The organism is Spirulina sp. CCNP1310 (assembly GCF_034932185.1).
Classification (GTDB): domain Bacteria; phylum Cyanobacteriota; class Cyanobacteriia; order Cyanobacteriales; family Spirulinaceae; genus Spirulina.
Genome location: NZ_JAYGHW010000005.1, coordinates 57,672 through 115,342, shown reverse-complemented (window position 1 = coordinate 115,342; position 57,671 = coordinate 57,672). Strand labels below are relative to the sequence as shown.

The window sequence follows — 57,671 nt, the reverse complement described above, 5'->3', positions numbered from 1 at the left end:
CCATGATTCCGATGGCGATCTTCGCCAACTGGATCGATCCTGGCCCACAGACGGGGATCACACCCAAAGGCGAGGGGTTTGGCCCATAGGGCATAACGCCGCAGGGTGTGGCCGTAGCGATCGCTAATCCCCTGGGAAGGATTGCGATCGCGCATCAGAGCATGGATCACCCGCTGATACCCCAAAGCTGCCGCCTGTCGATGGCAATCCCCCACCAAATAGGCCCCCAAACCGGCATAGGCTCGGCCTGGGAGCTGTGCCAAAGTTTTCAATATCACCTGTTCGCCCCTGGGATCACACCAATCCTCAAAGGCTAAACACAACCCCACCACCTGCTCCCCTACCATCGCCAACCGCACCAACTCCGGCCGCAACCGGAGCAAAAGGGGCTGATAAAGCTGGCAAAATTCCGCCAAACTCAGAGGGGTAAACCGGGGAGCAGTGGCAAAGGCGGCCATAATCAGGGGATAAATTCGCGGGAGTTCTGAGGAAAAATCCAGGGGCGATCTCACTTCTACCCCTTGGGATTGGAACCATTGAGCCAAACGGGGCCAACGGCGATCGACCTTTTTGAGATCGTCGCAGAGGTTAGAGCGGTAGGTGATCAGGGGGCGAAACCCGGTATTAGTGAGGATTTTGGCTTGGGTGTGAGCGGGATCCGGTTCAAGGGCAAAGGGAGGAGCGGAGCCGGGATCAATCACCCCCCGGTAGGTTCCCCAGGTGCTGCCATTGATCGGAGCCATGGCCCAGCGGCAACCTTGGCGTTGTAACCGTTGGCAAGCGGCCAGCAGATCACCCAGATCTCCAACATTTAACCGGAGATCCCCGATATAACCCACGGTTTCCCCTTGATAGGGCGGGAGATCTTGCCACCAGAGGGAGAGGCGATCGCCCTGCCAATCTGGCGGTCTTAAGCCGATTAATTTTTGTCCCATGGTTTAGATTTTGCCCAATAGCGGATAATATAGCGGCATTAGCTAAAGTTTCGCCCTTCATCACATTTTGCAAATGAATACAAAGGATGCAGGCGTTTGCAGTCAAAACTTTAGTCCTTTTTCTCCTGAATCAAATTATTGAAGAGAAAGAAATTTTTTTGTGAAAAACTTGACATGATCGCCTTATCTTCGAGGAAAAACCTAATTCTAACCCTTAGCCTATCAATTTTTATCCTATTTATTTGTAGCACAATTCGCCACAATCTCTTTCAATCCGGAGCATTAGATCTTGGCTATCACGATCAAATTTTATATCTATTAAGCCAAGGAAAACCACCGATTATTTCTTTTTGGGGCTATCATTTTTTAGGCGGTCATGCCGAATGGATTTATTACCCATTATCGTTACTTTATCGCATTTATGCCGATGTGCATATTTTACTTGCTATCCAAGCCATTGTTTTGAGCATTGCGGTTTTGCCTATCCTCAAACTTGGTCAAAAAGCTGGTTTATCGGAGCAAAAAGCTGGGTTAATTGCCATCGCTTACCTCCTTTATCCCCTCATTTTTAACATTAACCTATTCGACTTTCACCCTGAAGTAATTGCCGTTCCCCTCATTTTCACATCAGTTTTATGGGCCCGAAACCGAAACACCATCGGATTTATTCTCTCCATCACCCTGATCCTTGGTTGTCGAGCGTCTCTCTCTTTGCTGGTCATTTCCATGGGCTTCTGGCTCTTTATTTTTGAAAAACGCCGCTGGTATGGCCTTTATGCCGCCAGCATTGGCGCAGCATGGTTTGGCATTTTTACCGCTATTTTATTGCCCATTTTTAAACCCGATGGCCACCATGCCCTAGGGCGTTATGGTCGCCTAGGTAGTTCCATTGGTGAAATGGCGATTAACATTTTCCTCAAACCCCAAGCCGTTTTAGAACAAACCTTAACGCTGCCCAATTTAGAATACTTACTCTTACTCTTTATTCCCCTGCTTTGGGGATTACATTGGCGATATCTAGCACCTTTGATTGCCACCACACCGATTTTGTTCCTAAATCTTCTCAGTAACACCTTAGCCCAAAAAGACATTGTGCATCAATATTCTGTACCTATCCTTCCTTTTTTAATCCTATCAGTGATTGCTACAGTTGCGGATGGAAAGAATTTTTTAAAGCCCAAAAAGTGGATCCTCGCTTGGTGCTTATTTTGTTTTTTTGCCTTGGCGAAATATGGTTATTTTTTCGGGCTTTATTTGTCAGATCTCGATACATGGTCAGCCAATCGTCAAGCCATCACAATGATTGATACCCAAGGGGATGTCCTTACCAATCACAATTTAGTCCCCCATCTCACCCATCGCGCCTTTATTCAGCATCCCCAGGATCATAATTTCGCTGACGATTTAGATCGCTATGAATTTGTGCTGCTCAATGTACGTCATCCTAACTATGGATTTTCTCCAGAAGGGGCGCAGCAATTGCTAGCACGATTAAAAAGTGAGCAACAGTTTGCACCAATATTTGAGCAGGATGATGTTTATTTATTTCGTAAAAATGAGCACCCTTTCAAGGTGGAGCAGTGAAATAATTTCTACTTCCCTAACCATGCTTTCAGCCGTTGCCAAAACGATGGCACTACCGCCGGGGGATCGGCGGGGATTTCGGCACTGTTGAGATAGCGGTAATATTTCCAGATCGGCCAATAGGGACAACCTGGCGCGATCCGAATCCCCGCCCAATGGAGGTATTGCAGCCGCTGGTTGCCACAGTTGGGATCGACTAATACCCCTTCCCCTTGGGGGATAAATTGCGGACTCCCTGCCCAACTGCCGGGAGCACCACCGGGCCGATTGACGAGGTTAAAACGGCGATCGCCCCCGATTTTTCGCAAAATCATGTAGTTAATAATTGGCTGATCGGAAGTCTTTTGGGAAAAATCAAAATATTCCGGGTGAGCCGCACATTCCGCAAAGCTTTCATAGAGATCCTGTTCCGTAAAAAGCTGCTTTTTCGCTGCCCACCAACCGCCATTGAACAAGCTAGCGCGATCCGCTGATGTTAATACGCCAGCGGTGAAAATTTCTTCTGTAAAGACATTGCCAATTCCACCCCGATACTGATAATCACAACAGAGAAAATCATAGTCTGCTAAGGCATCTAAATTATCGGCAATCCGTTCAAAGACAACAATGTCTGTATCAATATAGAGAAATTGATCATATTCTCCAAACCAGCAAGCTTGCTTACGAAACTGATTAGGTCGCGCAAAAAAGCCTGCTCCAAAAATTTCATAGAGTTTGCCGGAAAGCCGCTCGATAAATTCTAAATCTTGATAGAGCTTTACGCCATAATCCCTTGCCAATAATGCCGCCACTTCTTGATAGTTTTCATCGTAGGGAATGAGTGTAATAGGCAGATCAGGATCATAATGGCGGATGCTATTGAGGAGGGCGATCGCCTGGTCGGTAAATTTGTTGTTAGCAGTGATGTAAAGGCCACGCATGGGAGTTAGGGGTGGGGGGTGGGAGCTAAACTGTTGCTATTTTCAAAACTTGAGACCCAGTTTCTGGCGGATCCGTTTCAACAAGCTGGGGGGGCGGTGAAGGGGTTGGGGTTTGCCTCGCCATTGGGGGCGTTGGTGGGGTTGGTGGAGGAAGCGGTAGGCGAGAAAGGTTTCTCGGTAGGGACAATCGAGATTTTCCCCTTCGGTGAGGCGTTTAAATATCCCTGCCCCTACACCGATGTAGTGGAGGAAAGTGAGGCGTTTACCATGGTCGAAAACAAGGCAATCGCGCTCCTCAAAATGGGTAGATGTCACGGCACAGCCTGTTGATTCTGTGGGGGGGAGGTGGATGGCAAAGTTATAGATGGATTTTTGCGATCGCAACATCATGTAATTCAGGAGTGATTGATTGGGGGCGCGGGGATAGAGCAGATCCGCCTCCCCGGTGGCCAACTGCGCCACTAACCATTGCCGCTCCGCCACCGGGAACCGGCCCCGATGGGAAGCAAAAAAGCCAGAGCAAAAAATTTGTGTCCCCAACTGTTCCGGCGTAAACAGAGTTTTAAAATAGGGGGAATCGAGATTAAAAATATGGCTGGGATCTTTAAATTGGAAATCATAAATAACCGTATCGTGGTGATCCAATTGGTTAAAAATGAACTCGACTGAATTCAATACCACCACATCCGCATCAAAATAAATAAACCGCTCAAAGGGAGCCGCTTTATCAAAGGCCGCATAACGATGATTGGCCCCAATCCGTCGCACCCCTTGAATTCCCTGAGCCTGCCATTGTTTGAAAGCGGTGGGGTGAGTATCCCACACTTGGCGAGAAAATTCCTCCCAAGGTGCGAACAGTTCCGGATCCGCCAGGAGCGTCACTTGGGGGCGACGCTCAATTTCTGCCGCCACCTGGCTAATCTGTTCATCATAGGCAAACACCGCCACGGGATAGCCGCCCGCGTTGGCTTCGACACTATTCAAAAATGCGATCAGTTGATCTAAAACAGCATCATTAGCAAGGGTATAGATCCCGTCAGTCATGGCCGGTTTGAGGGGGGACAGGTTCTATTGTAGGGGGATTCAGGGGGGAATGATGGCGCTGAGGCGGATCGTTTCTGAGCCGTTGCTCGCCCGGCTGCTTTCCCGTGGGTTGAAAGCAGCCGGTTGCGGAATCTAGAACCAGAAACCCTCTGGTTTTGCTTAAAGTACAAATGCACGGGCAAAAACATGAGCGTTTTATCCCCCAGGCTGCGGGGTTTTTTGCAAATCCCGCCGCTCTTCCGGGAGAATCGCCCCCGTCACAGGACAGACCTGTAAGCAGATGGCGCAATCAATACAGGTTTGAAAATCAATCCAATACCAATCGGTTCCGAGGGCATTTTTACCAGGGCCGGGATGGATACAGGCTACAGGGCAGGCGGCCACACAGTCCGCCACTCCTTCACAAACATCAGTGACAATGGTGTGGGGCATGGTTTTTTACATTTGTTTACAAATTAAATTAATTGTGACATGGGATATTGCAATCGCCAAGTCGGGAGTGCTCACAATGGGTAATGATGCTGGCATGAAAGATCAATCTCAAGGGTTCTAGGGATAAACGGCATGACATCTAGAGCACTACCGCCGAGTACTCAGGCCTGTACTGGATTGATGTGAGGAAAAAGAATCGTCACAGTTGTGCCTTGGTTAATTTCACTGGAAACCGTGATCTTGCCCTGATGTAAATCAACACATTTTTTAACTACTACAAGCCCTAACCCTGTACCGGGAATATTGCGAACATTTCTACCTCGATTAAATGGTTCAAATAATTGCTTCTGATCAGACAATGGAATGCCAATACCTTGATCAGCAACTTGAATCGTTGCACCAAATTGATCAAACCTTAAAAAACATTTGACTCGAGTATTTTTTGGTGAGTATTTAATGGCATTGGAAAGAATATTTCCTAAAATAGAGCGCAATGACTTTTGATCAAAATAAACAATTTGCCAAGGGCCTTCACAGCGAAACTCTAAAATATGATTAGACGCATCTCCTAAACAGACCTCATCTATAAAATTACGACAAAATTTTTCTAGATCTAGCCATTGGGGATTAAACTCTAATCTGCCAGCTTCTGCCCGATTAATCGTCAAAATATCATCCAGGAGTTGTACCATATTTTTAACGGCATCTTGAATCCGCAGTAAGTTACGAGATCGCTTCTCAGTATCCTGCCAGGTTTGAGGTGAGTTTTCCAAGATCTGAGCCGCAGCTAGAGCGGTACTCAATGGTGTACGAAATTCATGAGATGCCATTGAAAAAAATCGAGCTTTCAAAATTCCCAGTGCCTTTTCGTGCTCTAACGCTGTGCGAAGTTCGACCAATCGCTTTCGTTCAGTAATATCGCGAGAATTAACAATAATTTGAGCAAAGTCAGAACCATTAGTGAACCGTTGACTAATGGCCTCTAATGTCCGCCAAGAACCATCTTTATGGTGACAAGTAAACTCAATGGGCAAAGCTACATCTGGTTCCTCAGTTGCATTTGTAATCCGATAACAAGCTGTCACAAAATCTTCAGAGTGAATCAGTTGAAAAAAGTTTTCACCAACTAGGCTAGAGGGTGAGTAACCTAAGACTTTTTCAACAGAGGGACTAATATATTGAATTGTACCATCTCCCTCTAAAATGGTCACAATATCCAGGGCATTTTCAATCAGTGAACGATACCGTTCTTCACTCCAACGCAACGCCTTTTCAATTTGTTTACGTTCAGTAATATCCCGTTGTACTGCAATCCAATGGGTATAATATCCCCCACGATCTGCCACAGGAACAATGCTAAATTCAACCCAAAATTCAGAGCCGTTTTTGCGATAGTTGATCAGTTCTGCCGTTACCGGTTGCCATTGAGAGAGGGCGATGCGAACCCTGTCGAGAACAGCCCGATCTGTTTTCGGCCCCTGCAAAATGCGAGGGGTTTTGCCAACAACTTCTTCAAGGGAGTAACCTGTTGTTTCCGTAAATGCTTTATTGACATATAAGATTCTCGGCCCCGGCGGATCAATGGGTTCAGCCTCTGTAATCAAAACCGCATCATTACTATTAACCACAACAGACTGAAGTAACCTGACCTGTTCCGCTTGACGTTTTTGTTCAGTAATATCAGCGACAACAACAACAATGCCGTTAATAATTTCACGATCATCTCGTAGCGGTGCAGCCGAAAAAACAATTTCAATCAAAGTGCCATCTTTTCTAGGTCGTCGAATTTCTAAGCTAGGAGGAGTAATTCCCGCCATCACACTTTGCTTAATGGCTCGGTATTCTTCTAAATTATCCGGTAGAATCGGATTAAGCTGATTTAAAAGCTCTGATTCAGTCCAACCAAAAATATGTTCGGCTGCTGGATTCCAAACTTTAATATAGTTGTCTAAGTCTACGGTGAAAATTGCCCGAGGTGACGCATTAATTAAAGACTGTAGAGTTTGATTAGTATGCCGTAAAGCTACCTCAGTCTGTTGTCGCTCAATCACCTCTGCCTGGAGTAATGTATTAGAATATGCTAATTCTTGCGTGCGTTGTTGAACTCGATTTTCTAAATCAATATTAAGATGTTGTAACTGCTCGTATAGCTCCGATTGTTGAATAGCGATCGCCACCTGGGTTGATAGTTGCTGCATTAACTCCACCTCCCAAGGATGCCACTGCCGTGGTTGACTACATTGATGAGCAATTAACAATCCCCAGAGATAAGGCCGACTGGTTCCACTGGGAATATACTGTGGTTTTTGGAGCAATTGTGTTGAATGATTATCTTCTGGCTCCAGCCTTTCCTGGAGAATCGGCACTACCAATTTTGCCTGTACAGCAAACTGTTGTAAAAATTCCGCTAGGCAGGGTTCTACATCAAATTGCCGAATATCTTTAATTGTTCGTGTTTTCCCCAGAGTGTAAGCATGATGATATTCTTTGGGAAAAACTTCTTCAGGGAAAGTTTGGCCTAAGATTGCTGTGTACTGTGGGGATACGGTTTCAGTAACTGTACTCCCTGTACCATCTTCCCAAATTCGATAAATTAAGACCCGATCCACTTGTAAAAACTGTTTAACTTCTGCAACAGTCGTTGCCAAAACCTTGTCTAAGTCCAGCGATCGCCGGATTTGCTGGGCAATTTGATTGACCAAACGTTCCCGTTCTGTCTGTTGCTGTAATGTGCGCTCTATACGCCGTCTTTCATTGATTTGCTGGGAGATCACCCAATAGATGATAATAAGCACCAGTAAAGACACCCCAATACCTAATCCCACGTAGTGAAGGGAAGATAAGGAATTGGGGGTTAGACTGATTTGACTAAATTGCATTTTAGTTGGGTAGCCTGAGCAGTCCAATTTTAAGGATTGAGTTTACTTTCAAAATATGGCTTTTATCTCTAAAATTAAGTATAGCGTAAATTTTAGCCACGTTGCCCAGGGAAATAAAGCCTATATCGGAGAGGCACACCTCACATTCCGTCGGTTAAGCTTAATTTTGTTCGTCAACGATACGTCAGAGGCAATTCAATCACCAAGATTGCTCTTCTGGGTTTATAACTAAATTGTGTATTAGATACATTGCGCAGGTTGTTTGACTGCTGAAAGCCTTGAAAACTTTTGACATTATTTTTTCTTATAATCCTAAGCCGTAAAGACCCACCAAGATTATTATTGATTATGTTTAACGCCCCTTATAATTTATGTAGGAAAGCATCAGATTGATTAATCGATAATAAAAGATTAAATGAACAAATAACGCACCATTTATTGAGCTAAAATTCACCGAACCACTTGACCATTGTACCCCCAATACTCTATGACAACTTGAATAGTTTTTGAAGCCCCCTCTTCCCCTCTCCCATCGTTTGGGAGAGGAGCCAGGGGTAAGAGATTACTCCCAGATTGATTGAGGATTGCTCTAGTTCTTTTAAACAAAGAAAAGCTGATTTGCTCCTGAAAACAGGAGTAGAATGAAAATAATTAGTACAGCAATCATCAAGACTGAAAATGCCCTAGATAAATCCGCCCGTTCCATAAAGATATTGAATTCAAATTTTTCATTTTTATCAAATAAACCTGTGGGTACGGGCGGTTTAGGAAGTTGCTTGCGATAATCTGAACCATAACGGGGCATTCGGGCGAAGGGAAACTCACCTTGAGTCCGCTGGGGTAAAATACGCCGCCGCTGATAGGGAACCGTATGATCACCAAACTGTTCGCGATACTCTTCGGTATTCATCAGGCTGTCAATAAAGCCATTTAATCCCTTGGTTGCTAGAACTACTGACCAAGCAAGAGTTTCTCGATTGTTATATACCGAACGGCCCAAGACACGCTGAATTGTCATTTCAACAAATCGATAGTTATTGTTAACTTCATAATTCAAGCGTCGAAATGAATCTGATAAAACTAGTCCACAGATAAAATCTTTAACCGTAATTTGAAAAGTCTTTAACTGTGATTCTAGAGCGATTTGGCGATGATATGTTAGGCATTGTTGTTCATGATAAATCTGTCGATAGGCTGCCTGAATTAGCATATCCATTTCAGACGGATCGAGTAAATCATGGACTGTATAAATTTTCGGGGTTTCATCTCCGGCGACTTCAAATCCATTGACCCGTTGATTTTGGCTGGAAGGGGGATAAGTAAGGAAAGGAATTGTCATTGCTTTAGGAATTTTAGAGGGTGGTTGAGGAGGATAAGAGAAGATGAATTCGTTCTTGAACAATGCGATCGCGCTCTTGGGCTAATGCTTGCCGGAGAGCATCAATAGTTTGATTTGTGGCAATTTCGCCGAGGGAAACAGCAGCGGCATAGCGTAAAGCCCAATCTTCTGTAGACAGTAATGCCCAAATCAGTTTATTGATGGCGGGGGAGTGGGGATCAGATCGTGAAGGGTGCGATCGCAGTATTTTACCTAACCCCCGTGCAGCAATTCGACGTACATTGCCCTGACAGTGATTAGCAATTTCAACCCCAACCATATTAACCAATAAGGGTAAAGCCCGATCATCGGCAATATTGGCTAAAATTTGCACAATTTGCCCCTGTTTGCCATGATCAATACTGTCATGAAAGGCAGTTATTAAAGGTTCTACACTATCGGGGGCAAGCTGCTCTAAGGCTTGGGCAATGAGGGACGCAATCCCAGGATGCTGATGATCTAAAAGTTGGATAAGTGCCTCAATTTCTCCTGGATGATGGTGTTTTATCAGGATTTCTAAACCAAGGGATGCTTCAGTAGTATTCCTAGTGTTACGAATTTGCTCAAGGATGAGTGAGGAATGGGAAGATAGCATAACCATTCGAGATTTAATGATCGGGTTGATGAAGGGTATGACCGGAGTATAACCACTGATTTAGAGTTGTAACAGTAGTTTATCCATCGCCGCAAAGAGGGTTTGTGCAGCTTCTTGTTTGACCGCAGTGGGGCGATCGCTATCCAAAATGGTTCCAAGAATGCGCTTGAGATTTAAAAGTTTGAGACTATTCCCAAGATTGGCCTGCAAAATGGCTTGTGCTGCTTCCAGATGCCCAACTGCCCCCAAATCAAACGCGGCTGCCCAGCGTAAATAAGGATTAACATGGTCTAAATTTTGAATAATCCGTTCCAAGTACTGAGGTTGCCGAGTAATTTGATAACAATAGCGAGCCGCTGCACATTGAATCCGCTCTGAGGGATTTTTTAAAAATGGTTTCACATCCGATAGGGATTCTTGCACCTGCAATTGTCCTAAGGCTTCAATTAATGCCTCATAGGGTTGGGAATTTCCAGAACGCAGTAATTGCAACAAGGGCGCAACCGCACGGCGATCGCCAATTGCAGCCAAGGCTTGAATCACCGCTTCTCGTAAGTACGCATCCTGATCACAACTCAAGACATCAATGAGCGTGGGTACTGCTTCCACCGATTGGAGAGTTCCTAGAGCACGGGCAGCCTGCCTGCGCACAGGATATCCCCCCTCAACGGTACGGTGGCGATCATGCTGAAGTAACTCACAAAGGAGTGACCAGCTAGATTGCACTTGGTTTTTCGCTAACCACCAAACCGCATAATAACGAATTTGATGATCCTCATTGCGGAGAGCAGCGATCGCTGTCTCAATCCCTAAAATAGGAGCTGCTAATGGAGTTACAGTCATGAGTCACTGAGCGATAACAATCAAAATAGACAGTACCAGTTCTGGGCAGACCATTAACCCAGAACTAGTCGCTTAACTAAACAGGCGTGATCCGAAGGATTTTACCACCACGTTGGTGAATTTCTTGATAGCGAGTAGAGAGTTGATCAAAGGGTACGGTGTACACTTTCCGACTCCGACGTACTGCCACTGGGGTTTGACTTCCTCCCTGAATGACCTCTACGATAAACACTCGTTTATCCCCCTCGACAGGACTCATTCCTAAACCCGTGATGGATTCCATCGATTGGAAAGAAGGCACAATGGCACTGGACAGATTCATCGCCAACTCTCGCTGTAAGCGAGGGCTTTTACCTGCCCTTTGAGCATTATCGCTACTTCCGTTACCTCGGTACAATTGAAATAGCCGATTAAACCCAACCTGTTTCATCCCAGGAATCGATTGAAATCCTCGGTAGTAAGGGACAATAGAATCCCCAAAGGCATCATTATATTCAGGACTATCAAAGTAAGAGGCAATTTCTGCCCCGTAGCCTTGAGATGCATAGAGATCAACATGATAAGCAATCTCAGATTGATCGTAGGGAGCGCGGCCTAAAAAATGTTTGTAATTGAGTTCAATGAATCGAACTTGAGAATTACAGGAGAAAAAACGTTCTTGATAGTAGTCTGACTGGGCTAAGGCTTCAACGAACTGACGTACATTGATTTTGCCATTTCTCAACAATGCCTCAGAACTACTAAAAGCCTCACTGAGGGTTAAGCCTTCTCGGCCAAACACATGGGTATAGGCGGCACGAAAAACCTGCTGTAGGTTATCCTCACTCCAATTTTGGCGAAGTTCAACCTTGTCGCCAATCATTTCACCAATCCCCAATCGGGATGCCATTAAGCTCATGATTCGGTCTCCATAAGTAAAAAGATGTAAAAAAGCAGCAGTTAGGATCAGTTAATGCTTGCTCTCGATCCAGCCATTGCCCAAATAATTAGGTACAGTTTTTGATTCTACAAACCTCAGGCTGTCCCCTTAAGCGGGAGACTGTCCGCAAGATTCATGGGCAAAAGCCGCACTCTGATTAAAACAGCTTAAAAAGGCAAATCGGAGAATAAGGTTTGTTGTGCGCTCAATTCTCCGATGTGCTAAAAACGATGATCCTGAGCGGTATCACCATCATTGAACTGTGGTTAACTTGCCCCAGTTCTTTGCTGATCGGTGATTAGCTCAATGCGTTAATTGCATAGTTAAGATAGATGTTGGCTTCACCGCCCACATCTCCGGACAAACCATGGTTGTCCCGGACAAATTCCAAGGCAGCAACGTACCAACTAGGCGACAAACCAAGCGCTGCATTAAATTCTTTCACGCCCGCAATCACATACTCATCCAATGGCCCAGTGCCACCCACCACACAACAATAGCTGATCGTCCGCAGATAATGACTGATATCGCGCACGCATTTAGATTTCCCCTCGGGGGTAGAGGCGTACTGAGAGCCTTGCATTTGGGTGGTGTAGGGAAATTTGTGATAAACATGGTTGGCGGCGGCTTCAGCCCAAGCTTGACCATTTTGGTTAAATGCTTTAGCCGCGTCTAAACCGGCATTGGCGCGGTTAAACCGACCGAAAATGGCCTGCATTTCGGTATTGCTTAGGTAAGCGCCGCGAGAATCAGCAGCAGAGATTGCCTCAGTTAAAGGGGTTTTCATAGCGAATAGGTCTCCGTAGTTAAAATGTAAAACAAGAGCACAAACAAGGGAAAAACAGAAATTTAAAGCACTGGCATTAGGCAACAGCAGCAGCGGCTCGGTCAAAGTAACCGGCCAATTCTGACATCAAGGACTTGCAATCGCCTTTGGTAATGCCATTGGAGTCGTTAGCGATCGCAACGGCTGCATCTTTCATTTTGCCAATACCGGAAGCAACGGTTGCGCCGGGTGTGCCTAAGGCTTGGTAGGTTTCCCGTAAACCATTGAGGCAGCGATCATCCATCACACTGGCATCACCCGCCAACATCGAATAGGTGACATAACGGAGAATGAAACCTAAATCACGCAGGCAAGCAGCCTGATTACGATGGTGGAAGCAAGCACCGCCCGGGCCGAAAACTTGGGGTTGTTCAGCCACCAACGCCCGATAAGCATTGGAGGTAATCGCGGCAGCACTACTGGTCAGACGGTTAACCACATCCAACCGTTTGTTACTATCAGCAACCATTGCGGCCAAAGCGTTCACTTGGTCATCATTCAGGTAAGTACCTTGGGAATCGGCTTGGGCCACAACTCGGGAAAAAGCATCCAACATAGTGTAGGTTCTCCTAATTTTTCTGGGGTTTGTGCAGTAGGGTGTTGCCCTTCTTCCACATGAGTGAGGAGCTTACTGTGACAAAGGTAAAAAAATCGGTACAAAAGTTGTAAAAAAGTCGGAAAGATGCCAAAAATCGGGTCAATCTTTACAGTTCTTTACATTGTCAATTCTTTACAGTTCTTTACATAACGTAGGTTGGCCCCCCTGCCTTTATAATGGGGTGATTCTCCTTCGATTGAAATGGTAGAAGTTCGGCTTTGCCTACTGCTGCCATTTGATCTCAAAGCCCTAGCCTTGAGGGCGGGGAGTTTTTCAAAGGCTTGTAACTGCATCAAAAACTGCTCGTGAGAGCGAATTTAAAGGGTAGACTTTGGTGATCCATGTCACATGAGAATTCTTTTAGTGGAAGATGATATTCCCCTGGCAGAGACGCTGGCAGAAGCGATGACGGATCAACAGTATGTTGTTGACTTGGCAGAGGATGGTGAGCAAGGCTGGGATTTTGTGAAAGTGTTTGACTATGATCTAATGTTGCTGGACATTATGCTACCGGCAATAGATGGGTTTGCTCTTTGTCAACGATTGCGATCGCATGGTTATAAAATGCCAGTGTTGATGATCACCGCCAGAGACACAATTAGCGACAAAATCACTGGCTTGGATGCTGGTGCTGATGATTATATTGTCAAGCCCATTGATTTAGGCGAATTATTTGCTCGGATTCGTGCCTTACTCAGACGTGGCAGCAATGTCATGCCTCCGATTCTGGAGTGGGGGGGATTGCGGTTAAATCCTAGTACATTTGAAGTGAGTTATGATCACCAATTTCTCCGACTAACGCCAAAGGAGTTTAGTTTATTAGAATTGCTACTGCGCAGTAATCGCCGCGTGCTCAGTCGTAGTGTGATTCTTGAAAACCTCTGGAAAACGGAATCTTCTCCAGATGAACATGCAGTAAAAGTTCACATCAGAAGCTTAAGGCAAAAGCTCAAGACCGCAGGTGCAGATGAGGATTTTATTGAAACAGTTTATGGTATTGGTTATCGTCTGAAGTCTTTTGCATAAAAATAGCGATGCATTCCCCTGCCCAAGAAAACGCAACTCGTTGTTCATGGGGACTTCCACAATGGAATTGATAGGTACGTGCTACTACAAGGCAGGCGGCCACACATCGCCAAGCACAACCCAGCCTGATGAAACCCGACAAATCACGGCTGGATTGATGCCTTGACGTGCTTCCTTAACCCGGCGATGAATTAGAGTAGACATTCCAAGTTTTAGTTAGATGTCCACTTTAAGCGACAATTTCAACGATTGTCCCAATCTGCACAAAGTCATAAAGCTCATTAATATCTTGATTTTTAAGCGATGGACAGCCCCATGTCCAATTCTCTCGCAGATCAATCATGGCATCACTACCAACTGGCACACCATGAATCCCAATTTCACCACCAATGGTACTATACCAGGGAATTTTACCCTTTTGCTTTGCGAGGTTATGTTTGCACTCGGATTGCGCGTTAGGATAGTCAAGCCAAAGAAATTTTGACCAACTGGGATGGGGATATTTGTCCTTGATTTTCAAAATGCCTTCGGGGGTTTTGCGATCGCCTTCCCGCTGTTTATCGCCGACTAAATTACCAAACACGACTGGATAGGATTTTACGGGTTTTTGGTTGTAGTAAACTGTCAAGCGGTACTGACTTTTTTCAATCAGAATGGAGATTTGGCGGCGATCAAAATTCGCGGGCAGTAGTTGGTCTAAGGCTTGATCGGTATTTATGAGTGTGTTTGGAACCTGATGCAGGGTGGCATCGGCAGGACAAACTATCGGCCGGGTGAGGGAGAGGAGTTGAACAACCGGGGGGATCAACCCTCGATAAACGGCCAATTTATAGATCAACCCCAAGCCTACTACTACAATGATAGCCAACCGGAATTTTGATGACTGAAGATATTGCATAAGCTAATTCTCCTCATTTTGCCAGAAGCATAACTCATCTGTTTCCACCGCACCAACGCAGTGTTAGGTGATGGGTATAACACGGAGGCGTAACCCAAGTACATCTAAGACTTTGAGAACTATGGCAAACTCTGGATTGCCTTTTAAAGAAGTGACATCTAACGATGAATTTAGGTGTTTTTTCCAGTGACAGTTTCCGGTGCAACAGCCGTAATTCCTTCAGAGAGGTATCGTTTAAAGTCTTCTACGTTCAACGTGAGTATGTGTGATATAGCATTAACTTTCATTGCTGCAACCAATCGAGCATCGTGAACCTGAACCCCTGAAACACCGAAAACAAAAACCAGTCTTCGCCATTCTCTGTAAATTTCAGAACTGTCAGGCAATACTGGAAAAAGTCGTTCAATTAGCTGCAAAAGTTGTTCAGCTTCAGGAGGAGTTAATCCAAATCCATTTCTCTCAATAGGTCGAGTTGCAACATTCCAAAATTCAATACAATTTTGAGAAGAGATTTGTAGTTTATGTCCATTTTGACGTAGTTCTCGAACAGCGGTTCTAATCAAGGGATGAAGAGGGTGAGAGCGATCTGCGAATCGCAAAAGAACGTTTGTATCTACCAAATAAAGCACAATCAGGGATGCTCCTCATAAATTCCTGCTCGACTCACAGAATAATCTGACAGGCAAGGTATGGTGTTTCCAATATACCTTTGAAATTCGTCAGCTAGACAATCAGCAGTCGCCTCAAACTCTTCATCTTCTTGAACAAGATCATTACTGAATGGTCGCAAAGCCCGGTGCTTTTCATCCCAAGCTAGAAATTCAACAAAATCGAGAACTTCCAGGATTTTGATCTCAGATAGAGCGTGGAGCTTTCGCACAATTTCTGCAATTAATGTTTCCATAGTTTCTCCTCTTGGATTTCTGGGGGTTGCGAGTTCAGTAGCAACAATATCAGGAACAATCACGGATTGGTGAAGCTTACATTCCTCAGGTTAAGAGAAATTATGTTAGTAAGCGGTGCGTCAGACATAATTCAACCTCCCATATCATCATTGATCCTGTCTGACGCACCCTACAATTCTTAACAACTTTTCGTAGGTTTACATTTGTTTTACACTGTGGATTGCCAAATATATCCTTAAGTGACAGCTCCATAAATGATTCAGCAGCATAGCGACCCAGTTCGACTGCGGGGCGGGCCTTAGCAACCTGGAACGATTGGAAACTGTGACAGCCCGCCCCGTTAGGTGCAACGCCTTGTTCGGCCTCATTTTGAAATCCACCATTAGAGAGATTCCAATTGCTCTTTGGTCGTTGTATTCGCCCGTACAATTAGTCGAAGCGCAGCATGCAAGGTTGCGAGATAGTAATAGAACATCCAGCTGTACCATATACCCTTATCATAAGCTGTTTTCTGGGACGGATTGTGATGGCGGATGCCGAAATTGTTGGCGAGGTTGAACAAGTCGCTTTCGTCTTTAGGTTGCAGCACTTGCTTGAGTTGCGGGCGCAGATATTCAAGCACATCAGCCAACTCACGGATGGCATCGCGACGATCTTCGAGCGACGAACGGTGTCTTCTGAACTTCCTCCGCGCTGCATCAATACGCTGTTCAACGTTGCTTGGATCAAGAGTTGGAAGGGGAGCCTCGAATAAGCCCTCAAGCCCAGTCTCAGCAAGGCTCAAGACCTCACCATCCGAAGATAGCTCGAACCCATCCGAGTAGATGGCAAGTACTTTGTTCACCTTCTCTCGGAACTCTGTCCGACCAGCTCCGATGTCAAACTCCTGACAATGCCACCCGCAATTATTGAAGCTATGGTAATAACGCTTGGTGGGCTTTGCGCAGTGATCGTGAAGAAACTCGATCATATCAAAAAGATCGTCTTCGCTGTACTGCTCGATCTGCCGGTGAATGGGAGTCAAACCGGTCTTCCGCAGTTCGAGCAGTACTGTACCCTGCAAGTCATAACCTAGTTCGCCTGGAACGAACCCATCATCGACGCACTCATACCCAAGGGATTTCTGGAAGTAGCCTTCGCCCTCGAATTGGAGAAAGAGGGTCTTGAACATCCCTAGCAGCGTGGGAAGATCAATGGCCGCCGACTGATCATTCTTCCCAGTCCGGACGGAATAGTAAGGGCTTTTCCGGTTGGCGCTTATGTTTCTCGGTTGCTCCATGGTCGCGAAACCTCACAGGTTACCAAAAGACCTCACTGGACAGATAGTGCGACTCGCTCCGTGGTTCGTGGGTTTGTTGACGAACTATATATTAAATCGCGCTTGCAGTATAACTTCCCTTAGCAGGGTTTTGTCAAGCGCTTGCGGTCTAACTCCGGTATTATGAATGTTATCCCGCAACTGCCGGATAACACTCCCATTTGGGGACTTTTACCAGAGCCAAAGCGATGGAAACACCTTAATTACCCGAACTCCTTGACCGCAGGAGCAGAGCCGCAAGTTTTGCCGTGCGTTTAGCTTGCCTAGTTGTCCTGAGGGGGCAGGGTCGGTGTTTGGTGGGCGGGTTGGGGAGTAGTGCGATCGCAACCGATGGCAATAGTCCGCGAGGCCAAAGGATTTGTTACATTGAAGGACGATAGGTACGCTAATGCGGATCGCCCCATCCCCCGGAGTGTTTGTGCGTCTTTCTCAACTGCTGATTTCCCTCTTGCTCACTCTCACCCTCCTCACCGGCTGGATTGCCCCCGCCCAAGGGGCCATTACTCTAGCGGATTTAGAAGCGGGGGAGGCCCTAGCGGGAGAGGCGATCGCCGCCCTCGAACAAGGCAACTTGGAGCAAGCCGAAACCCTTTGGAGCCAACTGATCGAGGAATTCCCCACCAATCCCGCCCTCTGGAGTAATCGCGGCAATACTCGCCTCAGTCAAAACCGCGTTGATGATGCGATTGCTGATTTTAATGAGGCGATCGCCCTCGCCCCCGATGCCCCCGACCCCTACCTCAACCGGGGCATTGCCTACGAAGCATTGGGGGATTGGACAAAAGCGATCGCCGATTATGATCAAGTCCTCAGCCTCAACCCCGAAGATGCGATCGCCTATAACAATCGCGGCAACGCCAAAGGCGGCCAAGGGGATTGGCCAGGCGCAGTCGAGGATTATCAAGGGGCGATCGCCCGCCAACCCCAATTTTCCATGGCCCAAGCCAACTATGCCCTCGCCCTCTACCAAGTCGGCCAGGACGAAGCCGCCCTCAAAGCCATGCAATCCTTAGCCCGGAAATATCCCATGTTCCCCGATATGCGAGCCGCCCTCACCGCCATCCTCTGGGGAATGAACCGCCAAGGAGAAGCCGAAAGCCATTGGGTCGCCGCCATTGGTTTAGATGGCCGCTATCAAAATCTCGACTGGGTACGGGAGATCCGCCGCTGGCCGCCCCGCATTACCCAGGATCTTGAGCATTTCCTGACGTTGGAATGAAGGAAGCCTCTCGTTACTTGGCTCCGCCCAGTAACGCATTCTTGGCGGCTCCGCCTCCATTAGGCGGCAGAGCCGCCTAAAGCCCATGCCATGGCAGAGCCATGGCACGAGATAGGAAGCCCATGCCATGGCACGAGATGACCTAAGCTCGGCTTCTTAATCTCTTCTTTAGCAGCGATTGAAAATAATCACGGTACGTTAAAACTAAAGGCAGGTGTTTGCAGCCAAACACTGCCATTGCTATATGAGGCGATCGAGAAGTTTATGACAAAACGAACCTTTGGTGTGATTGGCCTAGCCGTCATGGGGGAAAACCTCGCCCTCAATGTGGAAAGCCGAGGCTTTCCCATTGCCGTCTACAACCGCACAGGTGCGAAAACCGAGCAATTCATGGCCGAAAGGGCCCAAGGGAAAGATGTCAAAGCCGCCTATTCCCTGGAAGAATTTGTCAACATCCTCGAACGACCCCGCAAAATCCTCGTGATGGTCAAAGCAGGGGCCCCCGTGGACAAGGTGATTCAAGACCTTAAACCCCTCCTCGAACCAGGAGACATGATCATTGATGGTGGCAACTCCCTCTATGAAGACACCGAACGCCGCACCGAGGAACTCGAAGCCGCCGGCCTCGGCTTTGTGGGTATGGGCGTGAGTGGAGGCGAAGAAGGCGCACTCAAAGGCCCCAGCTTAATGCCGGGGGGAACCGCCAGCGCCTATAAAGAACTAGAGCCGATTCTCGTTAAAATTGCTGCCCAAGTCGATGATGGCCCTTGCGTCGCCTACATTGGCCGGGGTGGCGCAGGCCACTACGTCAAAATGGTGCATAACGGCATTGAATATGGCGATATGCAACTGATTGCCGAAGCCTACGACCTGCTCAAATTGGGAGCCGGTTTAACCAATCCCGAACTCCATGAAGTGTTTGCCCAGTGGAATACCACCGATGAACTCAACTCGTTCCTGATTGAAATCACCGCTGATATTTTCACCCAGATGGATCCCGAAACCAATCAGCATCTTGTCGATTTAATCTTGGATTCGGCGGGCCAGAAGGGAACAGGCCGCTGGACAGTGATGTCTGCGTTGGAATTGGGCGTACCGGTGCCGACGATGTATGCGGCGGTCAATGCCCGGATTATGTCCTCCTATAAGGAGGAGCGGGTCGCAGCATCCCAACAGATTACGGCTCAAGTGGGGACGTTTAAGGGGGATAAGGCAACGTTTGTTGACCAAGTGCGCGATGCCCTCTATTGCTCAAAAATGTGCTCCTATGCCCAAGGCATGGCCCTGTTGCGGAAAGCTTCAGCGGAATATAACTATGGGTTAGATCTGGGGGAAGATGCCCGGATTTGGAAAGGGGGCTGTATTATTCGGGCGGGTTTCCTGGATAAGATTAAGGCGGCGTTTACGGAAAACCCCGATCTGCCCAACCTCTTGCTGGCTCCGGAGTTTAAGCAGAGCATTTTGGATCGTCAGACCGCTTGGCGAACGGTGTTGGTGACGGCCAATGATTTGGGGATTCCGATTCCGGCCTTTAGTGCCTCCCTGGATTATTTCGATAGTTATCGGCGCGATCGCCTCCCCCAAAACCTCACCCAGGCACAACGGGATTACTTCGGGGCGCACACCTACGAGCGCACCGATAAACCCAGGGGTGAAATGTTCCACACCCAATGGATGGCGGATTAAAAGGGAAGAAGTGAGGAGTGAGGAGTGAGGGAAAACAGTAAACTTCACGCTCTCCTCTCTTCTCTATCCTCTTTTCTCCCTAAGAGGAGCCAATTTAAAGCCCCCACTGGGGAAAGGGTTAACCCATGCTTGTACCTTGCGATCTTCACAAAAGAGAGGTTAATGATTCAGTGTTTGCTATTCATCGTGTTACAAATTACGAAATTAGGCTGAGTTCCTAAAAAGAAGAGTTAGGTTGAGGGTATATGCTGAGTTGGAGATTAAGGGTAGCATTCAGCAATGACATTAAGGGCTGATGCTATTGAGGGAGTGGACTAAGATTTCTACTAGGCAATGTGTTGAGGGAGCGGACTACAGTCTGCACGACGAACAATAAAGGATTGCGGTGCTGAATGCTCAAAGTAAAGCTTTCTTTTCATTTTTTCTGATGGTTAAAATATTCATCCAATGGAGCAATTATGAAATTCAACTCATCCCAGATCGTTAAAGGTATTTCCTCGTTGAGTGCGATCGCCCTCAGCATCACTGTCCTGGGTTTGCCCGGTTTAGCCAGTTTTGCTCAAGATTATCCCGATTACGGTGCTGAACCGCTCTTTGGTGAGTTTAATCTTGATGCTGGTTTTCGCCCCGATCCCTACAATATCGATGTTGTGGCTGGGGGAACAAACAATGCCAGTGATTTCAACTTAGGGCCGGATTGCATGGGCTATATTGCTGCGGCACAACCCGATATTCGCGTCAATTACACAGCCGGGGATTTTGAACTCCTCAGTATTTACGTTGCCTCCGATGTTGATACGACGCTGGTGATTAATGGCCCCGATGGTTCTTGGTATTGCAATGATGATGATGACACCGAAGGTTCGGTAAATCCTCGTGTTATGTTCAGTTACCCCACTTCAGGACGGTATGACATTTGGGTGGGAACTTTTCATGATGAGGCTAACCCCGCACAAATCCGCATTAGTGAAACCTGGGTTCCCTATGACTAAGCCTATTTGCCGATACAAAAACGGCTGAAAATTTGATCTAGCACTGATTCCGTCACATCTTCCCCGGTAATTGCGCCGAGGGCTTGGATTGCACTGCGCAGATCAATCGTCCAAAAATCGAGGGGGAGGGGAGTGGCGATCGCCTCCTCCACATGAATTAATGCTCTTTGAGCAGCGGTGAGGGCAGCGGCTTGGCGTTGGTTGATGGCGATATCCAGATCAGCGGCTTGGATGTTGTCCCCCTGAACTTGGGTGAGGATCGCCGTTTCCAGTTGATCAATACCTGTTTGAGTTGTGGCGGTGGTGGTGACAACGGCGGTAATTTCGGGGGGATATTGTACCGATTCCGGAGGAGCAAGATCACTTTTATTAATCACCAAAATTAACGGCCGGTGCTGGATCTGGGCGTAAATTTCCGCCTCTGCCGCCGTCCAGCCCTGTTGCGCGTCGAGGGTGAACAGGATTAAATCCGCCTCCGCCGCCGCTTGGCGCGATCGCATCACGCCCATTTTTTCCACCTGATCCCCCGTCTCCCGAATTCCCGCCGTATCCAACACCTGCACCGGAATTCCCCCCACCATCAAGCTCGATTCCACCACATCGCGGGTTGTACCGGGAAGATCCGTCACAATGGCGCGATCGCTCCGGCTCCAAGCATTTAACAGGCTCGATTTCCCCACATTGGGCTGACCCACAATCGCCACCTTCAACCCACTGCGCAGCAATTCCCCCCGATGGGCCGTGGCCAAAATTCGCGCCACCTGCTCCCGCACTTGGGCCACCTGAGCGGCGATCGCCCCCTCATCCAAGGGGGGCAAATCCTCCTCAAAATCAATGCGGGCCTCCACTTCCGCCAAAATATCCAAACATTGCCCCCGCAATTGCCGAATCGGCTGGGCTAACTTGCCCCTGAGGCCCGCAAGGGCCATCTGAGCCGCTTGGGGTGAGCCGGCCCCCACCAAATCCGCCACACTTTCGGCTTGGGTGAGATCTAAACGGCCATTGAGAAACGCCCGCAGCGAAAATTCCCCCGGCTCCGCCAACCGCGCCCCAGTTTGTAAACAAAGCTGTAACACCTGTTGCACGGGCATCATGCCCCCATGGCAATGAAACTCCACCACATCCTCACGGGTAAAGGAGCGGGGAGCCAACATCAACAGCAACAGCGCCTCATCCACCATCACCCCCGTTTGGGGATTGCGGATTGAGCCGTAGAGAATACGGTGAGTTTCCCAGGGTTGGGTTCCGGGTGCGTGGAACAGTTGACGGGCGATCGCCACCGCCCCCGACCCCGAGAGCCGCACAATACCAATACTGCCCTGATGGGGAACCACCGCCGAAGCGATGGCGGCGATCGTTTCACCCTGTTCCATAGTTCTACCGAGACTCCATCACAAAAACCTTTTTATTTTAGAGAGGAGGGGCGAGTATCGGTGCAAATCACCCCAGGGGGGCTGCCATGTGTTGAATGTGCCGAGTTTTCAGCCGGTCTCCGAGAATTTACGGATGATTTGCAAGATGCATGATCTTATACTGAAAGTTGAACCATGATTAAACCTACCAACTAAGCACAACGGTTGATCAACAAGCCATCAGGGCCAGTTTCCGCATCTTTCCCCATCGTAACGAGTCAAAGTAAACTTGTTCTTTCCATCCTTATCACCCGAAACCCAAACTGCTTAGTTGGGGTTTTTTTTATGGAGATCCAAGGCAACAGAAGGAGAGCAACTGCAACAGATCAACTCTCTAATCCGGTGGGAGAAGCTCCATCGACTCTGGGATCTCGATTCAGGGAATTAGAGATCAAATAGACTGTTTAGCAGGGGGAAGCGATCGCCCCTTTGGCGGTGAGGGCGGGGAAAGTCCTGAGACTCCCCATTAACTGGGAATCCCCGCGCTTTGAGGCCGGGGAATATCAATGCCTTGCTGTGCTGTAATTAAATCCAAAACCCTTGGCACAAAACTGAAAACAGGTTTATAATGTGCCTAGCTGTGATTAAACCCAAACCCCAACGTTTTTTCGTTGGGATTTTTTTTGGATTTACTCTGTTGCCCCTCAGTAAACCGTATTTTTGCGGAGATTGCCAAGATGAAATCCCTAAATTTGACTAAAGCTTTACGGAAAATGCGAGTTTCTTAAAGTTTTGGTAAAGTTTCATCCTCGAAATTGCTGAAAAAATTCCCTCAACTCTCAGCATAATCAGCAAAGCTCCATGGTGCTTTACGAGCATGAACGCCGTGATTTCTTCAGCGGGAGAGTCGTACTTCCACAGAGACTCGATCCGGATTGCTCTCGCCCGAATCGGGAAATCTCTCGGTACAATGGGATCGCTTGTCCTGATCATCGCCTATGGCCCCCACGCAACCGGATTGGTTACGCCTCAAAAAAGCTCTTACCGTTGAAGCCGAGCGGGGATTTGCTGACCTTCAAGGCCGGGAACACCGCTTTAGTGAATTTATGGCCCTCAGTTTTAGCCAATTCGTTCCCGAAGCCAGCCCCGATCAACAGCGCCGCTGGAGCCAACTGGCCCAAGATTTTCACCGCTACCCCCAAGCCTCCCTCGCCCAGCGGCGGCTCTATATTGCCACCGCCCGCCAACTCATCCAAGATCTGCAAACTGCCGCTGCCAAGATAGCGGCGGTTGAGAATCTGGCGGCGAAAACCCCAGAAATTGAGCATCACCCCGCTTCCCCCCCGAAAACCGCCCCTCTGGTTAAAGAAATTAAGGCCAATGGAGACGAGATCAGTCTCGATACCCCTTTGATCGATTTACCCAGCCTCAAAAGTCGGCGGGGGGTGAAGTTGCTGGCGCAGTTGGGTCTGGTTACGGTGCTTGATGCGATCTATTATTATCCCCGCGACCATGTGGACTATGCCAAGCAGGCCCCCATTGCGGCCCTGGAGCCGGGGGAAACGGTGACGATCATCGGCACGATTAAAGGCTCTCGCTGTTTTACCTCCCCCCGTAAACCCCAATTGACAATCTGGGAATTGCGGATGAAGGATCACACCGGCCACATTAAACTGAGCCGCTTTTTTCATGGCAATCGCTACAGTAATCGGGGCTGGCAAAAGGGCCAGGAGGGTCGGTTTCCCGTGGGGGCGATCGCCGCTGCTTCGGGATTAGTCAAGGCCAATAAATACGGCTTAACCCTGGAAAATCCGGAGGTGGAAATCCTCGACGGCCCAGGGGGGGAAATTGAATCCCTCAAGATTGGCCGGTTGTTGCCGGTCTATCCCCTCACGGAAGGGGTGACGGCGGATCTGGTGCGGCAGGCGATTGTGGCGGCGTTGCCCGCTCTGGATCAACTGGGGGATCCTTTGCCTGTGGTGTTACGGGATCAGTATGGGTTTGTGGATTTGCCGACGGCGTTGCGATCGCTCCATTTCCCCCCCGATCAAGCCAGCTTAGACGCGGCCCGCCGCCGCCTCATTTTCGATGAATTTTTCTACCTCCAACTGGGATTTTTACAACGTCGTCACCAACGGCAACAAATCCAAACTGGGGTTGTTTTAACACCCACCGGCCCCTTGAGCGATCGCTTCCGGGATCTCCTCCCCTTCCAACTCACCACCGCCCAACAGCGAGTAATCAGCGACATCCTCACCGATTTAGGCCAATCTAACCCGATGACGCGCCTAGTGCAGGGGGATGTGGGATCGGGGAAAACCGTGGTGGCGGTGTTTGCGATCTTGGCGGCGATCCAATCGGGCTATCAGGCGGCCTTGATGGCCCCAACAGAAGTCCTAGCCGAGCAGCATTATCGCAAGTTGGTGGAATGGTTTAATCAACTTCATCTACCCGTAGAACTGCTCACCGGCTCAACGGGGGTGAAAAAACGGCGGGATATTCATAGCCAACTTTATAACGGCGAATTGCCCCTCTTGGTGGGAACCCATGCCCTGATTGAAGACCCTGTAGAGTTTCGTCAATTGGGTTTAGTGGTGATTGATGAACAGCATCGTTTTGGCGTGCAACAGCGGGGCCGATTACTGGCCAAGGGTCAATCCCCCCATCTGCTCACCATGACCGCCACCCCCATCCCCCGCACCCTCGCCTTGAGCCTCCATGGGGATCTCGATGTGTCCCAAATTGACGAACTCCCCCCTGGCCGCCAACCGATTCAAACCGTTGTGCTTACAGCGAAGGAGCGACAACAGGCCTATGATCTGATCCGGCGGGAATTGGCGGGCGATCGCCAAGCCTACATCATTTTTCCCCTCATTGAAGAATCGGAAAAACTCGATGTAAAGGCAGCGGTGAAGGAATACGAACGATTGCAAAATACGATCTTTCCCGATATTCCCATCGGCCTCCTCCACGGTCGCCTCAAACCCGCCGAAAAAGAAACCGCCCTCGCCCAATTCCGCGATAACAAAACCCCGATCATCGTCTCCACGACGGTGATCGAGGTGGGGGTAGATGTCCCCAACGCCACCGTCATGCTGATCGAAAATGCCGAACGGTTCGGCCTCTCCCAACTCCATCAACTGCGGGGGCGAGTGGGGCGCGGCTCCCATGGCTCCTACTGCTTCCTGATGACCAGTAGTAAAAATCCCGATGCGATGAACCGCCTCAAAGTGTTGGAACAATCCCAGGATGGATTTTTTATTGCGGAGATGGATTTAAAACTACGGGGGCCGGGGGAGGTGTTGGGGACGCGACAAACGGGGTTAGCGGATTTTGCCCTGGCCAGTTTGGTGGAAGATCAAGAGGTGTTGCTCTTGGCAAGGGATGCCGCAACAAAATTACTCCTCGCAGAGCCGGAGTTAGCCCCCTATGGCAGGTTGCGGGAGGAATTGGGGAGGCGCGATCGCCAACTGATGGGGGGTGGGATTTTGAATTAGGGAATGGGGAATGGGGAAAATTCCGGAGCGGGGAGGAGGGACAAAGAAGGCGGGTATTTGTTCAGAAAATGAGTACTCTGGATAGAAGCGAATCTTCCCCCCTGAATCGAACTGATGACTGCTGATCCCAAAACTTCAACGAAAAAGCTAGCGGTACGTGGCGCAACCTGGGTGTTTTTGGGTTACGGGGCGAACCAAATGCTGCGGTTTGTCAATAACCTGATCCTCACCCGGCTCTTGATGCCGGATTTTTTCGGGTTGATGGCCCTGGCGACAACGCTGCGCATGGGTTTGGAATTGTTTTCTGATGTGGGGGTGAATCAGAGTGTGGTGCATAGTCCTCGGGGGGAGGAGCGGGTTTTCCTCGATACCGCTTGGACAGTGCAGGTGATTCGTGGCTTTGTCCTTTGGGGAGTTAGTTTTCTGATCACCGTTCCCGCCGCCCAGTTCTATGGCGATGATCGGCTGTTACTCCTCCTTCCCTTTGTGGGCATGACCACGATGGTGGATAGTTTGCGCTCCAATGCTTTTTTTACCCTCAATCGCCGCTTGGAGGTGGGGAAACTGACCATGCTCGAATTTACCACCAGTGCCATGGGGTTGGTGGTGATGATTACCTGGGCTTGGCTGAGTCCGACGGTGTGGGCGTTGGCGGTGGGGGGTTTGGCGGGGTATTTGTTCCGAACCGTGGGCAGTTACATTTTCTTTAAGGAGCCAATACCCCGCTGGACGTTGGATCGGGATTGTTTAATTGAATTAGCGCGGTTTGGCCGGTGGATTTTTGTGTCAGCGGCGATGATGTTTTTGGCGGAGCAGTCCGATCGCCTCATTCTCGGTCGGCTCCTCCCCTTAGAAATGTTGGGGATCTATACCATCGCCTATACGATGGCGAATATTCCCCGCCAATTGTTTAAACGCCTCAGCACTAAGGTGATTTTTCCCGCTATTTCTCAGCACAATCAATTGCCTCGGCCAGAGTTAAATGCAAAGATTCAGCGGCAACGGTGGCCATTGTTGTTGCTCTCGGCATTGGGGGTGGCGTTGTTGGTGTCTTGGGGGGATTTGGTGATTCTCGGCCTCTATGACGATCGCTATCAGGATGCCGCTTGGATGATGCCGATTCTCTGTGGGGGAATTTGGTTTTCGGTGTTGTTTTACACCCTTTCCCCGGCTTTGTTAGCGGTGGGTAAACCGTCCTACAGTGCCTATAGTAATTTTGCGAGCTTGTTGGTGGTGATTGTTGGCCTACCGTTGAGTTTCCAATATGGGGGTTTGCCTTGGGCGATCGCCTTAATTTCCTTCAGTGATATTTTTCCCTACTTAGTGATTCAGGGGGGTTTATATCAGGAAAAATTGCTCTGTTGGAAGCAGGATATCTTGAGTACCTTGGTATTACTGGGTATGACAGCTTTGTTCTTACAGTCCCGTGTATTTTTGAATTTGGGAATGCCTTGGGATTTAATGTTAAAAGGGGCATAAAAGCCTTGTCTTTTAAGGGCAAGATCCATCACCCCAAAAGCGCGATCGCGCAAAGGAGAAAAGAGAGCTATGGGTGCATCCACCCATTCCACAGCAGAAACCAACCCCACCCCCGATCTAGCAGGGATTTGGGAGCGATTAGATCATCTCTTGGAACCAGAAACTTCTTCCCCTCAATCACCCTCCCCCGCTTCAAAGTTGGTGCAATTTCCCAGCCCCCGCCTGGAACCCATGGAGCAACTCGCCGCGACGGTGGATCTGCCTGCCCTAGATGCCACGTTAGCGGCGTTATTAAAGCTGATTGCTCCGGACTATAGCGAAGGGGAAACCCTAGAGGCCTTGCAGCAGGTGGTGATGGTGTTAAATTCCGCAGAGGGGGCCACCTTGGCAACTCAGGCGGATATTAAACGGTTGACGACCCTTTATGAAGATCTGCGGGGCCAGGTGGAAGCCTTGCAAACCCCTACTTCCCCTCAACCGCTTCCTCCTATCCCAGAACCCACAGCAGCAGCCCCTGGGTTGGCGATGCCTTCGGTGATTCCTCCGGCTGAATCCCCTGATCCTGAATCATTCATCCCTGAATCATTTATCCCTGAACCCTTAAGCATTACGGCCCCAGATCCTGAAGCCTTGCCAAATCCTGAACCCTTAAGCATTACGGCCTCAGATCCTGAAGCCTTGCCAAATCCTGAACCCTTAAGCATTACGGCCTCAGATCCTGAAGCCTTGCCAAATCCTGAACCCTTAAGCATTACGGCCCCTGATCCCTTCCAACCTCTCCTAGAATCGTTCCGCCGTCGCTTCTCCTTCAGCGGTCGTTTATCCATCAGCCCTGGCTTTTCCTTCAACCGTCGCCAGTGGTTGGGTTTAGTGGTGCTGGCCCTCACCTTGGGGGCGATCGCCTTCTATTTCCCCATGATTCGCCCCCAAAAACACCTAACCGCCCAGTTAGAATCTGCTCTCGCGGCTGATCCCAATCTTTCCCTCTATCGGATTGCGCCCCAAGTGCAAGGGCGGCGGGTGATTCTGCGGGGAACGGTTCCCTACCGGGAACTACATCAGCAGATTCAAACCCTGATCCAAGCGTTAGCCCCCGATTATCAGATTGAAAATCAGTTGATGGTGGTGGATGAACCCGTGATTGCAACCGTGAACCAATGGGCGGCGACGCTGAATGATTTACCCGGCACGATGATCACGGCCCAATTCCACAGCGGCCAGGTGATTTTGACCGGGACAACTGCTTCTCAAGAAACAGAAGCGATAATCATCAAACGCTTTGCAGCAATTCCGGGGGTGATTGGGGTGGAAAATCTCCTTCAGGTGCAACCCCTTTCGTTACCAACGCGGTTTTATTTTCGGCATAACCAAGCGACGGTGGAGCCGGTGGATATTCAGGCGAAGGTGATTCCGGTGAAGAATTTTCTTGAAAAATATCCCCATTTGCGGGTGGAGATTCGCGGCTATAGCCATAGGAGTGAGGGGGAGGGCGATAGATACGCTAACGCGGATCGCCTCGCCCTCCAACGTGCGGAAGCCGTCCAAACCGCTTTAGAAGACCATGGCATTGATCGCCGTCGCCTAGCGGTGGTGAGAACTGGGGGGTTGCCGGCCAATGTGGCCCCCAATCAAGACCGTTGGCTCCATCGCACGGTGGCCTTTACGGTGGTGAGCGATCGCCCCACGGGCCAGCATTAAACCGGGGAACACGCCACAATAGAACGGTAACGTTCCACTTACCCGTGATTTTTATGTGTAATCTCGCCGATCGCCTCAGCGGTCTGGGGCGATTGCTCCAAACCCTGACCTTTTTCCAGGTCATCCCTTTTTTGAGTGTTTTCGCCCCGATGTCTTCCCAACCCCCCGCCCCTCCCACGGTGAGTAATAACCTGATTGTCGATTTTCAAACCCTGAGCGCGGCAGATCTCCAAGCCACTTGGGGGAGCCTTGATGATGTGGTGATGGGGGGCGTGAGTGCCAGTCGTTTTGAAAAAACCGATGAGGGTGCTCTGTTTACCGGCACAACTTCCACCGATAATTCCGGCGGGTTTACCTCGGTGCGATCGCGCAACTTTACGCCGCCGTTGGATGTGGGGAACGCCACCGGGATCACATTGCGGGTCAAAGGGGATGGCCAACGTTATAAATTTTTCATTCGCGATCAAAATGGCTGGGATAGCATCGCCTACGCCGCTTCCTTTGATACAGCGGCCCAACAATGGCTGACGATTCAGATCCCCTTTGCCACCCTTAAGCCCGTCTTCCGCGCCAAAACCGTCGAGAACGCGCCGCCCCTCAATCCCCGCGAAATCGTCTCCTTTCAACTGATGCTCAGTAAGTTTGAATACGATCGCGCCCTCAACCCCCAATTCACACCGGGGGAATTCAAGCTCTGGGTGGCATCCATCGGGTTGTATTAGGGGCAGAGCCATCACCCTCTCCTCATCTCGTGCCATGGCTCTGCCATGGCATGGATACTGGGCGGCTCTGCCGCCTGCTGGGGGAGGGAGAGGGAGGCGGAGCCTCCGGGAGGGCGTTACTTGGCAGAGCCAAGTAACGAGGATAGTTTTTCCTATAGAGGATAGGTACGCTAACGCGGATCGCCTAATCCCCTATACTCTAAACACGGTTTTGAGGACAATTTCCCCACCCTATGACCATTGCCCGCACCATTTGCCTAGGGTTTCTCGCCGTCATCACCCTAGGTACACTTTTATTAATGCTCCCCCTTTCCATCACCAGTGGTGAATGGAATTCTCCCATTGTGGCCCTGTTTACCGCCACTTCAGCGGTCTGTGTCACCGGGTTGGCGGTTGTGGATACCGGAACCCATTTTTCCCTCTGGGGGCAAGCCTTTATCCTACTCCTCGTTCAGATTGGCGGCTTGGGCTACATGACCAGCACCACGTTTTTACTCTTGGTGTTTCGGCAAAAATTTGATTTTCGCCAAAAGTTCGCGATCCAAGAATCCTTCGATCGCCCCTTTGTCCAAGGCAGCCGTAGCCTGATTCGCTCGATTATTGCTACGGTACTGGTGTTTGAACTGCTGGGAGTGATCATCATGTTTCAACCCTTTAGTGCTGAATATGGCAGTATCCGAGGGTTGTGGCTAGCTGTATTTCACAGTATCAGTGCTTGGAATAATGCCGGGTTTAGCCTCTTTCCTGATAGCTTGATCGGTTATCAGGGTTCTTGGCCGATTAACCTCGCCATTAGCCTGTTAATTATCTTTGGCGGCATTGGCTATCAGGTGATTATGGAATTGTTTAATTGGGTGATGAGCCTGCGATCGCCCCGCACCGCCCGCCTCTCCCTCAATTTCAAAGTGGTGACGAGCATGACCGCCATTTTGTTAGTAATCGGAACCGTCGCCTACCTGATCACCGAAATCCAAAACCCCGACACCCTCAAAGGCCTCCCCCCCCAAACCACCCTGTTAGCGGCTTGGTTCCAATCCGTCACCACCCGCACCGCTGGGTTTAACAGTATTGACTATGGCAAAATGGGGGACGCAGCCCAGTTAATCACCATTGCGCTGATGTTCATCGGGGCCAGCCCCAGCGGGACGGGAGGAGGGATCAAAACCACCACCTTACGGATTTTGCTCAACTGCACCCGATCCACATTGCGGGGTAGTGAACAGGTGGTGATGTATGGGCGTACCCTCTCCCCTTCGTTAATTTTGAAGGCGATCGCCGTCTTCATGGGGTCGGGATTTTTGATCGCCTTCACCACCATTAGCCTCGCCCTGATTGAATCCGGGAAGTTTGAGTTTATTGACCTCTTATTTGAATGTGTTTCCGCCTTCGCCACCGTTGGCCTTTCCACGGGAATCACCGCCGACTTTTCCGCCTGGGGTCACTTAATCTTAATTCTGACCATGTATATAGGTCGGGTGGGAATTTTAGTTTCCATGGCAGCAATTTTGGGGGAAAAACCCCCCAGTCAATTGCAATATCCCGAAGAAAATTTACTGGTGGGCTGAAGCCAAGGAGGGAAAGCGTTGAAACGAATAACCCATGCCCCGCTCGGTAATGATATAGTCCGGCTGTTTGGGGTCAGCTTCGATTTTGCTCCGCAGGCGGGAGATATGCACATCCACTAACCGCAGATCCCCCGGCTGGCGGGGGATATAGCCCCAAATAGCTTCGAGGATCGCTGCCCGCGACAGGGGTTCCCCGGCCTGATTAACCAGCAGTTGGAGAATATTAAACTCAATTTCCGTCAGCCGCACCCGTTGCTCATGGAGATAAACCCGCCGTCGGTTACTATCAATACAGAGCTGCCCCGCCTGAAGAACGCCATCATCCCCATTGCTTTTAGAATCTTGGGGTTTTAAGCGACGGAAAATTGTGTTAATCCGCGCTTCTAATTCTTTGGGGGAAAAGGGTTTCACTAAATAATCATCGGCTCCGATTTGTAGCCCCGTAATGCGATCCGCCACATCGGATAAAGCCGTGAGCATAATAATCGGAACATCGGAAGTTTCTCGAATAGTCTGACAAATTTGATAGCCATCTTTTTTCGGAAGCATGACATCTAAGATCACCAGGTCTGGGTCTTCCGTTGAAAACCGTTCTAGTGCTTCGTCCCCGTCCGCAGCGGTGATGACTTCGTAACCCACCATGGTTAGACGTGTTTGTAAGATACGCCGCACCGCAGGTTCATCATCGACCACCAAGAGTTTTCCCTTGTGGTTTTCCACGTTTTTTTAAACCCGATAATCTAATGAGAATCTCTATAGTGCTTATGATACCATGAGTGTTTCTACTCAGGGGGCGATCGCTATTTTTTGAGGGTATTGAGGGTATTAAGGATATTAATGGAGTATTTTGGATTTTTGAATTTGCACAAAGGGGCGGGGTGGACTTCCCATGATTGTGTGGCCAAGGTGCGGCGGCTTTTAAAGTTGAAGCGGGTCGGCCATGGGGGAACCCTCGATCCGGCGGCGACGGGGGTCTTGCCCATTGCCCTAGGGCGGGCGACGCGATTACTGCAATATTTACCCACAGCAAAAAGTTATCGGGGGCGGGTGCGCTTTGGGGTGACGACGACGACGGATGATCTCGAAGGGGAGATCCTCACCCAACAGCCCGCTCCGGATCTCACCTTGGCGCAAATTATGGCCCAGTTGCCCCGGTTTTTAGGGGAGATTGAACAAATTCCGCCGGCCTTTAGTGCGATTCAGCGGGATGGCCAGCGGTTGTATGATTTGGCGCGAGCGGGGGTGCAGGTGGAGGTTCCGGCGCGGCGGGTGGTGGTGACGGGGTTACGGGCGATCGCCTTTACCCCTGGGGATTTCCCCGAATTGGAGTTAGAGATCGACTGTGGGCCGGGAACCTATATTCGGGCGATCGCCCGTGATTTAGGGGCGGCCCTAGGGGTGGGGGGGACGTTGGCGGCGTTGGTGCGGACGCGCAGTTGTGGGTTGGATTTGGCGGGGGCAATGGATTTGGAGCAGTTGGCCAATCAACTAGAAAGGGGCGAATTTACGCCCATTCCCCCGGAGAGGCTCCTCACCCATTTACCCCGCTATGATTTGGAGCCGGAGGCGGCGCGGCGGTGGTGTCAGGGGCAGGGGATTGTCGGGGATTTTGTCGTGGGGGCTATCGCTCAGGTGTGGGCAGAGGACGAGGCGTTTTTAGGGGTGGGGGAAGTCCTGCCGGAGCGGGGTTTAATCCCCAAAGTGGTGTTGGTCTAGACCACAAAAAAGCCTTGGCTGCTCACACCAAGGCTTAGGAAGAAATTGAGTTGGAAGAAGAAAAGGAAAACTTACAGACCGCTGGCAATATTGGCACTTTGGGGATTCCGTAGCCCCAGATGGGAACCAGGGCGGCGGGGAACCTGTGGCCCCAGATGATCGTTCAGGATGGCGTAGGGAATGGTGGTTTTTCGGGTGGTGGCGATCGCCTGGGGTAAAGTGCCGAACATGGGTTTTGGTCTCCGATTGCTCACCCTTTTATCTTCCCCCAATGCCAGGATCTTGGGGTTGATCTCTATCCCCTGCCCGGTTGAGGTTGCTCACGGTAGAAGACGATGGCGGGCAAGGTGAGCAGTGAGAGATCTCAATAACAGGGGTGACACCCATCACAGCCAAAAGTTTGTTAAATTTTTCAGGGAGAGGTCAGGAAATGGGGAGGGAGGGGATAGGATGGTGCTCAATGGGCTGTATCACCTCAACCACAGCAATGGATGATCAGACAAACACGATGGCACAAAACTCAGCACCGGATGCAGGTAACACCGTCCCGCCAGGGATTATGGAAACCAGTCGCCGAGAGGTTGACTTGACCCTCAACGTGGTAGCCGGAACATTACCCTCCGATTTGCAGGGTCATGTTTTTATTGTTGCGCCCGTGGGTTCCGTCGATGACATCATTAACCCCAAAACTCAAACTATCTCCAAAGAAAAAGGCGGCGATTCCTTCTTAAATGGGGATGGGATGATCTATCGCCTTGATTTTGCTGAAGGCCAAGCCAAAATTCTCGCTCGCCTCGTTAAAACCCCCGACTACTACGCCGATCTTGCCACCCATCCCAAAGCCCCAAACCCCTACCACAAATATCGTTTTGGCAATCATGGCATTGCTCGATTTTCCTTCCGGCTGGGTTTAAGAAACCAACTCAACACCGCATTCTTAACCCTGAAATTTGGCCAAGACAGGAGCGATCGCCTCTTAGTCGCCTACGATGCCGGTCGCCCCTACGAAGTCGATCCCGTCAGCCTAGAAGTTGTCACCCCCGTTGGTTCTAATCAAGATTGGATCGGTGAACTCGATAAGATCCCGATTTTTAAAAAATTCCCCTTTAAAAGCATTCTCAGCACCGCACACCCCGGTTTTGATTATCAAAACGGGACAATGTTCACCGTCAACTACGGGCGATCGCTCTTAAATCTGCTCCTCACCATCCCCCTCATTGATCGGCTGGTGAATTTACCGATCTGGCTCAAAACGATCTTGACAATAGGCTTGGCTGCCTTGATGATCTTCCTGTGGAATAGCTCAGGATTGCTCATTTTAAAAATTCTCGGAACAATTTTATTCCTTTGTATTTTGCTCCTCTTTAATAAACCGCTATTAGCACGTTTTAAACCCATTGGTCGCATGCTGACCGATTTTACCGATCTATTGACCTGGGATGGTCAAAATGATCTACAACGTTGGTCATTGATGGTTAGAAATGCAAAAGGTGAGCTTAAACCCGTCAGTATTGAGCAAACCATCCATCAGGTAGGGGTGACAAAAAATTACATTGTGATCATGGATACTGCCTTTATTGCCGGGATCACTCAACTGCTCAATGGTTTACCCCGCTGGTTTCGCAAACTTTTTGAACGCGATCCCAATCCCGACTCTGCGGTTTATTTGATCCGACGCGCTGATCTCACCACTGCTCAAAACACGGTGATAGTGCGAAAAATTGTCATTCCCCAAGAAGCCGCCCATTTTCTCGTTGATTATGATGATACAGAGGATCAAATTACGCTCCATGTTGCCCATTTAAATGGGATGCAAGTTGCTGATTGGCTCCGGAAATGTGATGTTTCTAAAATCACCGGAGAATCTGTTAAAGCCTATTTACACGGAATGCAGCACGATGAAACTGATCTGGGTCGTGTGGGTCGTTATGTGGTGTGTGGTAAAACCGGCGCATTCTTAACAACACAGGTGCTTGCCCATGCCCGATGTACTTGGGCTGTTGACCTCTATGCCTATCAAGACCGCTACCCCAACGGTGAGCCGGTTCCCCGCCTCCAACAGATCTATTGGGCCTCCTTTGGACTCTGGACAGACCTGATGACCCAATACATTTACAACGCCTATCGTGACTATGAATATCGCCTCATTCCCTTAACGGAAATTCTCGAATTAGCCCGCCAAGGTCAGCCAGCGGCCCTTTTCCGTCTCGATACTGAATCTCTCACCATTGGTGATTACTACAACTTCCCTACCAGCACCATGGCCCTCTCTCCTCAATTTATTCCCCGTGGGGATGAAGCTCTGCCCACAGAGGGTTATCTCTCCTGCATTGTGTTTGAAGGAACCCAAAGCCAGATTTGGATTTTTGACGGGAGCAATCTCAAAAAAGGGCCGGTCTGTAAGTTAGCCCATGAAGAACTCGATATGGGCTTTACCTTACATACCGTATGGTTACGGAGTATTCAGGCCCGACAGTCTGACTATAATGTACAGGTGCGGGCAGATTATCAACCCCTGGTAAGTCAAAATAATCAGCAGATTCAGGAATTGTTTAACGAGGAAATTTACCCCCATTTCCGGGAATAGTGCTGCTTTTTTGGTACAAATCTTTAAAGAAAAAACAGCTTCATGCTCAACTTAACGGGATATGTGATTGGTGAACAAGTTTATGAGAGTCCATCGACGCTCATCTATCGGGGCGAGCGGGAACGCGACCAGGCCCCGGTGATCCTGAAATTCCTCAAAGCCGCCTATCCCACCCTTGAAGAATTGGCGGGCCTGCGACAGGAATACGCCATGCCTAGTCAGATCGACCATCCCCACATCCTCAAACCCTACAGCCTTGAACGGGATGGCAATGGCTTGGTGCTGATCCTCGAAGACTTCGGCGCTCGCTCCCTTTATGACCTCTATCGGGGCATGACGATGCCCTTGGCGGACTTCTTTGGGGTGGCGATCGCCATTGCCCAAGCCCTCGAAGCGATCCACCATGTCCCGATCATCCACAAAGACCTCAAACCCAGCAACATCCTCTATAACCCCAGCAGCAAAACCGTTAAAATTGCCGACTTTGGCATTGCGATCGCCCTCAACCAAGAACAGGCCCACAGCGATGCCCTCTACCTCCTGCAAGGAACCCTCGCCTACCTCTCCCCCGAACAAACGGGGCGGATGAATCGCCTCCTCGATTACCGCACCGATTTTTATTCCTTGGGGGTGACATTCTACGAACTCCTCAGCGGTCAACTCCCCTTCACCAGCACTGACCCGATGGAGTTAGTCCATTGCCACATCGCCAAAACGCCCCCCGCTCTGGAAACCCTCAACCCCGACCTTCCCCCCGTGTTATGCGAATTGGTGCGGATCTTAATGGCAAAAAATGCCGAAGACCGCTACCAAAGCGCGGCGGGGTTAGCCTTTGACCTGGAGCAATGTCAGCAGCAATGGTTAGCAACAGGGCAGATTGAAGCATTGACGTTGAAGGAGCGCGATCGCGATCCCCAACTGCTCATCCCCCAAAAACTCTACGGCCGGGAAACCGAAGTCGCCCAACTGCTCACCGCCTTTGACCGCGTTTCCCAGATTCCCAAAGGGGAAACCCCCCCCAACCCCAGCGAATTGATCCTCGTCGCGGGCTATTCCGGCATCGGGAAAACCGCAATCATCAACGAAGTGCAAAAGCCGATGGTGGCGGCGCGGGGCTACTTCGCAGCGGGGAAATTTGACCAATTCATGCGGAATATCCCCTACGCGGCGTTAATTCAGGTGTTCCAAGACCTGACCCGCCAACTGTTGGGGGAAAGCGATGCTCAACTGGCCCAATGGCGTAGCAAACTGCTCACAGCCCTGGGGGAAAACGGTGTCATTATCCTGGATGTCATCCCCGAGCTAGAGCTAATTATTGGCCCCCAGCCGGAAGTACCGATGCTGGGAATGCAGGAAACAGAAAACCGCTTTAACCGCATTTTTCGTCAGTTCGTCCAGGTGTTTTGTCAGCGGGAACATCCCTTAGTAATTTTCCTCGATGATTTGCAATGGGTGGATTCGGCATCATTGGAGATGCTGGAGTTATTGATCACCGATCCCCAAAGCCATTACTTTTTGTTAATCGGAGCCTATCGCGATAATGAAGTAGGGCCACTCCATCCCCTCACGGAAAGCCTCGAAAAAATCACCGCTGCGGGAACAGTAGTGAATCAGATCACGGTGCAGCCTTTGGGCGTGGAGAGTGTGGCGGCGTTGTTGACGGATACACTCCATGGGGAAGTAGCAGCCTCAGAGCGGGTGCAGCTAACGGAGTTAATTTACAACAAAACCCAAGGGAATCCCTTTTTCCTCACCCAATTATTAAAAACCCTCTACGGAGAGGGATTACTCCACTACGATCCCGCCAGTAATGGCTGGTCTTGGGATATTCGCGAAATTCAGGCCGTCGGCTTAACGGATCTGAATATTCTAGAGTTAATGGCGCGGAATATTGCCAAGTTACCAGTGGCGACGCAGAAGGCGTTAAAGTTGGCGGCTTGTATTGGCAACCGCTTCAGTTTGAAGATTTTAGCGACGATTTGCGAAGAATCTCCCGTAGCGATGGCGGGGATTTTGTGGGCAGCGTTGCAGGTGGGGCTAATTTTGCCCATGGGGGATAATTACCGGATTCCGGCGATTTTTGAGACTGAAGAAGCGGAACGATTGCGGGATGTGGAGGTGGATTATCGCTTTCTCCATGACCGGGTGCAGCAATCCGCCTATAGTTTAATTCCGGAGGTAGGAAAGCAGGAAACCCATCTGCAAATTGGGCGGTTGTTGTTGGCGAGTATGCCCGTGGAGGAGCGCAAGAATAATATTTTTGCGTTGACGAATCAACTGAATATTGGCTTGGGGTTTTTAACTCGTCAGGAAGAGCGGGATGAGCTGGCGGAATTGAACCTGTGGGCGGGGCAACGGGCCAAGCAAAATACTGCCTACGATGCAGCGGAAAATTATCTGCAAGTGGCGGTGGATTTGTTGGCTACCGATGCGTGGGAAAGCCAATATGATTTGTGTTTGGCTATTCATACCAACCTCATCGAAGCAAAATATTTTAATGGCCATTTTACCGAAGCGTTAGCCCTGATTGAAACCCATTTCGCCAAGGCAAAATCACTCCTTGATCAAATCCCCCTCTATGATTTAAAAATCAAAATCTTGATTGCTCAGGGAGAACTGCAAGAAACCTTTGACCTGGGCTTAAGCATTTTAAAGGAGTTGGATGTTGAATTGGTTCAAGAACTGCCCGCAGATTTTGAAATTGGTCAGGTCTTGAATTTGCCGATTATGACTGATCCCTTGAAAAAGGCAGTGATGCAAATTCTGCTCAATATTCAGCCTGCGGCCTTTATCCTCAATACGGGTTTTGGCATACCCGTTGTGTTTACGATGATTACCCTCGCTTGGCAACATGGCAATACGCCCCAATCGGTTTATAGTTACGGATTAAATGGTTGGCTGCTGTGTGGCCCGATGAATGATATTGATTTAGGGTATCAGTTTGGTCAAGTGGCGATGCAATTACTGGATCGTCTCAAGGCTGCTGAATTTAGGGCGAAGGTGTATGCAAATTATGGAGCATCGGTAGCCTGCTGGAAAATACCGATCCGGGAGACGATTCCCATTTTAGAGCGGGGGGTGAAAAGTGGCTTGGAAACGGGGGATTGGGAATTTGCCGGCCATGGGGCGATCTTTTTCTGTGAACATCCTCTCTTTGCAGGGGAGCCACTGGATGCTGTTTTGAAACGGCAGCAATTGCAATTGCAGATGGTGGAAAGCTGTAAGCAGGAATATCAACTGAATTACCTTTCCATTGCTACCCAGTTGGTGATCAATCTCCACTATGAAAATCGCTCTCAAGAATTAGCCGGTGATCTATTTGATGCGGATTTCATGCTTCCCTTATTTTTAGAAACCCAGAATATTAATTCTGTGTTCTATACATTGTTTGGGCAGTTGATGCTGGCTTATTATTTTAAGCAGTATGATCACGGGTTTTCCCTCGCGGCTGAGGCTTGGCAGTATCGGGGGCCATTGTTGGCTTTAATGGTGTTCCCCCAATATATTTTCTATTTTGCGCTCTCGCTGTTGGCACGCTATCCCTATCAAGCACCAGAATCAGAATCGCTCCAGTCTGATCTGTCCCAACTTGAAGGATATTATCAACAGTTGCAGACTTGGGGCCATCATGTTCCTGAAAATTATCACAATAAATGTCTGCTCATTCAGGCGGAAAAGGCGCGGGTTTTAGGTCAAACCGTTGAAGCGATGGCGTTTTATGATCAGGCGATCGCCACTGCTCAATCAGCCGGGTTTGTTCAGGAGGAGGCGATCGCCTATGAACGGGCAGGGGATTTCTACCTAGCCCTCGGACGGCAAAAAATTGGGGAACTCTACCTCACCGAAGCCTACTACACCTATATCCGTTGGGGAGCCGTGGCCAAAGTCCGGGCCCTCGAAAAAGAATACCCCCACATCTTCAACATCATCCGCCGTCAACAACGCCAAGCCGCCGGCCCCGAACAAACCACCACCGCCACCATCGTCACCAGCAACAGCAACCCCCTCGAACAATTGGATCTGCCGACTGTTATGGAAGCGGCCCAAACCATTTCCAAAGAAATTGTCCTCAGCCGCCTCCTCAAAAAACTGCTGACGATCATCATGGAAAACGCCGGAGCCGACCATGGGGTATTAATGCTCTGCCAAGATGAAATGTTGCTGATTCAAGCTGTGGGCCAGGTGAATCAAAGCGATATTGAAATTCGCCAAACCATCCCCGTTAACGCCAACGAAACCTTTCCCCAAAGCGTCGTGCAATACGTTCGCCGCACTCAGGAAACCGTTGTCCTCAGCAACGCCTATCGCAGCGGTCGCTTCACCCAAGACCCCTACATTGTCGAATATCAAGTTTGCGCGATTCTCTGCGCCCCCATCCTCTATCAAGGACAACTCAAAGGCATCATCTACCTCGAAAACCGTCAACTCCCCGACACCTTCACCCAAGACCGTTGCCTGATCCTCGATGTCCTCACCGCCCAAGCTGCCATCTCGATCACCAATGCCCGCCTCTATGAACAAATTGAGGAATACGCCCAAACCCTAGAAGCACAAGTCCAAGCCCGTACCCAAGAACTCACCACCAATAACCAACGGCTTCAGGAAGAAATTCACCAACGGGAAATTGTCGAAGAAGCACTGATGGAAGCCAACGCCCAACTCAATCGCCTCGCCTCCCTTGATGGCCTCACCCACATCGCCAACCGCCGCGCCTTTGATCACTACCTGTCCGATGAATGGGCCTTTGCCTACCAACAACAGCATCCTGTGGCCCTGATCCTCTGTGATGTGGATGAGTTCAAAGCCTATAACGATCACTATGGCCATTTGAGTGGCGATCGCACCCTCCGGGAAATTGCCCAAATCCTCCAGGACAGTTTACCCCGCCCAACGGATCTGGCGGCTCGCTATGGGGGGGAAGAATTTGCCCTGGTGCTGTCGGGTTTTGATGAAGCGAAAGCTTTAGAGGTGGCGAAAAAAATTCAAATCGCCCTCCAAACAGTGGCCATTCCTCACGATGTTTCAAGGGTCAGCACTCGGATCACCATCAGCATGGGCATTGCTTCCCTCACCCCTCCCCCCCATAGCCTGCCCAGTTTGCTGATCGAAACCGCCGACCAAGCCTTGTATATGGCCAAACAACAGGGGCGCGATCGCTATTGGTTGGCCTCAGATCTACAGCCCTCACCCTAAATCACCCGCTCATTGCCCCCATCGATGGGGATTTGCGCCCCGGTAGTACAGGCGAAGAGGGGCGTACAAAGGGCGATCGCCACATCTGCCACCGCCGCGCTCGTCACCTCCACCTTGAGCAGATTATTCGTTTTATAATCCGCTACGCTCAAACCATAATGGGCCGCCCGGGCTTGTAGCACCTCTTCTGTCCAAATCCCCGTATCAAATACACCGTTTGGATGTACTGCGTTAATCCGGATACCATCCCCGCCCCATTCCAAGGCCGCCACCCGCATCAATTGCGTTAACGCTGCCTTGGCCGCCGAATAGGCCGCCACCCCCGGCCCCGGAGCCGGCACATTTTTAGAACCAATCACCACCACCCGGCCCCCCTGGGGAGCGAATTTTAAACAGGGGTAGAGTTCCCGCAACAGCGTTAAATTGGCATCGAGATTAATCGCCATCACCTTACGCCAATGGTCGAGATCGAGATGGGCGATCGCCCGACTGGGGGGGAAAATCCCCGCATTCAGTACCACCAGATCCACACCGCCAAACTGACGCACTGCCTTTTCTAGGGCGGTACTAATGGCCCCCTCATCGGTCAAATCGCAGGGAATGCCGCAAAAATCCGGCCGGTCAAATAAACCGACAATGGCGGGGTCAATATCCAACCCCACCACCGCCGCCCCTTTTTTGAGCAATGCCTCCGCGCAGGCCTTCCCAATCCCCGACGCAGCCCCCGTCACCAGGGCAATTTCCCCGGTAAACTGCGGCGGATTGCCCCCTTTGCGCAGTTTCGCCTGTTCCAAATCCCAATATTCCACCGCAAACAGATCCGCCGCCGGTAACGCCTGATAGCCCCCCAAGGCCGTAGCTTGGCTGATTACATCAATGGTGTGGTCGTAGATATCCGCCACAATGGCCGCCGCCTGCACCGATCTTCCCACCGTACAAAGGCCCCATTCCGGGTCAAGGATGACGCGGGGCGCAGGATCGAGCATCGTTAGGCCCGGTTGGGCATGGGTTTGGAAATAGGCTTGATATTCGCTCTTGTAGGCCGCTACATCGCGACCGATCAGAGGTAGCCGTTTCGTGCGGATCACATGATCGGGAGTCGCTGGCCCCTGCTGGCTAATAGTAGTGAGATCCCCCCGTTGGGCAAAGGCGAGGGTTTTCGGCGTGGTATGGGTGGCGAGGATCACCGGAAAGCCAGCGGTTTGGGAGAGATCGTAACGGAGTTGAGCTAAATTTTGGCGAGTATCTTGATGGGAAACTGTGCCAGGGGTGAAGGATTGAATTGCCCCCTGTTGGGCCAGGTAGGTTTCCGCCATCGCCACCAGTTCGATCATGCGATCGTAGGATTCCTTGGCCGTCGCCCCAAAGGAAAAAATGCCATGGTTCATCAACACCATGCCCAGGGTTTGCGGCCCCGCTTCAGCGGTGAATTTTTCGGCACAAAGGCGGGCGAGGTCAAAGCCGGGCATCACATAGGGGATAATCACGAGGCGATCGCCATAGATCTCCTCAATCCGCTCCCACCCATTGGCGGTATTTGTCACCGTCACCACCGCATCGGCATGGGTGTGATCCACATATTTATAGGGGAGGATGGCATGGAGGATCGTCTCCACCGAAGGCGAGGGGGCGCTGGCATTGGTCATTTGGGTTTTAAGCTCATTGACCATTTGGGGATCACTGAGGCGATCGAGCTTGGCCAATTTGAGTAAATGGGCCATCCGTACCGGCGCAAACCCCGCCGCCTCAATGGTGGCCAGATCCCACCCACTACCTTTCACATAGAGAATTTCCTCCGATTCCCCGACAATATTAGTTTCTGTCACCTTCACCGACGTATTCCCCCCCCCATGGAGGACAAGGCTCGGATCTTGGCCCAAGAGGCGGGAGCTATAGACGCGCAGGTCTAAATCGGTTTGATATTGGGCAGCTTCAGCGGGGTTCCAACGGTTTTCCATGGGGGATTTAGGGGGGGGTAAATTCGGCTTTTACTCTATCAAAAAGTGGGGAGTGGGGAGTGGGGAGTGGGGAGGGTGAGGTGGAGACTACCGCGAATATGCGTAAAATTACGGTAATTCTTGGTTAGCCTTACTATTTCTATTTATAGTTGGGGAGAGATTAAGCCTAATTTGCCATGCACTATGCTTGTTCACGGATCGGAACGCTTGCTCTGGCGATCCCGATGAGCCTACCGATTCTCTTCACGGTTCCCCATGCTCAGGCTCAAACCCTTTCCCCTCAACCCGCTCTAGTCCAAGCCGAACCGACCCCTTCAACGCTGTTGCCTCGCTTCACGGGCCAGTTTGAGACGGGTTTGGGGGAAGCCTACGGCCATACCCTTTGGGGAATTCAGGGTTTTATCCCCTTTGCTCAAACCCCTGAACTGAATACGTTTTTTGCTGAGGCTCGCCTCTTAGGGTTTGCTGAGGATCAATGGGGGGGAAATTTCCGGTTGGGTTATCGGGAATATCTGCCCACGGCGGATCTCGTTTGGGGGGGTTATGTGGGTTACGATCTGCGGCGCACCCGTTTTAAACAAAGTTTTCACCAATTGGGTTTTGGCGGAGATCTCCAAGGTTCCCGATGGGTGGGGCGGTTTAATGGTTATCTGCCGGTGGGCGATCGCCGCCGTCAGGTTGCCCAAAATCAAGGGGCAATCATCCAAAACCAAGGAACAAATTTCCGGTTTACCGGGGAACGTTTGCTCTATGACCTGCTCCGACAAAAGACGTTAACGACAACACGCCAATTTCAAACCGCTGTAGCAGGGTGGGATCTGGAGGCGGGTTATCCGTTATGGGCTTGGGAAACGGGCCGTATTTATAGTTATTGGGGTGTTTATGGGTTGAATATTCCCCGCAATGGCCGCTATTTGGGAATGCGGGGGCGGTTGTTGGGGGAGTTTAATCATCGCTGGACAGCGGGGATCACGGTCTCGACGGATGGCCATTTTGGGACGCAGTTAACGGTGAAATTGGGGGCAATTTTAGGGGGACAATCCACCAAGGCCGATCCCTCCCCAACGGTGTTGGCGCGTTTGGGGCGCGGGGTGGAGCGGCAAGAGGCGATCGCCCTGGATCATCAGCAGGAGGTGACGACAACGGTGATACGCGATCGCCTCAATGATCAAATCGCCCGCAATCCCGTGACTGGGGAATTTTGGCGCTTTCTCCATGTGACGGGGGGAGCCGTGGGGGGAGATGGGACGTTTGAAAATCCCTTTGGGGAAGTGACCGCCGGGGTGGCGATCGCCCAATCCGCTGGTAATGATGTGATCTATGTCAATGCCGGCACAAATCCGGGCATGGCGGGTTTTATCATCCCGGATCAGGTGCGGGTGCTTTCCACTGGAGTCGTTCAATCCCTCGATATTGCCGATGTGGGTCAGGTGCAATTACCCGGATCAGGCACAGGAACCCTGCCCCGTTTAGACGGGGCGACGATTACCACGGGCGGGTTTACAGGTCGGGTGGCGATGGGGAACAATAGCCAACTTTCTGGCTTTAACGTGATCACGACTGGTGTTAATCAGCGCGGCGTAATCGGCGTAAATGTCAGTAACGCAACCATTGATCGCAATAACATCCGTACCGAAGGCAATAATCAATCCCATGGCATTTCCCTCCATGGCAACGGTGGCGGCACAGTGAGCAATACGATTATTACCGGCAACCGGATCACCACAACCGGCAGCAATGGTGAAGGGATGTATCTTCATGCCAACGGCGGTACGATCCGCAATACCACGATTACCGGCAATGGCGTTGAAGCAGTGAATTTTAATAGCGATGGCATTTTTCTGCGGGCGGATAATGGTGGCACATTCAGCGGGGCGATGGTTGCCAACAATACCGTCACCACCGCTGGCTCTGCCGCCCGTGGTATTTTTATTTCTACACAAAACAGCACCCTCAATGATGTGATTGTTTCTGGAAATACCGTCACCACAACCGGCCCTAACGATGCTATTGGTGATTCCACAGGTGTTTTTCTGCGCAGCAATGCCAATGGAATTTTGCGGGATGTCACCGTTGTCGGCAATACTGTCTCAACGGCGGGCAATCTGGCACAGGGGATTTTTGTGTTTAGTAATGGCGGGGGATCGTTAACGAATGTGGGTATTACGAACAATCTCATTCAACAGGCGGGGCAGCATAGCGTTTTTGTCCAAACCAATAACGCCGCCGGTAATGTTTGTATTGCCACCTTTACGGGGAATCGCAGCGATAACCCCGGTGTATTCGCGGGCGGGGATGATTTGAATGTGGCCGTTTTTGGAGGATCAACGGTGAATTTTGTCGGCTTTGGGAATGTGGGGGCGAATAATAGTGGTTTTGGGGCGATCGCCGGCTCACCCACCGGCCAACCCCCCAGTTGTCCCTAAGCCAAGGGAGAGCACGCCAAAACTTCGGGGTTTGTCCATAGGATGGAGTTAACCCTTCACTATTTTTTCACAAGATTTGGTTAGGATTTATACGCTTTCCGAAAATTTATAGGTCGTTTGTCCTATGAGTTGTTCGCTGTGATCCTAATAAACTTGAGAACACCGTGATAAAACCAGCCTTCAAACCCACATCAACATGGCCGCTCCGTGTCGTGTTAATTGTGCCTTTTGTGTTGCAAATTGTTGGCGCAGTGGCTTTAGTGGGTTACTTGTCCTACCGTAACGGTCAGCAGGCCGTGCAAGACCTCGCAGCAAACCTGATCACAGAAAAGGCGAATGTGATCAACCAACATTTAGATGGGTATTTAGCTATTCCTCAATCTCTCAATGCAATTAATGCTGAAGTGATCCAGAAGGGCTTACTGGATGTGAGCGATCGCCCCGCCATGATCCAATACTTTTGGAGCCAAATGCAGGCCCATGACCTCACTTACTTGGGCATGGGCCTCACCACCGAAGGAGGGGTAGGGGTGGCCCGCTACGATGGCACAACGATCACCCTTGATGATTGGAGTGGAGAGCCAACAGACAACATTATGACCTATGCCAGTGATGCGGAAGGCAACCCCACAGCATTGCTGAGTCGGTGGACTTGGAACAACCTTGAGGAATCTTGGTACACCGAACCCATTGCGGCGAAGAAGCCCATCTGGAGCGACATTGTGATCTCACTTTTTCCCACAGGTCCCTATGTGGCTGCCTCCGCCAGTCAACCGATTTACAACGCCCAAGGGGAACTTCTGGGCATGATTGCCGCTGACATTCACCTCTTAAAACTCAGTGACTTTCTGAAAGCACTGTATGTACAAAATTCGACACCAGTATTTATTCTGGAGCGAGATGGCAACCTCATCGCCAACTCTGGCGAGATAGCCCCTTTCAAAGTTGAAGGGGATCAGATTGAACGGGTAAAGGCGATCGCCAGCCCTGACCCAGTGATCAGCGCCATTGCTCAAGCTATTACTGAACGTTTTGGCGATCTCCACAGGATTACAAAAGAAAACACCCTTAGCATCCGTCATGCCGATACAACCTATTTTGTGAATGTTCAACCTTGGCAAGATGAATATGGCTTAAATTGGTTGGTGGTGGTGGCGATTCCTGAATCAACCTTTATGGGGGAAATCCACCGCAATACTCAAACAACTGTTTTACTCTGTCTTGCTGCCTTAGCGGTTACTTCTTTGATGGGTCTGTTCACCAGCCGCTGGATCGCCCATCCCATTGCTCACCTCAACAGCGCGAGTCAAGCCGTTGCCGCTGGCAATTTTGCCCAAACCCTTCCCTCTAGCCCCATTCAGGAATTACAAGGCCTGTCTAACTCCTTTAATGCCATGGCGATCCAACTGCAAACCTCCTTTCAAGCCTTAGAGGAAAGTCGGGAAGATCTGGAAAAGCGGGTTCAATTACGAACGGCTGAACTACAGGACACACTTCTAGAATTACAACGGAGTCAAAGCCAGGTGATTCAAAGTGAGAAAATGTCCAGCCTAGGGCAGTTGGTGGCCGGCGTTGCCCATGAAATTAATAACCCCGTGAACTTCATCCATGGCAACCTGACCCATGTGCAGCGATACACCGAGGATTTACTGGCTTTTGTGGCTCTTGTGGCAGAACAGTATCCCGAACCCCTACCTGTCTTGGCAGCAGCGGAGGAAGAGTTGGATTTAGAATTTTTGCAGGAGGATCTACCCAAAACCCTCACATCAATGCGGTTAGGGACAGACCGCATTCGTCAGATTGTGCTATCCCTGCGCAATTTTTCCCGTACCGATGAGGCGGATTTTAAGGCGGTTCAACTCGATGAGGGGATTGATAGCACCTTAATGATTCTCCAACATCGCCTCAAGGCTAAACCAGAACGCCCAGCAATTCAGGTCGAAAAAAATTATGGCCCGTTGCCGCTAATTCCCTGCTATGCAGGGCAGTTGAATCAGGTGTTCATGAATATTTTGAGTAATGCCATTGATGCTTTGGAGGAAAAAGGGGCGGGGTTGAGCTATCAAGAAATTGAAGCTGACCCCCACCAGATCACGATTACCACGGGATTGATAGCCGCAGATCAAGACGGTAAGCAATGGGTGAAGGTGGCGATCGCCGACAATGGCCCTGGCATTCCCCCAGAGACTCAATCCCTGATCTTTAACCCCTTTTTCACCACCAAACCCATCGGCAAAGGAACAGGGATGGGGATGTCGATCAGCTATCAAATTGTTACCGAAAAGCATGGGGGAATGTTGACCTGCGATTCTAGCCCTGACCGGGGAACAACATTCATGATCACGATTCCCCTCGTCAAGGAGAATAGCCAATCCCTCACTTAAAGGTGTGAGGCTGCCGGGGAGTTTAATCACGTTGCTCTCCCCGTCATAATAACTCCCGCCGTCCCTCCAAGGCGCGGGCTAACGTCACCTCATCGGCATATTCCAAATCCCCCCCCATGGGTAGCCCGAAGGCAATTTGCGTCACCTTCGCAAAGGGCTTCACCAATTGGCTAATGTAAAGCGTCGTCGTTTCCCCCTCAATACTGGGGCTAATGGCGAGGATAATTTCTGTCGTTTCCGGCTGACTGGCCCGGCGGATCAAGGGCTGAATCGTTAACTGATCGGGGCCAATCCCCTCCATGGGGGAAATCACCCCCCCTAAAACATGGTATCGCCCCCGATACTCGCGGGTTTTTTCCAACGCAATCACATCCCGGGAATCCGCCACCACACAGATCGTATGCTGATCTCGATTGCGATCGCGGCAGATCGTACAGACCGGATCCGCCGACAAATGAAAACAAGTTTGGCAAACCCCCACCTGCTGCCGGGCATTCACAATCGCCTCCGCTAGCGCTTGCGCCTCATCAGCGGGGCGTTTCAAAATATGCAGAGCAAGGCGTTGAGCCGTTTTCGGGCCAACACTGGGTAATTTTTGCAATTGCTCAATCAACCGAGCCAAGGGTGGGGTATAAATAACAATTCTCCTCTGATCAAGTGAAGGGGGCTGCGATCGCCATCCCCAAAGATTAAAGATCAATAGAACGCGCCAACACCCCGCTCCCACAACTGGGGAGAGCGGTTCGGGGGGTGGCTCCGGCCATGATTAGATCTGGGATGGCGATTAAACACAACCCCAGACGGAGACCCCTCCCCAAGACATTGGAAAGGGATAGATTGAACGCTCCTCAGGAATAAAAACAGATTACTCGTCGTCGTCAGAGTCATTCAAAGGTTTGAGGTGAATATGCTTTCGCCCGAGGGTGATTTCAAATTCGTCCCCTGGATTGAGGCCCATTTTCTTGGTATAGGCAGAACCAATCAGCAAATTGCCGTTGGATTGTACAGTGATGCGATAGCTTGCTGAACGGCCACCACGACCATTGCCATTTCCCGAACCATCTAGAACAATTCCTTCCGCTGCAATCAGAGCTTTAAGGAATTTCATCATATTCACCCGCTCGATGCCATTCTTGGTTAGGGTGTAATAACCACAGGCTTTCGCCTTTTCGTCCTTACTGAGGCTACCGAGTTCTTTGACTTTGTTGACGAGTTCTTCACCCGTCAGGGGGGTTGGATTGGTCTTTTTGCTCATTAATAGCTTGGGATAATTCAGTGATAATGTTGGGTATCCTTGCCGTGGTTGTCTGAACCATCACCAACGATACCCGATTAACAATGCTGCAATCACAGCATGACAATCATGGATTTGATAAATCCATCGAACTACAATCTATCATAAGTTAGTCAATCACTGTTCAATCCCTGAACAAAAAGATTGCGGGTATAATCTCAATCCTTTCTTGACCCATTGATCCAGTTGGGCAGTTATCGCAATCGGATCGGCTTTTTGAAGGTGAGACGAGCATCTTGCCCATCCAGGGGGGAGAAATTTTCAGTCTTCACACCGGATCGGGATACTAGCATATTTGGTTCTATGAAACTGACAACTCGCGCCCATTACAGCGTTAAGGCCCTGCTTGATTTGACCTTACAGCCCAAGCATAAACCGATTTCGGTGATGGCGATCGCCCAACGTCAAGATATTCCCGCCCCTTATTTGGAAAAATTATTGATTGAATTACGACGGGCGGGTTTAGTCTATTCGATTCGCGGCCCCCAAGGGGGTTATTGTTTAGCCTGCCCGCCCGCCCAGATTTCCCTGGGGCAAATTTTGGCCGCTGTGGGGGAAACAATCAACCCCCTACCCCACCATCAACCCCAACGCGACCAAGCCACAGATTGGGTTACTTACTGGCTTTGGCAACGTCTGGATGATCAACTGACCCAGGCCCTCAATCGGATGACATTGGCTGACCTTTACTACGATGCCCGCAGCCAAGCCGCCAGCCAAAATAATCAGGATCAATTTGTGGTTTAAGGAAGGTCAAAGAGCAGCACTTCTGCGTCAGTAATCGCCGTGAGGTTTAAGTCTGTAGTTTCACGGATTGCCACCCCATCCCCCGCATTCAAGGGTAGATCATTGAGGAGCAATTCCCCCCGTGCCACCTGAAGCCAACCATAGCGAGCGGGATCAAGCTGAGTGGCGATCGCCCCTCCCGCCGAAATTCTGCCCGCATAAAGGTTCATATCCTGCTGCACAGGAATCGTGCCATCACGACCATCCCCCGTAACCACAAGATGGAGTTGTCCCGGCTCTGCCGCAATGGGGAAAGTTTGCTGGGCATAGCGAGGGGTGATCCCGGTTTTATTGGGGACAATCCAAATTTGTAATAAATGGGTAGATTCTTGCTCCGAGGGGTTATATTCACTGTGTTGAATCCCCGTCCCGGCGCTCATCTGTTGCACTTCACCGGGGCGGATGACTGAGCCAGTGCCGAGGCTATCTTGATGCTCCAAGGCTCCACTGAGGACATAGGTAATAATTTCCATATCCTGATGGCCATGGGTGGGAAACCCGCCTAAGGGTGCGATGCGATCTTCATTGATCACCCGTAAGCTACGAAATCCCATCTGATTGGGATCATAATACCCTGCAAAGGAAAAACTATGATAGGAATCGAGCCAACCATGGTTAGCATGGCCGCGATCGCCACTTTTACGAACTTGCAACATGATCATCTCCAAACTGTCAAGGGTTTTGGACAAGAGCGCCTGACTCACAGGCGGATCCTGCCCATCTCAGACTTCAAGGGGTAAAAAGTCAATTCTAGGCAAGGCTGCTATGGGAGCCATCACAAAAGGGCTGATTTTTACTGTATTTACAGTTACACAGTGCCGCCTTTTTTGCAGCTTCCACTACAAATTTGACCGGAGCCAAGCCAGTACCTTTATGCTGACCATCGCAAAAAGGTTGATTTTCCGATTGACCGCAACTGCACCAAAAATAAGTACCCGGTTCTAAATCTAAAACGGCGGGTTGACGATCAAAAATAACTGGTTCAGTCATGGATCTCCTCTCAATGGGGTTGAATTCAAGCTGTTTTTAAGCTGATTTCACTCTAGCCTGTTTACAATAGATTTAAACAGTACGCACTAAAAAGTAAGGTAGTACCCAAAAAGATACTATGGCAATGATCGAAACGACGACGAAACACGTCCACTGTGCCGTTGAGCGCACGTTACAGGTAATTGGCGGCCGCTGGAAAGTGTTGATTTTACGGGAACTGTTTCAAGGGGTGCAGCGGTTTGGTCAATTGCAACGCGCTCTCACCGGGATCACGCAAAAAATGCTCACGCAACAACTGCGGGAGTTAGAAGCTGATGGTATTGTCCATCGGCAAGTTTATCCCCAAGTCCCCCCCAAGGTAGAATACTCCCTCACCCCTTTGGGGGAAAGCCTTCAACCGATCCTCGATGTCATGCACCAATGGGGCAGCCAACATCAAGCGGTGGAAAGTTTAGAGCAACAGGGGATCAAAGGGGAGTGATGTCAACGGCTTGCACAGCAAGGGAAAGAAACCAACTATGGAACTCCGTGAAAATATTTCAATGGCCGTGCGGACATTGCTTAATTACCGGCTACGAACGGCGTTAACGATGCTGGGGATTGTGATTGGCAATGCCTCGGTGATTACGATGGTGGGCATTGGCCAGGGGGCGCAACGGTTAGCCGAGGATGAGTTTGCGACGTTGGGGCCCAATACGCTGTTTGTTGTGCCGGGATCCCAACGGGAGCGACGCACGACGTTTGAATTGCCTCAAACTTTGGTATTGGCCGATGCAGAGGCGATCGCCACCCAAGTGCCAGCGGTGGATCTCGTCGCCCCCCAACTGGTAGCCCAACGGGTGATCACCCGCTTGGGGCGCAATGTTAACCATCAAGTCATTGGCACAACGCCGGAATTTCTCGCCGTGCGCAGTTTTGCCATTGACCAAGGGCGCTTTATCACCGCCAATGATGTCACCCGCAATGCTCGCATCGTCGTATTGGGGAGCGACACCGCCGAACGCCTCTTTGGGTTTGAATCCCCCCTAGGGGAGCGGGTGCGGGTAGGGAATGTCAGTTTTGAGGTGGTGGGGGTGATGGCGGCGAAGGGGTCGGCCTTTGGGGAAAACCAGGATGAGGTGGTCTATTTGCCTATCACCACGATGTCCAATCAGGTGACGGGGAACACCTCCCCCTATGGGATGCAGGTGACATTTATTTCCATCCGCGCCAAGGATGAGCGCAGTGTAAGCGCCGCTCAGTTTCAGATTGAAAACCTGTTGCGGATTCGCCATCAAATTACCGGCGATGATGATTTTGGCGTGCAGACGCAGCAGGATATTTTGGGGATTGTCACCAGGGTGACGGGGGGGCTAACGCTGATGCTGGTGGCGATCGCCGCCATTTCCCTCATCGTCGGCGGCATTGGGGTGATGAATATTATGCTCGTTTCCGTCACAGAACGCACCCAAGAAATCGGCCTGCGTAAGGCCTTGGGGGCAAAGGCAGCCAATATCCTCACCCAATTTCTCATTGAAGCGGTGATCGTTTCCGCCATTGGTGGGGTTTTTGGCACAGTGATCGGCGCGGCAGGGGTGACACTGTTGGCGGTGACAACCCCCTTGAAATCCACCGTTTCCCCGGTAGCTGTGGTGATTGCCGTCAGTGTATCGGGGGGAATTGGCCTATTTTTTGGCGTGATCCCCGCACGGCGGGCGGCGCAATTGGATCCGATTGTGGCGTTACGGAGTTTGTAGACCCTCACCCTAAATCCCTCTCCCAAGAGGGGAGAGGGACTTTGAATTGTCCCCTCACCCTAAATCCCTCTCCCAAGTCGGGCGAGGGACTTTAAATCCGGCTCCCCTTCTCCCTTTTTGGGAGAAGGGGTTGGGGGATGAGGGGCAAGAAGGGACTAAAGAAACGCTAAGATTGTTTAAGTCTTGTTGCACATTTATTTAAGGATTCATTCATGTCTGTAGCTACCGCCATCCCCGCCTTTTGTGAGGGTATTCAATATTTTGCCGAAAGTTTAGAAGGATTCGAGGCCCACGGAACCACAGCGGCCATTGCTGCGGGTGAAAGGGCGATCGCCTCCCCCAGTGACCCCAACGCCGTTTATCAAACCCTCCTGGCGGCGGATGCCCTACGCTACCTGACGCTCCAAATTACCGCCAGCAAAGAATCGGGCCACCCCGGCGGTTTTGCCAGTATTGCCGACGGGATCGCCGCCCTGATGATGTTGGGGTATAAAAACATCACCACGGAAGTGGGCCACCATGCCCCCGGTTTTTATAGCAATGTTTTCCTCGATCAATCCCTCGAAGCGATGGGGATTACCACGGTGCAGGAGATGCGCGATCGCTTCCGGGAAACCCACGGCCTCCTCGGCCACCTTTCCGGCCAAATTCCCGGCCTGCTTAACCCCGCTGGCCCCTTAGGTCAAGGGCAACATTTCGCCATGGCCGGCGCAAAGCTCAACCCCGGCATCCTTTTCCCCGTCACCATTGGCGACGGTGGCCTTGGGGAACCCTACATCATGAGCAGTTTCGGCCACTTCAACACCGCCTATCCCCAAACCACCAACTTCTTGCCGATCCTCGTCTGGAATGGCTACAGCCAAGAACACCACAGCATGGTTTCCACCAAAACCAACGCCGAAATGATCGCCTATTGGCAGGGGAATGGTTTCCAGGAAATCATCCTCGTGGATGCCAAGGAATATGATGATGCGGGACAAAACGGGGCCTATGTGGATAGCACCGCCTTTTCATTCCCGGCTCGCCTGCGGTTTACCCAAGCCCTGTTAGAAGCCACCGACAAAGCTGCTCAATCTGCCCTCGGTGGCAAACTCACCGTCTTAATCGTCAAACAACTCAAAGGTGCAGGGGTGCATAAACGGGGAGCAAAATCCCACAACCTTTATCCAGGGGATTCCGTCGAAAAAGACTATATTATCGAAGCCCTCAAGGCCCGCGCCCTCACCCCCCAAGCCTGGGAATTAGTGCGGACTAACTATGTTCGCGCCAACGGCGGCCCCGCCTCCCAAACCGCCGTCACCGAAACCACCCGGCCATTGCCGGATTTAGGCACACTGATCAGCCAAGAATTCCCCATTGGCGATAAACAAGTTTCCACCACCGCCATGGGGTCAATGGTGGTACAGGTGGGCCATGAAGACCCGGATTTTGTTGTCACCAATGCCGATGGCAATGCCGCATCGGGGATTAATAACATTAACGTGGGCCTGAAAATCCTCCACCCCACCCCCGATGCGGATTACTTCCAACAACCCCAAGGCCAGGTTTATGAACCCTTGAGTGAAGATGCCTGTGCAGGGTTGGCGGCGGCTCAGGCGTTGTTTGGGGGGCGATCGCTCTGGTGTTCCTATGAATCCTTTGCCATCAACGGCCTCCCCATCTGGCAAACCGTCACCCAAGCTATGGCGGAACTGCGCCGCCTCACCCCCGCCACCGTTTGTCTGTTTACCGCCGGAGCCTTAGAGCAGGGCCGCAACGGTTGGACACACCAACGGCCAGAGGTCGAAAACTATTTCGCCGCCATGATGCGCAATGGTAACGTTTTCCCCCTTTTCCCCTGCGATGCCAACAGCACCCAAGCCTGTTATGACTGGGCCCTAGGGCAGAAAAATAAAGGGATTACAATCACCGTCTCAAAATCGCCTTTGCCGGTGCGATCGACCCTCGCCCAAACCCGCACCGGGTTAGATCAGGGGGCCTTTGTGCTGCAAACCACCCCCGGCAGTAAAACTGTGGTGTTTGCGGTTTTGGGAGATATGACATTGATCCCCGCTTTAGCGGCGGCGGAGCAACTGGCGGCTGAGGGAATCGGGTCGAAAATTGTCAGTGTGATTAACCCCCGTCGCCTCTATCGGGCCTCCGATGTGGCTTGGGAACTGTGTAGTGATGCAGATCAAGGGTTTTTGAGTGATCAGTCCTTTGATGATCTCTTTGGGGGCGATGCAGTGTTAGCCATTACCGGCGGCTCTGGGGCGATGTTGGAGCCGGTGCTGTTGCGGGCTAAGGCTCCCCGTGATTTGTTTGCCTGGAAACGGGGGGAAACGGCGGCTAGTGCGGCGGCGGTGATGGCCATTAATGGCTTAACCGCTGAAGCCTTTGTCGCACGGGCTAAGGCGTTGCTGGGTTAAACCCTCCACCGCAAAACCTTGTCGGGGCGAAAATTGAAAATTTATTGAAAAATTTTCGCCCCTTGGCGATCGCGCTGATCTCTCCCGCTTAGGGGAAATACTAATGATCGATGTGGCGCAATATTGAGGCATAGATGCCCTGAGAGAAAATGCTTCCGAAAGTCGTAGCGGGAAACTGTTGAGGTTACGATAAAAGCGATCCGCGATGGGCAAGCCATCGCGCACCCGAGCGCCTGCCTATCCCCTCCCTGACCGTATGAAGCGATTCTTTAAGCCCATTGCCCCCTTGCCCCTGCGGGTTGTCTTAATTGCGCCGTTTTTGCTGCAAATGGCGATCGCCGTCAGCATTGTTGGTTATCTCTCCTTTCGCACCGGGCAACGGGCAGTCCATAGCCTCGCCTCCCAGTTGCGCAGTGAACTCACTGCCCGTATTCAGCAACGCCTCCATTATTCCGTTGCCTCTCCCCATCTCGTCAATAGCCTCAATGCCACCGCCCTCAGCAATGGCACATTAGATCTCACCAATATCAGGGGCGGCTCGCAACTGATTCAGCAACTCAAAAATACCCCCCTCACCAATAGTCTTTACTGTGGTAATGAGCGGGGCGATTTTTTTGGGGCCACGCGCCGCCGAGGAACCAGTCGCTTCGACCGTCGCACGCTGCAAATGATGGCCAGCAATCAGCGCACTGGGGGCATTTACCAACTCTACGATGTGGACAATCAAGGCAACCTCACCCATTTACTGGAAGCCGTTGCCCCCTATGACCCTCGGCAACGCCCTTGGTATATTGCTGGTCGCCAAGCCGGGCAACCCACCTGGAGTCCGATTTATCTCGATTTTTCCTCTGGGTTGCCGACGATTACCGCCAGCCAGCCGGTGTATCGGGACAATGCTTTATTGGGGGTCTGTGGTACGGATATTGTCCTGTCGGAAGAGTTGCGGACATTTCTCCACAGTTTGGATATTGGCAAATCGGGGGAGGCTTTTATTATTGAGCGGTCTGGGGCGTTAATTTCCAGTTCCACCGATGATGATTATGCGGTGGCGGCAAAGGATCCGCGTCAGCGAACGAATCACCCGCGACGGTTACAGGCAACGGAAAGCGAAGATCCTTTAGTGCGGGCAACTGCTGCTCATTTATTGCGGCATTTTGGCAATTTTTTTGATATTCGCGAAAGTCAGCAACTGGATTTTGCCATTGAGGGGAAACGGCAATTTATTCAAGTTGCCCCCTTTCGGGATGGGCAGGGGCTGGATTGGTTGGTGGTGTTGGTGGTGCCGGAGGCGGATTTTATGGGGCAAATCCAGGCCAATACCCGCAATACGGTGTTACTTTGCCTCTTGGCTTTGGCGATCGCCACAGGAGTGGGGATTGTCACGGCACGGATTTTAATGGGGCCGATTTTGCGGTTGATTCAGGCTACAGAGGCGATCGCCGGGGGGCAATTGGAGCAAAATGTCACGACCCAAGGGATTAATGAATTGTTGCGGTTGGCCAATTCTTTTAACAGTATGACGGCTCAACTGAAGGAATCTTTTGAAAGTTTAGAAAGTCAGCGCAACTCCTTTGCGCGGTTTGTGCCAGCGGAATATTTGGAGTTTTTGCGGCGGGATAGTTTGGTGAATGTGGCCCTAGGGGAGCACGTTAGTACAGATATGGCAATGTTGTTTTCGGATATTCGTTCCTTTACGACGTTGTTGGAGCAGATGACCCCCCAGGAAAGTTTCACGTTTATTAATGGTTATTTGGAGCAGGTTTCGCCGGAGATTCGCAAGCATGACGGCTTCATTGTGAAATATTTGGGGGATGGGATTATGGCGGCTTTTCCCCAGGGTTCACGGGATGCGGTGGCGGCGGCGATCGCCCAACAGGAGCGGGTACGCCATTACAACCAAGTTATCCCCCAAACGTTCCCGATTCAAATTGGTATCGGCATTCATTTTGGGCGGATTATGGTGGGGATTGTCGGGGAAACGGGGCGGATGCAGGGGGATGCGTTTTCCGATACGGTGAATTTGGCAGCGCGGCTGGAGGGGTTAACGAAGTTTTATGGTGTGGCGGTGTTAATTTCGGAGGCGGTGTTGGACAATTTAGGGGAGCATTCCTACTCGGTGCGGTTTTTGGATCGGGTAATGGTGAAGGGCAGGGGGGAGGCGATCGCCATTTATGAAGTCCTTGATGCTGACCCGGACAAGGATCGCAAGTTAGCCACGCAACCGGATTTCATGGCAGGGATTGCTGCCTACCAACAGGGGGACATTCCCACGGCTCAAGCTGCGTTTAATGCCGTCCTCACCCAAAACCCCACGGACAAAACGGCGAGTCTTTATTTAGAACGTCTCGCTTGGTGCGATCGGAATGGTTTCCCCTCTCCCTGGCAAGGCATCTGGCAATTCACCGATAAGTAGGCGCAAAAACTTTCCCTTTTGGTTTGAGTTATAGGGTGTTTCAGAGAGATTACTGATGATAAAAACGAGCATCTTCACGACTGACGCACCATCGCCATTGATGTACATCAAAAATTATTACTTGATGTGTAAAATATTGGTATTGGTTATTGTTTTGGGAAGCACTTTTTCCAGTTGTAGACGGTAATTTTCTTTAGAAATATAGTTTGCATAATGCGGTATGCAGACGATCTGAAATTCTTCGCCGAGATTACGCTTTGCTAGAAGTCCAGCATCCTTTCCAAATGTAATTAAAATCGGATTGGGAACACCCAATACCTCTATTTCTTCCCTCAGCATTTGTATATTTTTTTGCTCAAAATCAGCGTTTTCTCGGAGAAACTTCATCATTTTTCCAGAAGCTTTCTCTTCAAAATCTTTAATTATATCGGTCATGTAAGATCCCCAATAGGGAGTTTCTTTCAAAGCAT

At 50.4% G+C, this 57,671-nt stretch carries 44 protein-coding genes (2 of these 44 cut by a window edge); 21 read left to right on the top strand and 23 right to left on the bottom strand.

Annotated elements, in window-relative coordinates:
• Window positions 1–89, top strand: the end of a protein-coding gene (locus tag VB712_RS02820; RefSeq protein ID WP_323251917.1) for a hypothetical protein. 106 nt of this gene lie to the left of the window's left edge; 89 of the gene's 195 nt are visible here — the last part of the coding sequence; the start codon falls outside the window, past its left edge; its stop codon occupies window positions 87–89.
• 1,020 nt (window positions 90–1,109) lie between these two features.
• Window positions 1,110–2,519: a DUF2079 domain-containing protein gene (locus tag VB712_RS02815; RefSeq protein ID WP_323251911.1), complete on the top strand. Its 1,410-nt coding sequence runs from the start codon at window positions 1,110–1,112 to the stop codon at window positions 2,517–2,519.
• A gap of 8 nt (window positions 2,520–2,527) precedes the next feature.
• On the opposite strand, the gene VB712_RS02810 is transcribed toward VB712_RS02815, so the two are convergent.
• The 10 genes from VB712_RS02810 to VB712_RS02765 all read right to left on the bottom strand — a co-directional run bounded on the left by VB712_RS02810 (window position 2,528) and on the right by VB712_RS02765 (window position 12,911).
• On the bottom strand, window positions 2,528–3,439 hold the full coding sequence (locus VB712_RS02810) for an Npun_R2821/Npun_R2822 family protein (protein WP_323251909.1): 912 nt from the start codon (window positions 3,437–3,439) through the stop codon (window positions 2,528–2,530).
• A 42-nt stretch (window positions 3,440–3,481) separates the two neighbouring features.
• Window positions 3,482–4,483 (bottom strand): Npun_R2821/Npun_R2822 family protein, encoded by a 1,002-nt coding sequence (locus VB712_RS02805; RefSeq protein WP_323251907.1) that lies wholly within the window; start codon window positions 4,481–4,483, stop codon window positions 3,482–3,484.
• A 195-nt stretch (window positions 4,484–4,678) separates the two neighbouring features.
• On the bottom strand, window positions 4,679–4,915 hold the full coding sequence (locus VB712_RS02800) for a ferredoxin family protein (RefSeq protein WP_323251905.1): 237 nt from the start codon (window positions 4,913–4,915) through the stop codon (window positions 4,679–4,681).
• A gap of 161 nt (window positions 4,916–5,076) precedes the next feature.
• Window positions 5,077–7,794 carry a PAS domain S-box protein gene (locus VB712_RS02795; protein ID WP_323251903.1) on the bottom strand — a complete coding sequence of 906 codons (2,718 nt, stop codon included), beginning with the start codon at window positions 7,792–7,794 and terminating at the stop codon, window positions 5,077–5,079.
• A 598-nt stretch (window positions 7,795–8,392) separates the two neighbouring features.
• Entirely contained in the window at window positions 8,393–9,133 is a 741-nt protein-coding gene (locus tag VB712_RS02790) for a phycobilisome rod-core linker polypeptide (protein ID WP_323251901.1), read from the bottom strand.
• A 13-nt stretch (window positions 9,134–9,146) separates the two neighbouring features.
• A complete protein-coding gene (locus VB712_RS02785; protein WP_323251899.1) occupies window positions 9,147–9,767 on the bottom strand; it encodes a HEAT repeat domain-containing protein in 621 nt (206 codons plus the stop codon).
• A gap of 60 nt (window positions 9,768–9,827) precedes the next feature.
• Window positions 9,828–10,610: a HEAT repeat domain-containing protein gene (locus tag VB712_RS02780; protein WP_323251897.1), complete on the bottom strand. Its 783-nt coding sequence runs from the start codon at window positions 10,608–10,610 to the stop codon at window positions 9,828–9,830.
• A gap of 76 nt (window positions 10,611–10,686) precedes the next feature.
• Window positions 10,687–11,511 carry a phycobilisome rod-core linker polypeptide gene (locus VB712_RS02775; protein ID WP_416236230.1) on the bottom strand — a complete coding sequence of 275 codons (825 nt, stop codon included), beginning with the start codon at window positions 11,509–11,511 and terminating at the stop codon, window positions 10,687–10,689.
• A 316-nt stretch (window positions 11,512–11,827) separates the two neighbouring features.
• Window positions 11,828–12,316, bottom strand: a complete 489-nt coding sequence (locus VB712_RS02770; protein ID WP_323251894.1) for a phycocyanin subunit alpha — start codon at window positions 12,314–12,316, stop codon at window positions 11,828–11,830.
• A 76-nt stretch (window positions 12,317–12,392) separates the two neighbouring features.
• A complete protein-coding gene (locus VB712_RS02765) occupies window positions 12,393–12,911 on the bottom strand; it encodes a phycocyanin subunit beta (RefSeq protein WP_323251892.1) in 519 nt (172 codons plus the stop codon).
• Between the two features lie 390 nt (window positions 12,912–13,301).
• On the opposite strand from VB712_RS02765, the gene VB712_RS02760 reads away from it, so the two are divergent.
• On the top strand, window positions 13,302–13,979 hold the full coding sequence (locus VB712_RS02760) for a response regulator transcription factor (RefSeq protein WP_416236228.1): 678 nt from the start codon (window positions 13,302–13,304) through the stop codon (window positions 13,977–13,979).
• A gap of 229 nt (window positions 13,980–14,208) precedes the next feature.
• Here VB712_RS02760 and VB712_RS02755 read toward each other — a convergent pair whose 3' ends face one another.
• The 4 genes from VB712_RS02755 to VB712_RS02740 form a co-directional block, all read right to left on the bottom strand.
• Window positions 14,209–14,847: a L,D-transpeptidase gene (locus VB712_RS02755; RefSeq protein WP_323251888.1), complete on the bottom strand. Its 639-nt coding sequence runs from the start codon at window positions 14,845–14,847 to the stop codon at window positions 14,209–14,211.
• Window positions 14,848–15,047: 200 nt separating this feature from the next.
• Window positions 15,048–15,506, bottom strand: a complete 459-nt coding sequence (locus VB712_RS02750; protein WP_323251886.1) for a type II toxin-antitoxin system VapC family toxin — start codon at window positions 15,504–15,506, stop codon at window positions 15,048–15,050.
• Between the two features lie 2 nt (window positions 15,507–15,508).
• Complete coding sequence (locus VB712_RS02745; RefSeq protein ID WP_323251884.1) at window positions 15,509–15,781, bottom strand: hypothetical protein; 273 nt, start codon at window positions 15,779–15,781, stop codon at window positions 15,509–15,511.
• 383 nt (window positions 15,782–16,164) lie between these two features.
• Window positions 16,165–17,061 carry a hypothetical protein gene (locus VB712_RS02740; protein WP_323251881.1) on the bottom strand — a complete coding sequence of 299 codons (897 nt, stop codon included), beginning with the start codon at window positions 17,059–17,061 and terminating at the stop codon, window positions 16,165–16,167.
• A 427-nt stretch (window positions 17,062–17,488) separates the two neighbouring features.
• Here VB712_RS02740 and VB712_RS02735 point away from each other — a divergent pair, with 427 nt between their 5' ends.
• The 3 genes from VB712_RS02735 to VB712_RS02725 all read left to right on the top strand — a co-directional run bounded on the left by VB712_RS02735 (window position 17,489) and on the right by VB712_RS02725 (window position 20,997).
• Entirely contained in the window at window positions 17,489–18,319 is an 831-nt protein-coding gene (locus VB712_RS02735; protein WP_323251879.1) for a tetratricopeptide repeat protein, read from the top strand.
• A gap of 264 nt (window positions 18,320–18,583) precedes the next feature.
• Window positions 18,584–20,005 (top strand): decarboxylating NADP(+)-dependent phosphogluconate dehydrogenase, encoded by a 1,422-nt coding sequence (gene gnd, locus VB712_RS02730; protein ID WP_323251877.1) that lies wholly within the window; start codon window positions 18,584–18,586, stop codon window positions 20,003–20,005.
• 458 nt (window positions 20,006–20,463) lie between these two features.
• A complete protein-coding gene (locus VB712_RS02725) occupies window positions 20,464–20,997 on the top strand; it encodes a hypothetical protein (RefSeq protein ID WP_323251875.1) in 534 nt (177 codons plus the stop codon).
• 2 nt (window positions 20,998–20,999) lie between these two features.
• Here VB712_RS02725 and mnmE read toward each other — a convergent pair whose 3' ends face one another.
• Complete coding sequence (mnmE, locus tag VB712_RS02720; protein ID WP_323251873.1) at window positions 21,000–22,370, bottom strand: tRNA uridine-5-carboxymethylaminomethyl(34) synthesis GTPase MnmE; 1,371 nt, start codon at window positions 22,368–22,370, stop codon at window positions 21,000–21,002.
• A 977-nt stretch (window positions 22,371–23,347) separates the two neighbouring features.
• Between mnmE and recG the strand changes: the two genes are divergently transcribed.
• The 5 genes from recG to VB712_RS02695 all read left to right on the top strand — a co-directional run bounded on the left by recG (window position 23,348) and on the right by VB712_RS02695 (window position 31,310).
• Entirely contained in the window at window positions 23,348–25,846 is a 2,499-nt protein-coding gene (gene recG, locus VB712_RS02715) for an ATP-dependent DNA helicase RecG (RefSeq protein ID WP_323251870.1), read from the top strand.
• 114 nt (window positions 25,847–25,960) lie between these two features.
• Window positions 25,961–27,325: an oligosaccharide flippase family protein gene (locus tag VB712_RS02710; RefSeq protein WP_323251868.1), complete on the top strand. Its 1,365-nt coding sequence runs from the start codon at window positions 25,961–25,963 to the stop codon at window positions 27,323–27,325.
• Window positions 27,326–27,394: 69 nt separating this feature from the next.
• Window positions 27,395–29,023 (top strand): BON domain-containing protein, encoded by a 1,629-nt coding sequence (locus VB712_RS02705; protein WP_323251866.1) that lies wholly within the window; start codon window positions 27,395–27,397, stop codon window positions 29,021–29,023.
• Window positions 28,963–29,745, top strand: coding sequence for a CIA30 family protein (locus VB712_RS02700; RefSeq protein WP_323251864.1), 783 nt, complete (start codon window positions 28,963–28,965; stop codon window positions 29,743–29,745). Before VB712_RS02705 ends, VB712_RS02700 begins: the two co-directional genes overlap by 61 nt.
• Window positions 29,746–29,978: 233 nt before the next feature.
• On the top strand, window positions 29,979–31,310 hold the full coding sequence (locus VB712_RS02695) for a TrkH family potassium uptake protein (RefSeq protein WP_323251862.1): 1,332 nt from the start codon (window positions 29,979–29,981) through the stop codon (window positions 31,308–31,310).
• On the opposite strand, the gene rpaB is transcribed toward VB712_RS02695, so the two are convergent.
• Window positions 31,296–32,030 carry a response regulator transcription factor RpaB gene (gene rpaB / locus VB712_RS02690; protein ID WP_323251860.1) on the bottom strand — a complete coding sequence of 245 codons (735 nt, stop codon included), beginning with the start codon at window positions 32,028–32,030 and terminating at the stop codon, window positions 31,296–31,298. The two genes, VB712_RS02695 and rpaB, sit on opposite strands and share 15 nt — an antisense overlap.
• 117 nt (window positions 32,031–32,147) lie before the next feature.
• Here rpaB and truB point away from each other — a divergent pair, with 117 nt between their 5' ends.
• Window positions 32,148–33,026, top strand: a complete 879-nt coding sequence (gene truB, locus VB712_RS02685) for a tRNA pseudouridine(55) synthase TruB (protein ID WP_323251858.1) — start codon at window positions 32,148–32,150, stop codon at window positions 33,024–33,026.
• Between the two features lie 71 nt (window positions 33,027–33,097).
• Here the strand turns inward: truB and VB712_RS02680 are convergent, their stop codons facing one another.
• Window positions 33,098–33,256, bottom strand: coding sequence for a hypothetical protein (locus VB712_RS02680; protein WP_323251856.1), 159 nt, complete (start codon window positions 33,254–33,256; stop codon window positions 33,098–33,100).
• A 278-nt stretch (window positions 33,257–33,534) separates the two neighbouring features.
• Here VB712_RS02680 and VB712_RS02675 point away from each other — a divergent pair, with 278 nt between their 5' ends.
• Both VB712_RS02675 and VB712_RS02670 read left to right on the top strand, forming a co-directional pair.
• The gene (locus tag VB712_RS02675; protein WP_323251854.1) at window positions 33,535–35,613 is read left to right on the top strand and encodes a carotenoid oxygenase family protein; all 2,079 of its coding nucleotides are present in this window, start codon (window positions 33,535–33,537) and stop codon (window positions 35,611–35,613) included.
• 42 nt (window positions 35,614–35,655) lie between these two features.
• Window positions 35,656–40,806 (top strand): diguanylate cyclase domain-containing protein, encoded by a 5,151-nt coding sequence (locus tag VB712_RS02670; RefSeq protein ID WP_323251852.1) that lies wholly within the window; start codon window positions 35,656–35,658, stop codon window positions 40,804–40,806.
• On the opposite strand, the gene VB712_RS02665 is transcribed toward VB712_RS02670, so the two are convergent.
• Window positions 40,803–42,764 (bottom strand): bifunctional aldolase/short-chain dehydrogenase, encoded by a 1,962-nt coding sequence (locus VB712_RS02665; RefSeq protein WP_323251850.1) that lies wholly within the window; start codon window positions 42,762–42,764, stop codon window positions 40,803–40,805. The genes VB712_RS02670 and VB712_RS02665 overlap by 4 nt on opposite strands.
• Before the next feature lie 224 nt (window positions 42,765–42,988).
• On the opposite strand from VB712_RS02665, the gene VB712_RS02660 reads away from it, so the two are divergent.
• A complete protein-coding gene (locus VB712_RS02660) occupies window positions 42,989–45,190 on the top strand; it encodes a right-handed parallel beta-helix repeat-containing protein (RefSeq protein WP_323251848.1) in 2,202 nt (733 codons plus the stop codon).
• 164 nt (window positions 45,191–45,354) lie between these two features.
• Window positions 45,355–47,574, top strand: coding sequence for an ATP-binding protein (locus VB712_RS02655; protein WP_323251847.1), 2,220 nt, complete (start codon window positions 45,355–45,357; stop codon window positions 47,572–47,574).
• A 43-nt stretch (window positions 47,575–47,617) separates the two neighbouring features.
• Here VB712_RS02655 and recR read toward each other — a convergent pair whose 3' ends face one another.
• Both recR and VB712_RS02645 read right to left on the bottom strand, forming a co-directional pair.
• Complete coding sequence (gene recR, locus VB712_RS02650; protein ID WP_416236229.1) at window positions 47,618–48,211, bottom strand: recombination mediator RecR; 594 nt, start codon at window positions 48,209–48,211, stop codon at window positions 47,618–47,620.
• Between the two features lie 228 nt (window positions 48,212–48,439).
• Window positions 48,440–48,829 (bottom strand): AbrB family transcriptional regulator, encoded by a 390-nt coding sequence (locus VB712_RS02645; RefSeq protein ID WP_323251844.1) that lies wholly within the window; start codon window positions 48,827–48,829, stop codon window positions 48,440–48,442.
• Window positions 48,830–49,171: 342 nt separating this feature from the next.
• On the opposite strand from VB712_RS02645, the gene VB712_RS02640 reads away from it, so the two are divergent.
• Window positions 49,172–49,615, top strand: a complete 444-nt coding sequence (locus VB712_RS02640; RefSeq protein ID WP_323251843.1) for an Rrf2 family transcriptional regulator — start codon at window positions 49,172–49,174, stop codon at window positions 49,613–49,615.
• On the opposite strand, the gene VB712_RS02635 is transcribed toward VB712_RS02640, so the two are convergent.
• Both VB712_RS02635 and VB712_RS02630 read right to left on the bottom strand, forming a co-directional pair.
• Window positions 49,612–50,310 carry a pirin family protein gene (locus VB712_RS02635; protein WP_323251841.1) on the bottom strand — a complete coding sequence of 233 codons (699 nt, stop codon included), beginning with the start codon at window positions 50,308–50,310 and terminating at the stop codon, window positions 49,612–49,614. The genes VB712_RS02640 and VB712_RS02635 overlap by 4 nt on opposite strands.
• Window positions 50,311–50,404: 94 nt before the next feature.
• A complete protein-coding gene (locus VB712_RS02630) occupies window positions 50,405–50,644 on the bottom strand; it encodes a CDGSH iron-sulfur domain-containing protein (RefSeq protein ID WP_323251840.1) in 240 nt (79 codons plus the stop codon).
• Between the two features lie 118 nt (window positions 50,645–50,762).
• On the opposite strand from VB712_RS02630, the gene VB712_RS02625 reads away from it, so the two are divergent.
• The 4 genes from VB712_RS02625 to VB712_RS02610 all read left to right on the top strand — a co-directional run bounded on the left by VB712_RS02625 (window position 50,763) and on the right by VB712_RS02610 (window position 57,201).
• Window positions 50,763–51,125 carry a helix-turn-helix domain-containing protein gene (locus VB712_RS02625; RefSeq protein WP_323251838.1) on the top strand — a complete coding sequence of 121 codons (363 nt, stop codon included), beginning with the start codon at window positions 50,763–50,765 and terminating at the stop codon, window positions 51,123–51,125.
• Between the two features lie 37 nt (window positions 51,126–51,162).
• Window positions 51,163–52,380 carry an ABC transporter permease gene (locus tag VB712_RS02620; protein WP_323251836.1) on the top strand — a complete coding sequence of 406 codons (1,218 nt, stop codon included), beginning with the start codon at window positions 51,163–51,165 and terminating at the stop codon, window positions 52,378–52,380.
• A gap of 212 nt (window positions 52,381–52,592) precedes the next feature.
• Window positions 52,593–54,788 (top strand): phosphoketolase, encoded by a 2,196-nt coding sequence (locus tag VB712_RS02615; protein ID WP_323251834.1) that lies wholly within the window; start codon window positions 52,593–52,595, stop codon window positions 54,786–54,788.
• A gap of 256 nt (window positions 54,789–55,044) precedes the next feature.
• On the top strand, window positions 55,045–57,201 hold the full coding sequence (locus VB712_RS02610) for an adenylate/guanylate cyclase domain-containing protein (RefSeq protein WP_323251832.1): 2,157 nt from the start codon (window positions 55,045–55,047) through the stop codon (window positions 57,199–57,201).
• 117 nt (window positions 57,202–57,318) lie between these two features.
• Here the strand turns inward: VB712_RS02610 and VB712_RS02605 are convergent, their stop codons facing one another.
• Window positions 57,319–57,671, bottom strand: the 3' portion of a protein-coding gene (locus tag VB712_RS02605) for a hypothetical protein (RefSeq protein WP_323251830.1). It continues 262 nt past the right edge of the window; only the last 353 of its 615 coding nucleotides appear in the window; the start codon falls outside the window, past its right edge; it ends in the stop codon at window positions 57,319–57,321.

Coding starts and splice junctions, on each gene's coding strand:
- VB712_RS02740 (WP_323251881.1), bottom strand. CDS start 17,061: ATGGAGCAACCGAGAAACATAAGCGCCAACCGGAAAAGCCCTTACTAT.
- VB712_RS02645 (WP_323251844.1), bottom strand. CDS start 48,829: ATGAGCAAAAAGACCAATCCAACCCCCCTGACGGGTGAAGAACTCGTC.
- VB712_RS02710 (WP_323251868.1), top strand. CDS start 25,961: ATGACTGCTGATCCCAAAACTTCAACGAAAAAGCTAGCGGTACGTGGC.
- VB712_RS02620 (WP_323251836.1), top strand. CDS start 51,163: ATGGAACTCCGTGAAAATATTTCAATGGCCGTGCGGACATTGCTTAAT.
- recG (WP_323251870.1), top strand. CDS start 23,348: ATGGCCCCCACGCAACCGGATTGGTTACGCCTCAAAAAAGCTCTTACC.
- VB712_RS02640 (WP_323251843.1), top strand. CDS start 49,172: ATGAAACTGACAACTCGCGCCCATTACAGCGTTAAGGCCCTGCTTGAT.
- VB712_RS02805 (WP_323251907.1), bottom strand. CDS start 4,483: ATGACTGACGGGATCTATACCCTTGCTAATGATGCTGTTTTAGATCAA.
- VB712_RS02635 (WP_323251841.1), bottom strand. CDS start 50,310: ATGTTGCAAGTTCGTAAAAGTGGCGATCGCGGCCATGCTAACCATGGT.
- VB712_RS02615 (WP_323251834.1), top strand. CDS start 52,593: ATGTCTGTAGCTACCGCCATCCCCGCCTTTTGTGAGGGTATTCAATAT.
- VB712_RS02705 (WP_323251866.1), top strand. CDS start 27,395: ATGGGTGCATCCACCCATTCCACAGCAGAAACCAACCCCACCCCCGAT.
- VB712_RS02795 (WP_323251903.1), bottom strand. CDS start 7,794: ATGCAATTTAGTCAAATCAGTCTAACCCCCAATTCCTTATCTTCCCTT.
- VB712_RS02670 (WP_323251852.1), top strand. CDS start 35,656: ATGCTCAACTTAACGGGATATGTGATTGGTGAACAAGTTTATGAGAGT.
- VB712_RS02725 (WP_323251875.1), top strand. CDS start 20,464: ATGAAATTCAACTCATCCCAGATCGTTAAAGGTATTTCCTCGTTGAGT.
- mnmE (WP_323251873.1), bottom strand. CDS start 22,370: ATGGAACAGGGTGAAACGATCGCCGCCATCGCTTCGGCGGTGGTTCCC.
- VB712_RS02785 (WP_323251899.1), bottom strand. CDS start 9,767: ATGCTATCTTCCCATTCCTCACTCATCCTTGAGCAAATTCGTAACACT.
- VB712_RS02770 (WP_323251894.1), bottom strand. CDS start 12,316: ATGAAAACCCCTTTAACTGAGGCAATCTCTGCTGCTGATTCTCGCGGC.
- VB712_RS02625 (WP_323251838.1), top strand. CDS start 50,763: ATGGCAATGATCGAAACGACGACGAAACACGTCCACTGTGCCGTTGAG.
- VB712_RS02760 (WP_416236228.1), top strand. CDS start 13,302: ATGAGAATTCTTTTAGTGGAAGATGATATTCCCCTGGCAGAGACGCTG.
- VB712_RS02680 (WP_323251856.1), bottom strand. CDS start 33,256: ATGTTCGGCACTTTACCCCAGGCGATCGCCACCACCCGAAAAACCACC.
- truB (WP_323251858.1), top strand. CDS start 32,148: ATGGAGTATTTTGGATTTTTGAATTTGCACAAAGGGGCGGGGTGGACT.
- VB712_RS02745 (WP_323251884.1), bottom strand. CDS start 15,781: ATGGAAACATTAATTGCAGAAATTGTGCGAAAGCTCCACGCTCTATCT.
- VB712_RS02790 (WP_323251901.1), bottom strand. CDS start 9,133: ATGACAATTCCTTTCCTTACTTATCCCCCTTCCAGCCAAAATCAACGG.
- VB712_RS02630 (WP_323251840.1), bottom strand. CDS start 50,644: ATGACTGAACCAGTTATTTTTGATCGTCAACCCGCCGTTTTAGATTTA.
- VB712_RS02660 (WP_323251848.1), top strand. CDS start 42,989: ATGAGCCTACCGATTCTCTTCACGGTTCCCCATGCTCAGGCTCAAACC.
- VB712_RS02675 (WP_323251854.1), top strand. CDS start 33,535: ATGGCACAAAACTCAGCACCGGATGCAGGTAACACCGTCCCGCCAGGG.
- VB712_RS02810 (WP_323251909.1), bottom strand. CDS start 3,439: ATGCGTGGCCTTTACATCACTGCTAACAACAAATTTACCGACCAGGCG.
- VB712_RS02610 (WP_323251832.1), top strand. CDS start 55,045: ATGAAGCGATTCTTTAAGCCCATTGCCCCCTTGCCCCTGCGGGTTGTC.
- VB712_RS02765 (WP_323251892.1), bottom strand. CDS start 12,911: ATGTTGGATGCTTTTTCCCGAGTTGTGGCCCAAGCCGATTCCCAAGGT.
- VB712_RS02735 (WP_323251879.1), top strand. CDS start 17,489: ATGCGGATCGCCCCATCCCCCGGAGTGTTTGTGCGTCTTTCTCAACTG.
- VB712_RS02815 (WP_323251911.1), top strand. CDS start 1,110: ATGATCGCCTTATCTTCGAGGAAAAACCTAATTCTAACCCTTAGCCTA.
- VB712_RS02780 (WP_323251897.1), bottom strand. CDS start 10,610: ATGACTGTAACTCCATTAGCAGCTCCTATTTTAGGGATTGAGACAGCG.
- VB712_RS02665 (WP_323251850.1), bottom strand. CDS start 42,764: ATGGAAAACCGTTGGAACCCCGCTGAAGCTGCCCAATATCAAACCGAT.
- gnd (WP_323251877.1), top strand. CDS start 18,584: ATGACAAAACGAACCTTTGGTGTGATTGGCCTAGCCGTCATGGGGGAA.
- VB712_RS02695 (WP_323251862.1), top strand. CDS start 29,979: ATGACCATTGCCCGCACCATTTGCCTAGGGTTTCTCGCCGTCATCACC.
- VB712_RS02800 (WP_323251905.1), bottom strand. CDS start 4,915: ATGCCCCACACCATTGTCACTGATGTTTGTGAAGGAGTGGCGGACTGT.